Genomic DNA, 55,908 nt, shown 5'->3' with positions numbered 1-55,908 from the left:
CCTGCTAGCGATTCCGCAGATCCTCCTGCTGCGCTATGCCAGCGGCTTCGTCACCCTCCTCGTCGTGACGAAGGCCGGCGGGCAATCGCTCGATGCCCTGCGCAGCCCGCGGCCGGGCCAGCATTTCCTGCGCGCCTGCTTCGGCTGTTTCGGCGGCCTGTCGGCCATCTACGCCGCCGCCCATATGCCGGTTGCCGCCGCCAGCGCCATCGGGCTGCTCGAAGGCATCTTCGTGGTGGCCCTTGCCGTGGTGATGCTCGGCGAGGCCGTCGGTTCGCGCCATTGGCTCGCCGGCCTCACCTGCGGCCTCGGGGCGCTCGCGGTGGTGATCGGCCAGCATTCGGCCGCCACGCCCTTCGGCGACGTCACCATCCCCGCCGCGATGGCCCTGCTCGGCGCCGTGCTGATGGCCTTCGAGATCATCTATGTGAAACGGCTGACCAGGGGCGACACGCCACTTTCCATGCTGGCCCATGTCAACCTGTTCAGCTTCCTCCTGATGCTGGTGCCGGCCTGGCTGAGCTGGAAGAGCGTCGGCCCGGGCCCGATCCTGGCCTGCCTGATGCTCGGCCCCGTGGCGATCCTCGCCCAATATTGCAACATCAGGGGCTACCGCCTCGCCGACATCGCGGTGGCCGGGCCGATCGGCTACAGCTGGATCATGTTCGCCGCCCTGCTCGGCCTCCTCGCCTTCGGCGAGGTTCCCGATCTCAAGGCCGGGCTCGGCTGCCTCATGATCCTGGCCGGCGGCTATTGGCTGACCCGGCTCCCCGCGACCAGCGGCGGCTGAGAGACGACCTCACCCGCCAGTCTGGGTGATCACCATCTCCAGCATCTGCGAGGCCTTGGTGCGGTAGCGCTCGCGGTGGCGCAGCATGCGGAAGGCGCGGGGCGGCATGTCGAAGGCGATTCGCACCAGCCGGCCCGCCTGCAAATCGGGCGCCGCCACCAGTTCCGACATCACGGTCGCGAAGGGCCCCGAGCGCACGGCCGAACGCACCGCCTCGTTGGACGGCAGCACCAGAGCGATTTCGAGGGCGCTGGGATCGACGTCCCGCCCCCGCAACGCCTCCTCGAAGACCGAACGTGTGCCGGACCCTTCCTCGCGCATGATCCAGCGCGCGGTGGCGATGTCATAGGGCCGCACCGTGCGCCCGTCGGCCCAGGGATGGCCCGGCGCCACCACCACGATCAGCCGGTCATGCGCCACCGTCTGCACCGACAGGGCCGGCTCGTCGACGGCGCCCTCGATGAAGCCGATCTCGGCCTCCCCCTCCAGCACGGCCTGGGTGACGCTCTGGGTGTTGCCGATCTCTAGCCTGAGATCGACATGCGGATGGACGTCGTGATAGCGCGCCAGGAAGGGCGCCACCCAATAGCTCGCAATGGTCTGACTGGCATGGACCACAAGGGAGCCCCGTGCCCCGCTGCCGAGTTCGGACAGAGCCAGTTCCGCCGCTTTGGCCGAAGCGAGCGTCGCCCGCGCGGTGGGCAGGAATTCCCGCCCGCCCGGCGTCATCTCGATGCGGCGGCCGACACGATGGAACAAAGCCGCGCCATAGCGTTCCTCCAGCACGCGGATGGCCGAGCTGACGGCCGACGGCGTCAAATGAAGCGTGGCCGCGGCCTGCGTCAGGTGTTCACGCTCGGCCACCGCCACGAAAATTCTGAGCTGCTCCAAAGTCATGGCGAAATCATTCGATTGGATCGAATGATTTCTACACTATTTTGAAATGGATTGAATAGGGCCAATAAGGCAGAAGAAACCTGTAAATTGCAGGTGGATCATGAGCAGCAAGGTCAGCAGCTGGTTGGGCGATAGGACGGGAATTCGCGGGATTCTTCCCGGCGCGGGCCTGTGCATCATCGTCACCGCCCTCGCCATGGCAGCCGAGCTCATAGAGGCCAGCTTGTTCGGCAAGGCCTGGCTGGAGGCCCTCGTTCTCGCCATCCTGATCGGTGCCCTGATCCGCACCTTTGCCCAGCCGGCACCCCGCTTCGACCGCGGTATCACCTTTGGCGCGAAGACCCTGCTCGAGGTGGCGGTCGTCCTGCTCGGCGCCTCCGTCAGCGCTGCCGCCATCGCCGATGCCGGGTTCGGCCTGATGGCGGGCATCGCCGGCGTGGTGATGGTGTCGATCATGCTGAGCTTCGGCATCGGCCGGGCCTTCGGCCTGCCGCACAACATGGCCCTGCTGGTCGCCTGCGGCAATTCGATCTGCGGCAACTCGGCCATCGCCGCCACGGCGCCGGTGATCGGCGCCAATGGCAAGGATGTCGCCGCCTCGATCGCCTTCACCGCCGTGCTCGGCGTGGTCGCCGTGATCGGCCTGCCGCTGCTGGTACCCGCGCTCGGCCTCACAGCGGGGCAATATGGCGTCTTCGCCGGGCTGACCGTCTATGCCGTGCCGCAGGTTCTGGCCGCCACCGCGCCCGTCGCTGCCCTGAGCGTGCAGATCGGCACCCTCGTTAAGCTCGCCCGCGTGCTGATGCTCGGCCCGGTCATCGTGGTCCTGGCCCTGCTCAGCGATATCCGGCGCAAGGCGGATGCCTCGGCGGCAGGCGCGCCCGCCCAGGCACGTCCCCGCCTCAGCCAGATCGTGCCCTGGTTCATCATCGGCTTCCTGGTGATGATGGCGCTGCGCTCCTTCGGCCTCCTGCCCCAGGCCTCGCTCCAGCCGATCGCCTCGGCAGCCAATACGCTCACGATCATTTCGATGGCCGCGCTCGGCCTCACCGTCGACATCCGGGCCGTCGCCAAGGCCGGGCCGCGGGTGACCTCGACGGTGATTCTGTCTTTGCTCGCCCTCGGCGTGATCAGCTACGCGCTGATCGTCCTGCTCAAGGTTGCCTGAAGCCCGTTTCCAGCAAGGCACGCGCCTCCTCCCAATTCCCCGTCGCCAGGGAATGGGGCGAGGCACCGTCCGCGGGCGAGTGCCAGCGCAGCGGCAGGGCGCCCGGCCTCAATAGAATCTGCTTCGGCCGAAACCGCAGCAATTGCTCGGCGCCCTCGAAGGCGGCGATCTCCGGCCCCTCCAGGATCACCTCGCCGTCCCCCGAGAGCTGGAGCAGGTCTCCCGTCTCGAAATCGACGAAGGTGAAGCCGCAGCGCGGATCGGCCAGGATATTGCCCAGCGTGTTGAAGAAGAGATTGCCGGCAAAATCCGGCATCAGCAGGCTGCCATCGTCCTGCACCGCCACGAAGCCCGGCCTGCCGCCGCGATGAGAGACGTCGACCTGGCGGCGGCCGTCCGCGCGTGTCACCGAAGAGGCGATGAAGAGCGTCTCGGCGCCGGCGATCAGCGCCGCCGCGGGACCTTCGATGCGATCGAAGCGCCGGACCGGCAGCGTGGAAGCTGCGGCCGGATCGCGTGCGAAGCCGAAGTCGCGCAGGCGGATATAGCGCGGGCAATTGCCGAAGCTCTCGCCAACCTCGACGTCGAAGGCATCGGGCCCCGTGCGCCGTACCGTGCCATTGAGCCGGTTGCGCCGCCTCGTATGCAGTTCGATGCCGAGCAGGCCGATCGCGGCGCCGTCCTCCAGGCCGGAGGCCAAGGGGTCGGCGGGATCCGCCCCAGCCGCGACATGCAGCGTGCGGGGCTCGGGAGAATGGAGGAATCCTGGCCGGCCGGCCAGGATCGTCGCCCACATCTCGCCGGCATGATCGGCTGCACCGACGACGATGAAGGGAAGCAGCGGGTAGAAGTCGCGATGCTGCTCGATCAGATGGTCGCGCAGCACGCGCCGCCCGACCACATCCATGCGCTCGGCGGCTCCCGCCCGGCGCTGCAGGGCGAGTTCGCCCTCATGCCACGGCGAATCCGTGGCAACCGGCACTTTGCCGTCCATGACCTTTGCCTTTCCCGAAACGATGGAACGTGGTCGAGCGAGATGCTCCGGCACTGCCAGCATTCCGCCGGCTCCCGGACGCCATGCTCGGAGGGAAGAAGGGCCAGCGGGATGCTCGCGAGCCCACGAAAGCCTCAGGCTGCCAGCCCGATTGCGGTCTTCTGGAACGGCACAAAGCCTGGCAGGGCCTCGACCCGCCGCAGCCATGCGCCGATCTCCGCATAAGGCGTCAGATCGACATTCCCCTCCGGCGCCGAAGCAATGTAGCTGTAGAGCGCCACATCGGCAGCTGTCGGGCGATCGAGAACGATCCAGTCGTGTCCGACCAGTTCCTGGTCGATCAGCTTCAGGATGGCGTGCGCGGCCGCCAAGGTCTGCTCGACATCGTATTTGGCGCCGAAAACCGTGATCAGCCGGGCAGCGGCGGGGCCCATGCGGAGCTGGCCCGCCGCCACCGAAAACCAGCGCTGCACCGCGGCCCCCGCAGCTGGTTCGGTCGGCAGCCAGTCCTCCAGGCCGAGCTTGCGGGCGACATAGACGATGATGGCAAGCGAATCGGGCACGATCACGCCGCCATCGTCGAGAACCGGCACCTGGCCCAGCGTGTTGAGCTTGAGGAAATCCGGCGTCTTGTGCTCGCCGGCCTTCAGGTCGACATCGACCAGTTCATGCGGCACGCCCACCAGCGACAGAAACAGGTGAGCCCGATGGGAATGGCCCGACAGGGGATAATGATAGAGCTTCATGGACGACCTCCTTGCCGGACACCGGCGCGATGGGGAGGATCTTGATCATTTCAATGAGAATAGAGAATATTGATTGATTGGAAGACATCGTTCCAGATGGCGGAATAATTGGAACTCGCGAAAGCTGGGGGCATCATGGATCGCTGGCAGGCCATGCGGGTCTTCGTGAAGGTGGCCGAGAGCGGCGGTTTCGCCGAGGCCGCCCGCCGTCTGTTCATGAGCCCGCCTGCGGTCACCCGCGCCGTCGCCTTTCTCGAAGATGCCATCGGGGCGCGGCTTCTGGTGCGCACCACCCGCTCACTCAAGCTCACCGAAACCGGGGAGCGCTACCTGCATGACTGCCAGCGCATCCTGGCCGATCTTGCCGATGCCGAGGCCGCCGCCGCCGGTTCCTACACCACGCCGACCGGCACGCTGATCGTCACCGCGCCCGTGATGTTCGGCCAGCTCCATATCCTGCCCGTGGTCATGGACTATCTCGGCGAGCATCCAATGGTGAGCGCGCAGACGCTGTTCCTCGACCGCATCACCAATCTGGTGGAAGAAGGCATGGATGTCGCGATCCGCATCAGCCATCTGCCGGATTCGGAGCTGACGGCGATCCGAGTCGGCAGCATGCGGCGGGTGATCTGCGCCTCGCCCGCCTATCTCGCCGAGCATGGCGAGCCGCGCAGCCCGGCCGATCTGGCCGGCCACAGCGTCATCGCCAGGATCGGCGCCTGGCCGCGGCTGGAATGGCGCTTCGGCCGCGACCAGAAGATCCATGTCGGCATCCAGCCGCGGCTGATGTGCAATCTCAACGAATCGGGGATCTCGGCCGCCATCTCAGGCTGGGGACTGGTGCGCGTCTTCGCCTATCAGGTCGACGCCGCCCTGCGGGAAGGCACGCTTCGGGCGGTGCTGACCGAGTTCGAGGAAGAGCCGATGCCGATCCATATCGTGCATGCCGGCGGCCGGGCTCCCTCCGCCAAGGTGCGCTCCTTCGTCGATTTCGCCGTGGAGCGCCTGCGGGCCAACCCGATCTTCGGGGACCTTGCGCGAGCTCGCCCACTCTCCTAGATAGGAGACGTCGACCACCCCAGTGAGTGAGAAGCAATGGATCTGAACCTGACCGCAACGCCGCATTGCCTTGTGTCAGGGATCATCCATTCTCATGCCTGCTTCGATCACGCTCTCCCATCTCTCCTGGTCCACGCCTGACGGCCATGCGCTGTTCTCCGGGCTCGACCTGAGCTTCGGCCCTGAACGGTCCGGCCTTGTCGGCCGCAATGGCGTCGGCAAGACGACCTTGCTCAAGCTGATATCGGGGGACCTGCAGCCCCGATCCGGCCGGGTCATCGTCCATGGCAGCCTGGGGCGCCTGCGTCAGGCCGTGCAGGTCGGGCCGGACGAGACCGTCGCCGATCTCTTCGGCGTGACGGATGCGCTGGCCCTGCTTGCCCGGGCGGAAGCCGGCCAGGCCAGCACCGAAGAGCTCTCCGCGGCCGACTGGACACTGGAAACCCGGCTCGCCGCGGCCCTGGCCCGGGTCGGCCTGCCGATCGAGCCCGGCACGGCGCTGACGACATTGTCGGGCGGGCAACGCACCCGGGCCGGCCTGGCGGCGCTGGTCTTCGCCGAGCCAGACTTCCTGCTGCTGGACGAACCCACCAACAATCTCGACCGCGAGGGGCGGCGGGCCGTCATCGACCTCCTCGCCGGCTGGCGCGGCGGGGCAGTGGTGGTCAGCCACGACCGCGAGTTGCTCGAGGCCATGGACGCCATCGTCGAGCTGACCTCGCTCGGCGCCAATGTCTATGGCGGCAATTGGAGCCAATACCGGGCGCGCAAGGCCCTGGACCTGGCGGCCGCCCGCCGCGACTTGACCGAGGCCGAGAAGCGGCTCGACGAAACCGAGCGTAAGGCGCAGATCGCAACCGAGCGCAAGGCGCGCAAGGACAGTACCGGGCGCAAGGCGCGGGCCAAGGGTGATGCCCCCCTGCTGCTTCTCGACGCCAAGAAGGAGCGCAGCGAAAAGAGCGGAGGCGCGGGCGCCCGCCTGGCCGAGCGGCAACAGTCACAAGCGAGCGAGACTCTCGCCAAGGCACGCGAACGGCTCGAGATCCTGCAGCCCTTGTCGGTGCGCCTCGCGCCCACAGGCCTGCCCGCCGACAAGGTGGTCCTGCGCCTCGATGCACTGCGTTTCGGTTACGAGCCGCTTCGGCCCGTTCTCGACGGCCTGTCCTTCACGCTCGCCGGACCGCAGCGCGTCGCCGTCACAGGCCGCAACGGCAGCGGCAAGACGACATTGCTCGGCCTGATCACCGGCAGGCTTCAGCCGCAGGCGGGCAGTGTGTGGGTTCTTCCCGGCGCCGCTCTGCTCGACCAGGAAGCAAGCCTGCTCGACCCCTGCGAGACGATCCGCGACAATTTCAAGCGCCTCAACCCGCAGTCGGACGAGAATGCCTGCCGTTCCGCCCTGGCCCGTTTCATGTTCCGCGCGGATGCGGCTCTCCAGAAGGCCGGCAGCCTCAGCGGCGGGCAGATGCTGCGGGCCGGCCTCGCCTGCGTCCTGGGCGGAGAAAGGCCGCCGTCCTTTCTGATCCTGGACGAGCCGACAAACCATCTCGACATCGATGCGATCGAGGCGGTGGAAGCAGGCTTGCGTGCCTATGACGGCGCCCTGCTGGTGGTCAGCCACGACGAGAGCTTCCTTGATGCAATCGGCATCTCGCACAGGCTGGAGTTGCCGCCAACGGCTTGACCCCGCCAGGACCCGGGCCGTATTGTGGGGCATCGATAGGGGATGGAGTCCCCCCAAACCGCCGCAAGGCTGATGACTCCTACCAGGTGCTCGGCGCCGGTAGGAGTTCGTTCCATCTCCCGCTTTCGTCGAAGTGCCGCAGCGATCTCCCTGGAGGTATGCCATGCGCCCTTCGCGACCAAGACAGCCGATCCCCTTCCTCCTCCTTCGGATCTGGTCGATCCTGGCTGTTCTCGGCCTGATCGGCCTTGCCATCGCCTGGCGCCTGGGGCTGATTCCGCCATGAATCAGGCATTGCCGGGATTTCAGATTGGCGGTGGCCCAAACCTAATGCCGTTCCCTCGGGTGCCTTCGAGTTTGCACGACCTTTGTCATCGCCGGGCTTGACCCGGCACTCCAGCCCAGAGCCCGGTTAAGTCGCGGGTTTCTGGATAGCCGGGCCAAGTCCGGCTATGACAAATCGCAGTGTTTCCTTGCTGGATGATCCGCATTGGGCCTAAGCCCCGGCTATCCTCATCGGACCAGCCTATTGCCGCCGAAACCTTCATCTCTCTCACCGAATTTTCGGAGCATCCATGTCACCCGTGCTCGCCAACACCATCATGATCGCCCTCGGCGGCGCCATCGGCTCCGTGGGGCGCTATTGGATCGGGCTGTGGCTGGCGCCCTACAGCCAAAGCCTGCCCTGGGCGACCATCCTCATCAACATCGCCGGCTCCTTCGCCATCACCTTCTTCGGCACGCTGACCATTGCCAATGGCCGCGCCCCTATGCCGGATCTCTGGCGGCTGTTCTTCATGGTCGGTATCTGCGGCGGATTCACCACCTTCTCCTCCTTCAGCCTGCAGACCTTCGAGCTCCTGCACATGAACATGCCCTTGCGGGCGCTGATCAATGTCGGCGTATCCGTGGTGCTATGCGTCGCAGCGTCCGCACTGGGCTTCTATGGCGCGGCGACCATCAACGGCACGCAGCAGGCGGCGCAGATACAAGTGGACGAGGAAGCGTCCTGATCTCTCGAACAAAGCGCGTTCATGACAGAGCGCGCTTTGCTCTAATTGTTTGGTTGTACGCGTCTTCGATTCTTGATGATGCCGTCAAATCGCAAAACACTAAGGCCATCAACTGCCGATTTCGATGTTGGAGACGTCGAAATCCTGGTGATGGGCAATGGTGGCGGCGCCGATGGCGCATTCCATCTCGCCCAGGGTCGAAAGGCGGATCTGCGGCTTCGTCATCCCCGGCACGATGCCGGCGCCGACCGCCTGAGACAGCCTGTCGAGGCGAGCGGCCAGCACCGGACGCATGGCGCCCCCGAGCACGATCGTGCTGGGATTGAAGATGTTCGTCAGCGATGTCAGCCCGAGGATGAGATGGCCTGCCAGCTCGTCCATGGCGGTGCCGGCGTTGCGATCGCCGGCCTGGGCAGCGGCGGCCACCATGGCCGGCAGGGCGGAAAGACTGTCGACGCCGAAGCCCTGGCCGGGCCGGTAGGAGCGCTCGAGCGCGGCGATGTTGACGAAATTCTCCAGGCAGCCCTCCTGCCCGCAGGAACAGCGCGGCCCCGTTTCGCGGATGCGGATATGGCCGAACTCGTTGCCGGTCCCTTCGGCTCCGCGGACGAGGCGCCCATTGACGATGGCGGCACCGCCGCACCCGGCCCCGAGCTTGAGATAGACGATGGCATCGGCCTGCAGGCCGGGCTGGGTATAAACCTCGCCGAACGCGGCGGCATGGGCGTTGTTCTCGACGAAAACAGGCGCACTGAGCGCCTGCTCCGCCAAGGCCTTCAGATTGAGATCCTTCCAGCCCAGCATGGGCAGATGCACGACATAGCCGTCGGAGCGCACCAGGCCGGGCACGGTGATGCCGATCGAGCGCAGAGGTTGCGGCAGGCCGCGGGCATAGGTGGCGATGGCGCTCACTGCCGCATCGGGACCGACGGGATGGGCCAGGCGCGCGGTGCGGCTGTCGACCACTCCGAGCGCCAGGTCGATCAAGGCGAAGCGCACCACGCCGACGCCTATCTCGGCGCCGAGAAAGTAGCCGCCGCTCGGATTGAGGGCAATGTCGACACCAGGCCGTCCGACATCGCGGCGCGGGCTGTCTTCTCGGGAGATGCGCTGCTCGACCAGGAACGAACTGGCGGTGAGGTTCTCGACCAGATTGGTGATGGTGGCCGGGGTCAGGCCGAGACGCCGGGCGAGTTCGGCCCGGGGCATCGCGCCCTGCAGGCGCAACTGGGTGAGAATGCGCCGCTCGTTCACATAACGCGCGAAGGTTTGGTCAGCCATGATGTCGCCTCCGCCCGAATCTCTAGAATGGCTTTGCGATTCGGCCGAATCACCTGGAAACACAAAGACGCATCGATGCGGACAGTTGGAGCAGAAGTAGGTTTTCGCCCAAACATGCCCTGCCCCGGGCAAGGCGCGTTCAGGACTGAACGCTTGCTTACCTTGAGGCACTTTCTGCTAATAGCAGAAGCACCGCCCTTGTCATGCCTGCCCGACCGGGATTTCGAGCGACCTGTCCTCCGATATAGTGGACAAAACGGGACGCCTCTGGCCAGGCAAGGCTGTCATAGCAGCATAGGCCTTGCGCTTCCTATTTGTTTAGATAATAAATAAATTATCGAAATCCACAGGAACGCCGCCATGCCGAAGAAGGAAGATCACCGCCTCAAGGTCGGCGTGCTGGGCTGCGGCCCCATCGCTCAGGCCGCCCATTTCGAAAGCTGCACCAAGGCCCGCAATGCCGACCTCTATGCCATTTGCGACGTCGCGCCCGACCTCCTGGAGCGCATGGCCTGGACCCACAAACCCGAGAAGACCTTTTCGGACTATACCACCATGCTGGCCGATCCACAGCTCGACGCGGTCATCGTGGCCACCTCGGACGCCTTCCACGTACCGGCCTCGATCGCTGCGCTGGAAGCGGGCAAGCATGTGCTCAGCGAAAAGCCTGCCGGCATCGGCGTCGAGGAAGTGGAGACGCTGCGCGCCGCCGTGGCGGCCAGCGGCAAGGTGCTGCAGGTCGGCCATATGAAGCGCTTCGATGCGGGCCTGGAAGCGGCCAAGGCCTTCATCGACACGGAAATGGGCGAGATGCTCGCCCTCAAGGCCTGGTATTGCGATTCGACCCATCGCTATCCGATGACCGATGCCGTCCAGCCCCTGATCGTCACCAGCCGGCAGGCGCGCAAGCCGGCCGCCGACCCCAAGGCCGATCTGCAGCGTTATTACATGCTCGCCCATGGCAGCCATCTCGTCGATACCGCCCGCTATTTCGGCGGCGAGATCGTCGAGGTCGAGGCGCGCTTTTCCGAGCGCTTCGGTGCGCGCTGCTGGTTCGTCGACATCGCCTTCGCCAATGGCACGCTCGGCCATCTCGACCTCACGGTGGCCGTACGCATGGATTGGCACGAGGGTTTCCAGATCTATGGCGAGCATGGCAGCGTGCTCGGCAAGACCTATAACCCCTGGTACTACAAGAGCAGCGACGTCGATATCTTCCGCGAGAAGGACGGCGCCACCACCCGTGTCCTCGGCGCGGATGGCCATTTCTACCGCCGGCAGCTGGAGGGCTTCGCCGACGTCATCCTCAAGGGCGCGCCAATGCGCGGCGCCGGCATCGAGGACGGCGTCGCCTCCGTCAGGGCTATGATCGCCATCGCCCAATCCGTCCGCGAAGGCCGTGCCGTGCGGCTCGCCGACGTCAAGGGAGAGTTGTGATGCGGCTCGGCATCTTTGCCAAGACCTTCCCGGGCGACACGCCGGGAGCGGTGATGGCGGCGGCCCGCGTGGCGGGTTATGGCAGCGTGCAATACAACATGGCCTGTTCGGGTCTGCCTTCCATGCCGCAGGCCATTCCGGCTGGCGTGGCCGAGGCGGTCCATGCCGCAGCTCTCGACCAGAATCTCGAGATCGCAGCTGTCTCCGCTACCTACAACATGATCCACCCCGATCCGGCCCAGCGCTGGCGCGGCCATGACGGCCTGGCGGTCATCGCCGGCGCAGCCCGCGGCATGGGCACCCGCCTGCTCACCTTGTGCACCGGCACACGCGACCCTGACGACCAGTGGCGTGGCCATCCGGACAACGCCACGCCGGAGGCCTGGCGCGATCTCGCCACCAGTCTGGAAACGGCGCTCGATATCGCCGAGCAGCACGATGTCGATCTCGGCATCGAGCCGGAACTCGCCAATGTCATCGATTCGGCCGCCAAGGCCCGCGCGATCATCGACGAAATGGCGAGCCCCCGGCTGAAGATCATCCTCGACCCGGCCAATCTCTTCGAGGTCGCTTCGCGCGCCGAGCAGCAGCGCCTGGTCTCCGAGGCCATCGACCTCCTGGCCGACCGCATCGTCATGGCCCATGCCAAGGACAGGGACGCCGCCGGCGGCTTCACCACCGCCGGCAGGGGCGTGCTCGACTACGACCACTATCTCGCCGGGCTGGCCCGCATCGGCTTCGATGGTCCCCTGGTCACCCACGGCCTGGCTGCTGATGAGGCGGAGGAGGTGGCGGCATTTCTCGGCCGGAAGCTGGCGGAGGTGATTGCGTGATGAGGGGCGCCGACCCCCGCAGAACCACTCCCTTCTCCCCTTGCGGGAGAAGGTCCCGGCAGGGGGATGAGGGGTGTTGCACCACATTCGACCCGCGTAGCGAGACCCCTCATCCGCCCCTTCGGGGCACCTTCTCCCGCAAGGGGAGAAGGCTGACCGCATCGCTGGGCGTTTGAGCCGATGAACGCGACCTTCCACCGCGACAACCTCAACCTCGCCACTTATGACCGCGGCAGCGGCATGCCCGTGGTCCTCCAGCATGGCCTGTGCGGGGATGCTGCCCAGCCGGCCGAAATCTTTCCCTTCGAGCTGCCGGCGCGCTGCCTCACGCTCGAATGCCGCGGCCATGGCGGCTCGGACGCCGGCGACACCGGGCTTCTCTCGATCGCAACCTTCACCGACGACTTGGCGGCTTGGCTCGACAGCCTGGCGCTCGGCCCCGTCGTCCTTGGGGGCATCTCGATGGGTGCGGCGATCGCGCTGCGTCTCGCCGTTGCCAGGCCGGACCTGGTGCGAGCGCTGGTGCTGGCCCGCCCGGCCTGGGTCGCCGAGGCTGCTCCGGCCAACATGGAACCCAATGCCTTTGTCGGCACGCTGCTCGCCCGTCACGACGCGGAGGAGGCGCGGGCCCTGTTCGAGGCCTCCGATACGGCGCGCGATCTTGCGGCCAACGCCCCAGACAATCTCGCCTCGCTGCGCGGCTTCTTCACGCGAGAACCCAAGGCCGTCACCGCGGCCCTGCTCGCCCGCATTTCGGCCGATGGCCTCGGCGTCTCCCGCGCCGATATCGCGGCCCTCGGGGTACCGACGCTCGTCGTCGGCACGGAGGTCGACGCCATCCATCCGCTCGCCCATGCCGAGACGCTCGCCGCACTCATCCCCGGCGCCCGTCTCGCCCGCATCACCCCCAAGGCACTGGACAAGCCGCGCTACGTCCAGGATTTCCGCGCCGCCCTGGCGCAGTTCCTCTCGGAGATTTCAGCATGAAACCCGCCCCCGGTTGGCTCCAGGCCCTGCCCGCCGACCGCCTCCTCGCCGAATTCTCGCTCTGGTCCGCCGATCTCGGCCGCCTCGCCGACGACATCGCCCGGGTCGAGCCCCATGTCGACATCTTCCATGTCGATGTCGCGGACGGCCATTTCTCGCCTGCCCTGCTTTATTTTCCGGACCTGACGGCGGCCGTTCGCAAGGTGACCGCCAAGCCCATTCACGTCCATCTGATGACGACGGACGACATTCTCCTCGACCAGATCGACCAGTTCGCCGAGGCGGGAGCCGATCTGATCAGCATCCATGCCGAGAACGGCAATGCCGACGCAGCGCTGGCCCGCATCCGCGAACACGGCCTTGCCACCGGCATGGTGCTGCAGCTCCATACGCCGGTCGCGGCGGCGGAGCCCTTCCTCGACCGCCTGGATATGCTGACCCTGCTCGGCACCCTGATCGGCATCAAGGGCGTCGGCCTCGACGATTCGGCCCTGTCGCGCCTGCGCGAGGCCCGCAAGCTGATCGCCGGCAAATCCGGGCACCGCATCATCCTCGCCTCCGACGGCGGCAATCGCGAGCACACCGTGCCCAATCTGCGGCTTGCCGGCGCCGAGACCATCGTGATGGGGTCGCTGGCCTTCGGCGCGCCGGATCTGGCCGCCCGCATCGCCTGGGTTCATGGTCTGCAGCGGGAGCCCTGACCATGGTTCGGCGCGCCATCGGTATCGACCTTGGCGGCACGCAGGTGCGCGCCGCCCTCGTTGATGATACCGGCGCCGTGCTCAAGCGCGCCGCCACCCGCACGGATGTAGCCGGCGGCCCGGCGGCCGTGATGGCGCAATTCCGCAGTCTCATCGAGGACGTGACGGACGACGCGAGCCTCGGCTCGCTCTCCGGCATCGGCGTCTGCGCCCCCGGGCCGCTCGACAGCGACACCGGCACCTTCATCCATGTCCCGACCCTGCCGGGCTGGGAAGACTTTCCCCTGCGCGACGAGCTCTCCGCCGCCCTCGGCCGGCCCGTGGTGGTGGAAGGCGACGCCATCGCCGCCTGTTATGGCGAATGGCGCTTCGGCGCCGGCCGCGGGCTCGACCATCTCCTCTATGTCACGGTCTCCACCGGCATCGGCGGCGGCGTGGTCAGCGATGGACGCCTCCTGCATGGCCGGCGCGGCATGACCGCCCATGTCGGCCATTTCCGCCTAGCCCAGGACGGGCCGCGCTGCAGCTGCGGCGCCGTCGGCTGCTTCGAGGCCTTCGCGGCCGGCACGGCGCTGGACCGGCGCGCGCGCCAGGCTGCACTTGCTCATCCCGGCAGCAGTCTCGCGCGCCTGGCGGCGCCGACCGCCGGGGATGTCGTCGAAGCCGCACGCCAGGGCGATGCGACCGCCCTCGCGCTTCTCGACGAGGAGGCGACCCTGCTCGGCGAGGGCTTCGTCAGCCTCATCCACCTCTTCAGCCCGGAAAAACTGGTGATGGGCGGCGGCGTCGCGCATGGCTTCGATCTGATGGACGAGACGATCCACCGGATCGTCCGTACCACCGCCCTGCCCTCTTTCCGCGACGTGCCGGTCGCGAAAGCCGCCCTCGGCGACAATGCCGGCCTCGTCGGCGCCGCGGCCCTGGTTCTGTTCGACGAGCGGGTCCGCTGATCCCGGAGCTGCCCCGGCAGCGGAATAACGCCCGACTCACGGCTCTGGTCGAACACTTCGCCTGCAGATCCTGAGGGGGATGGGCGATGGCACAGGACAGTGGAGTCGAAGACCGCACGGCGGATCGCGGGATGCCGGCGCTGGCCCTGTCGGGCGGCGGCTTTCGCGCCACGCTCTATCATTGCGGCGCCCTGATCCGGCTCAACCAGCTCGGCCTGCTCCCCAAACTCGGCCGGATCTCCAGCGTGTCGGGCGGATCGATCGCCTCGGGCATGCTGGCAGCCGCCTGGAAACAGCTGACCTTTGAGAACGGTATTGCAACCGATCTCGACGCCAGGGTGATCGCACCGCTGCGCAACTTCTGCACCCGCTCGATCGACACCAAGGCCGTGGGCCTCGGGACGATCCTGCCCGGCAAGAACATCGGCGACGTCCTCGCCAATAGCTATGATGATCTGTTCGAGGGCATCAGCCTGCAGGATCTGCCAGACAGCCCGCAATTCATCTTCAACGCCACCAATCTGCAGACCGGCCGGCTCGTGCGCCTGCAAAAGGTCAGGCTGGCCGACTACGCCATCGGCATCATTCCCGAGCCCGACATCCGGCTGGCGGTGGCCGTCGCCGCTTCGAGCGCCTTTCCACCGGTGCTTTCGCCGGTGGAGATCCAGGTTGACCCCGCGCGCTGGGTGAACGCCACCGGCACGAGCCATTTCGGCGATCCCGACTACAATCGCAAGCTTTCCCTCACCGATGGCGGCGCCTATGACAATCTCGGTCTGGAGACGGTGGACGATTTCGCCACGGTGATCGTCAGCGATGCCGGCGCCCCCTTCGGCACCGAGGAATCCGCCCAAGCCTTCTGGCCCCAGCAGGCCCTGCGCGCCCTCGACATCGCCACGGACCAGGCGCGCGGCCTGCGCAAGCGCCTGCTCTTTGCCGAAGCCAGGGCGGCCGGCCGCGTGATCGCCTTCAGCGGCATCGACGGCCTCGCCTCGAAATATCCGGCGCCGCAGATGCTGAAACCCGATCCCGCCATGGTCGCGCGGCTGGCCGGGATGCGCACCCGCCTCAACCCCTTCGACGAGGAAGAGCAGAGCCGGCTCATCAATTGGGGCTGGCTGATGATGGATGTCGCCCTACGCAGCTATGTCGCGCCGGCCGAGCCGGCACCGACGGCCTATCCCCTGCCCGGCTTCCCGGTCTAGGACCATGAAACTCGCCGCTGACGATCCCGACAGGAAGCTCGGCCTGGTCTATCGCGACGACGCGCTGGCGGCCGGTCCCGCGACCCATGTGCTGATCATCGGCGTCGGCGCCTACCAGTCGCCGCACTTCAGGAAGCCCTTGACCTCGACCACCTTCTCGGCACGGGCGCTGGCGGACTGGTTCGTCGGGGAGGCGCCCGGCTTTCGCAACGAGGCCTGCCCGCTCGGCAGCCTCGCCATCCTGCTCTCCGAGCCGGCGGCAGGCGAGGACCCTCGCGCGACCTATGCCGGCGGACCGGTGCCGCGCGCCGGCTTCGCCGCGGCGCGCGAAGCGGTGCGCGCCTGGGTGAGGCGCATCAACACGCACCAGGACAATCTTGCCATTCTCTATGTCGCAAGCCATGGCGAGAGCCGGCTCTCCCGCACGGCCTTCCTCCTCGAGGACTATGCCATGGACGATCTCGATGCCACGGCCGGCATGTCCGAAGTCGAGCAGTTCATCTCCGCGCTGGAAAACGCCAAGGCCGTCTCCCAGCTTCTGCTGTTCGATTGCTGCCGCTCTGCGACGGAGCTTTCCTTGCCCTGGAACGAGCCGTTCGGCAGCAAGCTGATTGCCCTGACCCGCGAAAACAGAGGCCATGACGAACCCAGCAAGCAATGGGTGATTGCCGCCACCGCGCTCGGGGAAGTCGCGGGAGGGCGCGTCAACACCACCACCCTGTTTGCCGACGCGCTGCTGAGCGCCCTCGACGGGGTTGCAGCCGATCCGGCCGACGAAGGCTGGCCGGTAAGACCGGGCCAGTTGGTCGACAAGGTCAACAGGCTGCTCGAACTGCACCGTCAGCCCGATGAAAAGCCGCAGACGCCGGGCGGACGCAATGCCGGGACCTTCGAGATCACCTATGCGGGCGAGCGGGAGGAGATCCCGGTCTATATCTCGCTGGACCAGCCCGAGAACTGGCCCGACAGCGACTTCACCGTCGCCGCCACACCGGGGGGAGAGACAGCCTTCGAGGGCGCTGGCGACGGCTCGCCGTTCCGGCGCCTGAACTATCCGGAAAATACCGCCCTCAGTGTCTCCGTCCGCCGTTTCGGCGTGGATATCGGCGTGGCCAAAGGCAAGGCGCGGGCGCCCGCCGTCTTTCTCGAGGTCAGGCGCAATGCCGCGCCGACCACGGTGGTGGTGGACAGGCTCGATCCCGGGCGCGGCGTCGGCCCGGCCGCGCAGCTTCTGGTCAGCCTGTCGGGACCCGTGACGATCGCCGCCGGTGCGGTGGCCGAGATCATCCGGGCGGACGAACCGAAGAAGAATCCCAAACAGCTCGTCGTCGCCATCGGCGGGGCCACGCCGGTGGATGTCCGGCCCGGCGAGCATATCGTCACTCTGCGCACGCCCGACGGCCGGGTCGAGGTCCAGAACGTCACGGTGGCCAGGGACGACGTGCTGGAAGTGCGCTTCGCCATGCCGGCCTCGCCGCATGAATGGCTGGGAACGGCCACGGCAACCGGTGCCGTCCCGCTTCCCTCTCCCCCCGCCGCGCCGCCGCCCCCCGCCCCGGCGCCGGGCCTGGAAAGCCTGTGGCACGGGCTGCCGGCGGATATCGGCAGTCCGGCTGCGCCCGATTGGCAGACCGGCTTTCCCGCGCCCGCCCCTCCCCCGGTCACGCCGGTGGTCGCCACCATCGCCGGCCACGCCGATTATGCGCTCGGCCTGCATGCTCTTGCCGATCCGCGCCTCGCCGCAACGATGGAGAACGATGATGGGCGGTTGGTACGGCTCGGCCTGGCCGATACCGCGGCGCGCCGCTTCGCGCCATTCGAAAGGGGAGCCCAAGACCGCCCGGTCTTCGTAGCGATCGAGACCGGCCGGCGCCGCGATCTCGCTGTGGTGCCGAGCATCGCCGGCCGGTGGAGCCCCTATGTGCTCGTCGACAGGCTGGCGCCACGCGAGAAAAGCACAGCCACCGTCATCGCCGAAAATCCCGTCTGGAACGGCCTGATCGGCTTCCTGGCGGCCCGCGATGCCGACGCCGGCAGCGCGCTCCTGGCCGGCGGGCTCCAGCAATCCGTGATCGATGCGATGCAGGACAAGCTCGCCGATCCGATCGCGGCGCTTGCCGCCGCGCTGATCGCCGTCTCGGCCGCCTCGCCCGACCTCGAACGGCGCTGGGACCCCTGGCTCTTCAATCTTGCCGACTGGTTTCCGTTCATTCCCGACGGGCCGATCATTCTCGGCCGCCGCCTCCTGATGCGGGCGCGCAACGCCGAACAGTTCGAGCAGGCCAAGACCCATCTCATGGCAGGGTTTTCACGCGGCGCCCCGCTCTATTCGCTGTCGGCGGACTGGCTGGCCCGCGGGCTCGAAAGTCTGCCGGACGAAAAGGCGCTCGAAGCCCCGCGCCGCGCCGCCCGCGCCTTCGCCAACCGCGTCGATTCAGCTCAGGCCTTCACCGTGATCCGCCTCGACGATTGAAGGAGAACGCCATGCCGGTCTTCAGGCTCGCCATGCATCCGGCCTCCGAGGGCGATGCGCTGATGCTGAGCTGGGGTGAGGAAGACGCCCTCCATCGCGCCCTCATCGATCTCGGCCGCACCAAGAATTACCGGGCGCTGAAGCCGCTGCTGCAGACGATCGGCACCTTCGAGCTCTTCGCCATCAGCCATATCGACGCCGATCACATCGAAGGCGCCGTGCCGCTCTTCGCGGAACCGGCGCTTCCCTTCACGGCTCGCAATGTCTGGTTCAACGCTTATTCCCAGCTCGTCGATGCCAGGGAGCGGCTTCGCGACGCCGAGACGCTCGGCGTCGACCAGGCCGAGAAGGTGACGGCGGGCATCAAGGCCAGCGGCTGGCCGTGGAACAGCCAGTTCGCCTCCCGCGTCGTCTCCACCGGCAGCCCGGAGGCAGCGGCACCCTTGACGTTCGCCGGCGGCCTGAAACTCACTCTGCTTTCCCCGACGGACCAGGAACTCACCAGGCTGCTGCCCACCTGGGAGAGGGCGCTCGCCGAGGCTCATCTGCGCAAGGAGGACAAGGAGCCGGTGGAGCTGGCCGAGACGGAAGAACGCGAGATTCTCGGCGGCCTCAATGTCGAAGCCCTGGCCGCGCGCCAGTTCAGCGGCGACGGCACCAGGCCCAACGGCAGCAGCATCGCCTTCATCGCGGAGTTCGACCAGAAACGCGTGCTGATGGCGGCGGATTCCCATGCCGATGTCATCGAGGCCGCGCTCGAACGGCTCGGCCATAGCGCAGAGAACCCCTTGAGGCTCGACTGCCTGAAGGTGTCCCATCACGGCAGCAAGGCCAATACCTCCCCGGCCCTGCTCAGCCTGATCGACTGCACCCGTTTTGCCTTCTCGACCGATGGCAGCCATCACGGTCACCCGGATGCCGAGACCATCGCCCGCATCCTCAAGCACGATCCCGGGCGCCGGAAGACGCTGATCTTCAACTTCCGCCAGCCCAGCACGGAGCAATGGGACGACGAGAATTTGAGGACACGCTGGCACTATGATTGCCTCTTTCCCGAAGCGGGGAAGGAAGGCATCGAGTTCGAGCTGTAGCACCGCAGTCGGATTTGGCGCGAGACCTTGGATTTGCGTCCCTGCGAGCCAGGCATCACCGCAATTGTCATGGTGCCTGAGTCATCGGCGTCGGACAGTCGGATATCTCGCAGTTCCGTGAACGCCGGGATGCCACTCTGCCCCGCCTTGAAGCTGGACTTCGGCACTCGTCCGATTCACAATCGACCGAACCCATCAATAGCGGGATTAGTCGGTTGGCGTGGTCCTTTGGTGACGACGCGCCCGACCCATTCTTTCAATAAGGAGTTTCATCCATGGATTACGTCAAGCTCGGCTCGACGGGCCTCGAAGTGTCACGCCTGTGCCTTGGCTGCATGACTTATGGCGTGCCCGACCGGGGCAATCATGCCTGGACCCTGCCCGAGGAACAGAGCCGCCCTTTGATCCGCCAGGCCATCGAGGCGGGCATCAATTTCCTCGATACCGCCAATTCCTATTCCGACGGAACCTCCGAGGAGATCGTCGGCCGGGCCATCAAGGAGTTTTCGCGGCGCGAGGAGATCGTGCTGGCGACCAAGGTCTTTTTCCGCCAGCGTCCCGGCCCCAACGGCGCCGGCCTGTCGCGCCGCGCCATCCTGGCGGAGATCGACAACAGCCTCCGGCGCCTCGGCACCGACTATGTCGACCTCTACCAGATCCACCGCTGGGATGAGTCGACCCCGATCGAGGAAACGCTGGAAGCTCTGCATGACGTCGTGAAGGCCGGCAAGGCCCGCTATATCGGCGCTTCCTCCATGCATGCCTGGCAGTTCACCAAGGCGCTCTACACCTCCCGCCTGCATGGCTGGACCGAATTCGTCAGCATGCAGAACCACCTCAACCTGCTCTATCGGGAAGAGGAGCGCGAGATGCTGCCGCTATGCCGCGACCAGGGCATCGCCGTGCTGCCCTGGAGCCCGCTCGCGCGCGGCCGGCTGACGCGCGACTGGAACGAGAGCAGCGAGCGCCAGCAAAGCGACAATGTCGGCACGGCGCTCTACGACGCCACGCAGGAGGCCGACCGCAAGGTCATCGAGGCGGTGGCCGCCATCGCCAAGGCGCGCGGCGTGCCGCGGGCGCAGGTGGCTCTCGCCTGGGTGGCGCAAAAGGGCGGCGTGACCGCACCGATCGTCGGAGCCTCCAAGCCACATCATCTGACCGACGCCATCGCGGCGCTCGACCTGAAACTGACGGGCGAGGAAATCGCCACCCTCGAAGCCTCCTATGTTCCGCATGGGATCGCCGGTTTTCAGTGAGATCGACGGGTTGCGCTTGGCCGACCAGACCATAGATGAGCCATGCAGCCCCAGCGACTGCATGTTCAGCGATCGAATCATCGCTTTTCCGGCATCCCTTTCTTCCAACGATTTCAGGAAAGTTTCCCCATGAGCCCGACCATCCGTTTCAATGACGGCAAGGACATTCCGCAGCTCGGCTTCGGCGTCTGGCAGGTACCGAATGACGGCGCGAAGGCGGCGGTTACCGCGGCGATCGAGGCGGGCTACCGCTCGATCGACACCGCCGCCATCTACGGCAACGAAGAAGGCGTGGGCGATGCGCTCGCCGCCTCCAGCGTTCCCGTCAAGGATATTTTCCTCACCACCAAGCTGTGGAACGGCGACCAGGGTTACGATCAGGCCCTGCGCGCTTTCGATACGAGCCTGAAGAAGCTGCGCCTGGAGACGGTCGACCTCTATCTCATCCACTGGCCGGTGCCCTCGCGCGATCTCTATGTCGAGAGCTGGAAGGCCCTGATCAAGCTGCGCGAGGAAGGCCGCGTCGCCTCCATCGGCGTCTCCAACTTTCAGATTGCCCATCTCGAGCGCCTGAAGGCCGAGACCGGCGTGATTCCCGCGATCAACCAGATCGAGCTGCATCCGCGCTTCCAGCAGAAGGCCCTGCGCGCCTATCACGCCAAGGAAGGCATCGCCACGGAAGCCTGGAGCCCGCTCGGCCAGGGCACGCTGCTCAGCGATCCCGCTCTGACGGCCATTGCCAAGAAATATGGCAAGAGCGCCGCCCAGGTGATCCTTCGCTGGCATCTCGACATCGGCAATGTCGTCATTCCCAAATCGGTGACACCGGCCCGCATCGTCGAGAACTTCCAGGTCTTCGATTTCAAGCTGGCGCCGGAGGACATCGCCGCCATCGAGAAGCTCGACGATGCCAAGGGCAAGATCGGCCCGGATCCCGACAGCTTCGCAATGGTGTGAGGTCGAGCTTAGGGCGACAGTTGCGTTTGCATGAAAGAGCGCAGGATATGCGGAGTGTCAGCCTCCTGGCTGACATTCCGCTTGCCAGCGAGAGCTGCGTTTCCAAGATGTCAGCCGGAGGCTGACACTCCAACCGCCTCAACTCGGCAGGAAATTTTCTCCTATTTGAAGAACCGGTTTTCCGGCCGCGGCAGGCCGAGATTCTCGCGCAGGGTCCGCCCCTCATACTCGCGCCGGAACAGGCCGCGCTCCTGCAGCACCGGCACGACCTTGTCGACGAAGTCGTCGAGGCCACCGGGCAGATAGGGGAACATCACGTTGAAGCCGTCCGAGCCCTCGCTTTCCAGCCATTCCGCCATTTCATCGGCGATGCTGGCGGGCGTGCCCACGAAAGCCAGGCCCGCATAACCGCCGAGGCGCTGGGCGAGCTGGCGCACAGTGAGCCCCTCGCTTTCGGCCAGTTGCAGCACCCGTTCGCGGCCGCTCTTGCTGGCATTGGTCTCGGGAATAGGCGGCAGCCTGCCGTCGGGATCGAAGCCTGAGGCATCGTGGCCAAGGGCAATGGAGAGCGAGGCAACGGCGCTGTCGTAATGCACGAGGCTGTCGAGCCTGGCGCGCTTGGCCTTGGCTTCCTCCACGCTGTCGCCGACCACCACGAAGGCGGCCGGCAGGATCTTCATATGATCTCTGTCGCGGCCGAGCCGCGCCATCCTGCCCTTGACGTCGGCATAGAAGCGGCGCCCTTCGGTCAGGTTGGGCGGCGCGGTGAACACCGCCTCCGCCGTCTCGGCCGCGAGCTGGCGGCCCGGCTCCGAGGAACCGGCCTGCACGATCACCGGCCAGCCCTGTACCGGCCGGGCGATGTTCAGCGGTCCGCGCACGGAGAGATGCTCGCCCTTGTGGGCAAGCACATGCAGCTTGTCCGGATCGAAATAAAGACCGCTCTCGACGTCGCGAATGAAGGCGTCGTCGGCCCAGCTGTCCCACAGACCGGTGACCACATCGTAGAATTCCCGCGCCCGGCGGTAGCGCTCGTCATGCCCGACATGGTCGTCGAGGCCGAAATTCAGGGCAGCATCGGGATTGGAGGTGGTGACGATGTTCCAGCCCGCCCGGCCGCCGCTGAGATGATCGAGCGAGGCAAAGCGCCGGGCGACATGGTAGGGGGCATCGAAGGTGGTGGAGGCGGTGGCGACCAGGCCGATATGCTCGGTGACGGCCGACAGCGCCGACAGCAGGGTGAAAGGTTCGAACGAGGTCACGGTATGGCTGCGCTTGAGCGCCTCCACCGGCATGTTGAGCACGGCGAGATGATCGGCCATGAAGAAGGCATCGAAGCGGGCGCTTTCGAGCCGCTGGGCCAGATGTTTCAGATGGGCGAAGTTGAAATTGGCGTCGGGCCAGGCGCCGGGATAGCGCCACGCTCCGGTATGAATGCTCGCCGGGCGCATGAAGGCGCCGAGCCGCAATTGGCGGGCCATGAAGATCTCCCAGGAAAGGGCAGGCCGGGTTGGAAAGCCCGGTCGAGCACATCACTCAGATCATAGAATGTGTATGGTATTTACGTCTGCCAAGGCCCGGTGCAAACAAAAGGAAGTTCTCTTCCGGGCGCCGGAACAGGATCCCCGAATCCCTCGCGCCGGACTATGCTTGGCGCCTTGCACACAACCATTCCGGGAGGACGGGAGATGAGCTTCGAAGGCAGTTGTCATTGCGGCGCGGTTTCCTTTACGGCCGAAGCCGATGCGCCGACCAGCGCGGTGAGCTGCAATTGCTCCTATTGCCGCCGCAAGGGCTCGCTCCTGGCCTTCCTGCCGGCCGAAGCGGTCACCATCTCCGCCGATCCGGCCAAGCTGAAGACCTATCAGTTCAACAAGCACCGTATCGAACACCAGTTCTGCGAGATCTGCGGCACCCAGGCCTTTGCCAAGGCAACCCGGCCCGACGGGGCCGCCATGGTGGCGATCAATCTGCGCTGCGTGCCGGCCATCGATCTCGATACGCTCGAGATTCACAAATACGATGGCGCGAGCACTTAGAGCAAAACGCGTTCAGATGGAAACGCTTGCCTGCTCCAACTCCTTGTTTCGACGCGTCCTTTTTGCCGGTGAAGCGGTCAGGCCGAGCGCTTCCGGCTCGTAGGCATGCCCTGACGACGGCGTGGCTGACAGCGGCCACCCTTCCCAAAAGTTATCGGTATGGGGTTCGTCGACCTGATCGAGCCAGTCGTCACGGTAGTAATCCGCGAGCAAGGCATAACGGATCTTGTCGGTCCTGTTCGTCGTGGGCGTGTGCAGCAGCCGATGGTGCCACAGCACCAGGGTGCCGCGAGGCCCAGGCAGCATCACGTGACGGCAACGGGCCTCCGCTTCCAGGCGCAGCGCTTCGACATTGTCGAGCAATTTATAGGAAGCGCGGCCGGCAAACGCCTTCGCCATGATGTAATGGCTCCCTTCCCAGACGCTGAAGGCGCCGCCGTCTTCGGCGACGTCGTCGAGATAGAGCACGGCGTTCACCTGGAAGGGATGCGCATCCATGCCGCCTTTGATCGTGTCGCTCGATTGCGGGGTCGGAAAGATTGGATAAAGGCCGCGCGTCGCATGGCGGCCGACGCAGCGTTCGCCGATCAGGCTGCGCACGGCCGACATCACCGGACCGTTGCCATACATCATCCGGATCAGTTCCGGATGCCGGAACACATTGTCCTTGAACTTCAGCCGGCCGCGGCGTTTGGCGAGCGTGGCGGAGCGGCAATCGTCCTCGATCTCGCCGACCCAGGTCTTGGGATCGTCTCGGTCAAAATGGCTGTCGATCTGGCTCCACGTCAGGTCGATCGCCCAGTTCGTCCATTTGGCATCCAAATCGATCTGGACAGTGCAATAGCCCTTGTCGACGAATGAGCTCTTCTGAACTTCGCTTAGCATAGGTGCCCCCAAGCTCCTGTTTGAAATCAACTACGCTCCAACCAATTCGCCGATCCTGTCCTTCAGTTTGTTATAGCGGCGGTTTTCGCTCGGCGTTGCCGGCTCCGCCTGCGCGAAGTTCTGCCTCGCGGCAGCAAGGTCGCCACGCAGCAGATGCGCCTCGGCACAGAGAATATGGCCGAGCGCCGATTTGGGATTGTCGACCAGCGCAAGCTCGAGCAGTTCCAGCGCGCGGCCGACCGATGATTGCGCCAACAAGGCCCGCGCCACATGGATCCGTGCCTGCGAGGCCTGCTTGGGCAGGGAGCGAGACCAGCCGCCGAGCGTGGTCTCCAGCGCGGCGATATCGCCGTTGTTCCCTTCCGCCTCGACCCGAAGTGACCAGTAGCGGCTCGATCGCGCCTCCTCCAGCTTCGGATCGTAGAGGATATCCAGCGCCTCCCGGTTGCGCTTGAGCATCAACAGGGCACGCGCCTTCGCCATCTTGATCCGCTCTGACCGGGCATCCGTCAGCGATGCGACGTCCAGAGCCTTGGCGGCCTGCTTCTGCTCGACCAGCCATTCGATATGTTCAGTCGCGAAGGTCGGCGATTTTTCCGACCACTCGCCGAATTCGGCGAAGAAACGTGCCGCCGAGGTCGGATCGCCCTTGCGCGCTTCGACGGCATGCAAATGCGCGGCCGATGCTCCTCCGGCGTCGATACTGGCATGAACGCTCTCCAGGCTGTCGCCGCCCGAGCCTCTTCCCTCGAAATGACTGACCAGGCGATCGACATTATGGGCGATCAGCGTTTCGGTGACATGCGTAAAATCGTTCATCCAGGCGATTTGCCGGTCGCTCTGGACAACGGATTCATAGCTGGGAAAGTAGTGCACATTGTCATAGCGCGAGACCATCTCCTCGGTGACCGTGCGCAGGACGGATTTGCTGTAGCAATTTGCGACCATCACATCCTGAGGCCGGTGCGTGATCCCGAGCGCCACTGGCGACACGCTCATCAGGATGACCGCATCTTTCCGCCCGTATTTGCGCAGCAGGCCGATGGCCCGGTCGCAATAGTCCAGCGTCTCGTCATGCGAGAGCACATGGAGTTCGAAACGCTCGGGGTGGCGACGGACCAGCGGCGGCGGCGGCAGGCTGTTGAGATAGGTGCCTGCCACATTGTCGTACCAGACCTCGACCAGGCCCAGCGTGATGATGATCAGCTTGCAGTCCTTGAAGCTGCCATAGGCCTTGGTGATGGCCGAGCGCCGGCGCAGCACCGTATCCCGGGGGGCGGGCTGCACGTTATGGGTGACGTGCAGATCGAGCCATTTGCCGGAGGCATATTCGACGATGGCCTGGTCGGCATCGAACTGCAATTCCCCGGTGGCCCAGCCCAGTTCGTTCCAGATGGACGGTGTACTGAAATTGTTGAGTGCGCGCGGATGCACGCCCGCGAAACTGCGATCCTCCATCAAATCCCGCATCGGCAGGCGATAACCTGCGGTTGCAAGCCGGCCCTCCACATTGCGTGCAAAGCAGGATCCGACGGTGAAGATCTTGTCACCCGGCTCCAGATCTAACTCAAAATCAAAATGCGGACTGGCAATCGGCTCCACCCGATTAGCAGCGTTCCTCGAACCCCAGAAACTGTATTCATTTGCCTTGCGAAGCTTGATTGCATCTACAGCAGACGATTTGTATAGCGGCACGGGACCTCTGATGATTTCGTTGAACTGGATTATTCTCTCCTGACTCGACAACTTCCATGAGTCCATGGAATGTTGTTCGGCGTCAAGAGACAGCTTTGTGACGATTTTGTGTCTGCTTTCACCCGGCCCCTCGGATCCGACCCTGCACGCCACCGGCGCCTATCGCTTCAGAAATGCAGCCAATGGCTGCAAAACGCCCACCCCCCGAGGCCGGGCGGCCCATCGTTCCGTCAGAGCCGGCCCCGTTCAGTTCCCGGGAGGCCGCCATAATTCGCTGCGCTCGCGTTCCGTGCTGCGCAGCATATCGAGGGCGATGCGAAGCTGGATGTCGTCGGCGGGGTTCGGCGGCACATAGAAGGAGGAGCCGCTCTCGTCCTTGGCGCCCGTACCCTTGAGATGGCCGGTCAGGCCCGCTTCGCCGGGCGTGGCATGGCCGAGGCCTGCCCCGGTCGGATCCCGCTGCCGCACGGCGATGTCGGGCTCGATGCCCTGCGCCTGGATCGAGCGTCCAAGCGGGGTATAATAGCGCGCCGTGGTCAGCACCAAGGCGCTTTCGTCGGGCAAACGGGTGACCGTCTGGATCGAGCCCTTGCCGAAGGAGCGCGTGCCCAGGATGGTGGCGCGCTTGAAGTCCTGCAAGGCGCCGGCGACGATCTCCGCCGCCGAAGCGGTGCCGCCATTGATCAGCACCACCAGTGGCGCGCCGCCAGTGATGTCCTCGCCATGGGCGATATAGACCTTGGACTGGTCGGGCTCGCGCCCCCTGATCGACAGCAGCACCCCCTTGCCGATGAACGCCGCCGAAACCATGATTGCCGGGTCGAGCAAGCCGCCGGGATTGTTGCGCAAATCGAGAATGAGGCCCCTCAGGGCACCGGGCCGGAAGGCCGTCGGCAGGCGCTCGGCGATCCGCTTGAGGCTGTCGGGCGTCTGGTCATTGAATTCTGCGATGCGGATATAGCCGATATCCTCGCCCATCACCTCGAAGCGAACGCTTTCGGCCCGGATGATCTCGCGCATCAGCGTATAGGACAGCGGCACGGCATTGCCGCGCCGCCGGATGATCAGGGTGGCGGAACTGCCCACCGGCCCTTCCATGCGCTTCAGCATCGCTGCCGGGCTCACTCCCCGTACGGCGTTGCCGTCCAGCTTGAGGATGATGTCTCCCGCCTTCAGGCCTGCCGTGGCGGCGGGAGTGGCCTCGAGGACATGCTCCACCTTCACCAGCCCGCCCTGCACCTCGACCTCGAGACCAAGCCCGACCCGCTTGCCGGCAAGCTCCCGCTGGATGTCGGACATGGCCTTGGGACCGACATAGCGCGAATGGGGGTCGAGCTTCGACATCATGCCGCCGATCGCACCCTGGATCAGCACATCCGGCGCAGGCTTCTCGACATAGGTGGCGAGCACGCGCTGATAGATCGCAATGAAGCGGCCAAGCTCGTAAAGTTGCTCACGCGTATCATTGTCCGGATTTTCAGGGTCCGGCTGCTGTTGAGCCCTGACCGGAACTGCAATCAAACCAAGAAGAAGAACAGCTATCGCAAGTGGACGCATGCGCATGGCGGCCTCCACTCTTCCAATGATTTCAACTTACATGGTGACGCGCCATCCGAATGTCAGTACCAGCGTCGAAAAATAGCTGCTGCGACACCAATGCATTGGTGCCGGCCTGATTTTTCCGCCATAGAGACGGCCATGGCAGCCAGCATCAATATGAGCGAGCCCAATGGCACCGAGGTCAGCGAGGCGATGATCGAGCGCCTGGTTCACACCTTCTATGGCCGCGTGCGTCAGGATGATCTCATCGGGCCGATCTTCAATGCCAAGGTCGCCGACTGGGACGACCACCTCGCCAAGCTCTGCGCCTTCTGGTCATCGGTCATTCTGCGCAGCGGCCGCTATGACGGCCGCCCGCTCCGGCCCCATCTGATGCTGCCCCTGGAGGGTCGCCACTTCGAGCGCTGGCTCGATCTGTTCGAGCGCACGGCTCTCGACGTGCTGCCGCGCAATGCTGCCCTGCTCTTCATCGACCGCGCCCGCCGCATCGCCGACAGTTTCGAGATGTCGATCGGCACCCAGCACGGCGAGATCCGGTCGCCGCGGCATCAGGCGAGAAAGCTGCCGGCGTAGGGCAATGCAGTTCACTTAAGCGTTTCGGGGTGCTCGACCTTTGTCATTGCCGGGCTTGACCCGGCAATCCAGCTCCCCGACGGTTCGTCCGTGCGGCTTCTGGGTAGCCGGGTCAAGCCCGGCTATGACAAATTCGGAGCGGTTCCTGCTTAAGTGAACGGCATTAGCCGACGTAGGGGCGCTTTTTCTTTACCGCTCCCTGCGGATGGTCGCGTCACTACGGCCATCCCTGGCGGGCCCGGAAAAAGCAGCCGGGCGAACATGGCAGGGTCCGTGACCCAAACCAAAAATCCCGGATGGCGCCCATGCCGATTTTGCGGCATAGCAGGCGCAACCGAAAGAACCGTCCATGCCTGCCAAATTGCTCGCCACCCTGATCGGCCTGATCGCCATCCTGCTCTGGTCCGTCCTGGCGCTGACCACAGCGCTCACTTATCGCATCCCCTCCTTCGAACTGCTCGGGCTGACCTTTGCGGTGGCGACGCTGATGGGCGCGACCTCCTGGCTGTTCCGGCCCGGGGCCACCGCAGCGCTGCGCCAGCCCTGGCCGGTCTGGGCGCTCGGCGTCGGCGGCCTGTTCGGCTATCACGCCGTCTATTTCGAGGCGCTCAAGCGGGCGCCGCCGGCGGAAGCCAGCCTGATCGCCTATCTCTGGCCGCTCCTGATCGTGCTGTTCTCCGCCATGCTGCCCGGCGAGAGGCTGCGCTGGTATCACGTCGCGGGCGCCCTGCTCGGCTTTGCCGGCGTGCTCGCGCTCGCCCTCGCCAAGGGCGTGTCGGGCTTTGAGATGGCCAATGCGCCCGGCTACGCCCTGGCGCTTGCCTGCGCCTTCATCTGGTCGGGCTATTCGGTGCTGTCGCGCCGCTTCAAAGCGGTGCCGACGGATGCGGTGGTCGGGTTTTGCGGGGTGACCTGCGTCCTGGCCCTGATCTGTCATGGCCTGTTCGAAACCACGGTGTGGCCCGATGCCAAGGAATGGCTCGCCATCGTCGGCCTTGGCTTGGGACCGGTGGGCCTGGCGTTCTATGCGTGGGATCGCGGGGTCAAGCATGGCGACATCCGCCTGCTCGGCGTCGCCTCCTATGCCACCCCGGTGCTTTCGACACTGATCCTGGTCGCCGTCGGCATCGCTTCGCCGAGCCTGGCTCTGGCGCTCGCCGTGCTGCTCATCGTCGGCGGCGCGCTCATCGCCTCGCGCGATCAGCTTTTTCCCCCACGCAAACCGGCGTTGGAGGCCTGAGGTTCTCTAGAGCAAAGCGCGTTGAGACGGAAACGCTGTTTTGCTCTCGCTCTTTGGTTCGACGCGTCTTTGCGATTCGAGATGATTCCGTCTAATCGCAAAACGCTCTAGCCCGCCGGCCGTCCGAGGAAACGCTCGATGATGGCACTCGAAAGCCGCTTGGGCCGCTTGGTAGCCACATCCAGGCAACACCAGCTCGACTTCACTTCGGCCAGCACTTCCTCGCCGCGCTTGATGATGATGCCGTAGAAGGCCTTCGCGCCATGCACCTTCTCCAGAATGACGGTGGCGATCACGTCGTCATCGAGGAAGGCCGGCTTGCGATAGGTAATCTCGTGGCGTAGCGCCACCCAGGCATGCTTCTTCAGCGCCTCGGCGGGCGCCAGGCGTTCCCAGTGACTGATAATCGCCGCCTGCACCCATTTCAGGTAGCTGGCATTGTTGACATGGCCCATGAAGTCGATATCCGAGCGATCGATACCGACGGTATAATCATAGGGCATGACGTTCCGAAACATCGCTTCCGCGCCTCCGCGCCAAAATCGGCATATGGGGACGCCACTTCCGAAATGCAGCCCCCCGATTCAGCCCAGCCATTGAAGCAGTACAGCTTGGCACAAGCATGGCATGACGCCAATCCATCCATTGGATCTACGCTGAACAGGGTTGCCGCGCGAAAGTTCCGCCTGCGCCGTCAGGTCCCAAACCTGGCAAAGGCCTGCGCCATCAGCCGATAGACCGAGCGCTTGTGCGGCGTCACCAGGTCCGGCAACCGGGCCAGCCTTTCCCAGCGCCAGCCGAAGAATTCCTGCGGCTCGCCGGTCGGCAAATTCACGACGTCGATCTCGCCGTCATCGCCCTCGAAGCGCAAGGCGGCCCAGCGCTGCTTCTGGCCGCGAAAGGGCGACAATTTGTGCGGCGGCCCGTCATAGGGCGGAAAGTCGTAGGGCCACCACTCCTCCGTCACCGCCAGCACGGAGACGCTGCGGGCATTGGTCTCCTCCCAGAGCTCGCGCTTGGCCGCCGCGACGATGTCCTCGCCCTCGTCGATGCCGCCTTGCGGGCATTGCCATTCGAAGCCCGGCACGATCAGCTCCGGTCCGGAGGTTTCGGCCCGGCCCACCAGCACCATCCCCTGCGCATTGAACAGGGCGACGCCGACATTGGGGCGATAGGGTTTGATCTCGGCCATCACGCCACCAGATGGCGGAAGGCCGCCACCACCTCGGCATAGACGCCACGCTTGAACGGGACGATCAGGCCCGGCAAGGCGGCAAGGTCCTCCCAGCGCCAGTCCTCGAACTCGGCCTTGTGCTTGCCGCCGGCCGGCCGCAGCACGTCGATCTCGCTGTCCGGACCGGTAAAGCGGAAGGCGAACCATTTCTGGGTCTGGCCACGATATCGCGCGGTCCAACCACCGCCGACCGCCTCGGGCGGCAGGTCGTAGGAGTACCAGTCCGGCGCTTCGGCCAGGAAGGTGATCGAGCGCACATTGGTCTCTTCATAGAGTTCGCGGATCGCGGCCTCGCGCGGATCCTCGCCCTCGTCGATGCCGCCCTGCGGCATCTGCCATTCGAAGCTGCCCGGTTCGCCGCCGGTACGCGGCTTGCGCCGCCCGACGAAGACCTTGCCTTGCGCATTGAACAACACCGCGCCGGCGCAGGGGCGGTAGGGAAGCTTGGAACGGTCGGTCATTGCGGGCCCAAATATCGAGATCAGGATTTGGAGGCAGCCTCGATCGCCGGCAGCAGCCTGGTCTTCAGGCTGTCCTCGCTCAGGGGGCCGACGATCTTGTCGACGATCTCGCCCCTGCCATTGACCACGAAGGTCTCCGGCACGCCATAGACACCCCAGTCGATGGCGGAACGGCCGTTGACGTCGACGCCCACGGCCGCATAGGGATTGCCGAAGGTGCCGAGATAGCGGCGGGCATTGTCGGGGTCGTCTTTGTAGTTGATTGCGACCAGGCGTCCCTTGCCGAGGCCGGCGAGCTTCATCAGCACCGGATGCTCGTCCCGGCAGGGGCCGCACCAGGAGGCAAAGATGTTGACCACGCTGACGCCGCCCGATTTGAGATCCCCGGTGGCCAGGCCCGGAAGCGGCTTGCCGTCCCGCACGAGTTCGGCGAGCGGCGGCAGGCTCATCTGCGGCGCCGGCTTGCCGATCAGGGTGGAGGGCAGCGCCGAGGGGTCGCCGCCGGAGCGGAGCTGGTAGAAAAACAGGCCGGCAAGCGCCGCAAAGACGATCAAGGGCAGGAACACCAGCGCTCGGCGGCGCGGTGCCGGCGGCAAGACAGGGCTGTCGGTCATGGTGTCTGCCCGTCTCGATTGGTATTCCGGCGCGAACGGCGGCGCAGGCCCTGCGCTTCCAGCTCGGCCAGGATCTTGAGCTGGGCCTTGTGATCCAGCACCACCCAGGCGACCAGCGTCGCGATCACCGCCGCCGCCAGGCCATAGGCCCAGACGATGAAGGCCCAATGCGGCCCGAGATCCATGCCGAACACCACCATCTCAGGCCTCCGCCGGCAGCGAGGCGGTCATGGCCGGCGTGACGCCGGCCGCCGCCATCAGGCGCATGGTGCGGATTCGCCGGCGCAGGATCTCGTTGCGCATCGCCATCACATGCAGCGTGATGAACAGCAGGGTGAAGGCCAGCGCCATGTCGAGCAGCGGCCACAGCATCATCCACGAATAGATGGTGGAGCCGCCGATGCGGAACACCGAGGCGCCCTGATGCAGGGTGTTCCACCAATCGACCGAAAACTTGATGATGGGAATGTTGACAGCCCCGACCAGCACCAGCACGGCCGAGATCCGCGCCGCCTTGCCGGGATCCTCGATGGCGTGCCACAGCGCGGCAAGTGCCAGATACATCAGGAACAGCACCAGCACCGAGGTCAGGCGCGCATCCCAGACCCACCAGGTGCCCCACATCGGCTGGCCCCACAGCGAGCCGGTGACCAGGCACAGCAGGGTGAAGGCCGCCCCGATCGGCATCGCCGCCTTCATCGCCACCTCGGCCAGGGGATGGCGCCAGACCAGCACGCCCAGCGCCGACAGCGACATCGCGCCCCAGCCGGCCATGGCGAGCCAGGCGCAGGGCACGTGGATATACATGATCTTCACGGTAGCGCCCTGCTGGTAGTCGTCCGGCGCGACGGCAGCACCGTAGAGACCGGCGGCGAACAGCAGCACCGTCGCTCCCGCCAGCCAGGGCAGGAGGCGGCCGGCAAGGCCCATGAACAGGGTGGGATTGGCGTATTTCCACATGCCTCTGTTTTACCTGCGCGCGCGCGGCGAAACAATGACGAAGGGAACACAAATATCCGAGAGCCGCGCGCGAAGGATTTCCCCATGGAGCGAGGAAATCCCTCCGGGCGCCGGGAAAACTCATGCCTATTTGGTGGTGTAGCCGCCGTTCACCAGAATGGTCTGCCCGGTCATCCACCAGCCATCGGAGACCAGGAAGCGGATATAGGGCACGATGTCCTCGATGTCGGTGAGGCCGGTCTTGGAAAATTTCGACAGGGCCGCCGCGCTCTTGTGATAGGCGACGGCATCGGCGCCCTCGGCCGGGTAGAAGAACGGCGTATCCATTGGGCCGGGGCCGATGGCGGTCACCGAAATGCCGCGCTCGCCGAACTCCTTGGAGGCTGCGCGGGTGAAATGCTCCACCGGCGCCTTGGTGCCGGCATAGGCGGCATAGAAGGGCGTGTAGGCGCCGAGCAGCGAGGTGACGAGCGTGCAGATCTTGCCATTGTCATTGACGTTTCTGCCGGCCTCCTTGAGGAAGAAGAAGGCAGATTTCGAGTTGACCGCGCTCATCTCGTCATATTCGGCCTCGGTGATCTCGACGAAAGGCTTCTTGAGCACCTTGCCGACGGTGTTGATGGCGATATCGGGCCGGCCGACGGCCGCGACCGTATCGACGAACAGCTTCTCGACAGCGCCGGCAGAGGTCAGGTCGCCCTGAAAGGCGACGCCCTTGGCACCGGCCGCAGTGATGGCGGCAACGGTTTCGTCGGCTGCAGCCTTGGTGGCGGCGCTGTTGTAGTGGATGGCGACCGCCTTGGCGCCCTGGTTCGCCAGATCACGGGCCAGGAGCCCACCCAGATTCTTGGCGCCTCCCGCAATCAGCGCCACTTTTCCCTTGATGCTGTGATCGGCCATGCTGGGCCTCCCTATTGATGAGTGAGCCTTTACCGAAAGTCAGCTTATCGTCTTAGATTTCGATATAAAGCTGCCCATTCGAACATGACATGTTAGAATCTTTTACAAATCTGGTATTAGTCCGTGGACCGCATCGATCTCTTCCGTATCTTCGTCCGCGTCGTCGACAGTTCGAGCTTCACGCGTGCCGCCAACATGCTGGGAATGCCGCGGCCCTCGGTTTCTGCAGCCATCAAAGAACTCGAAACGCGCATGGGCGCGCGCCTGCTGCACCGGACCACCCGCAAGGTCGCCCCCACCCAGGATGGCCTCGCCCTCTATGAGCGCTGCCTGCGCCTGCTCAGTGATTTCGAGGAGACCGAGAGCCTGTTCCGCCAGGCCGCGGCGGGGCCGGCCGGGCGCCTGCGGGTCGATCTGCCCGGTCGTATCGGCCGGCTGATCGTGGCACCGGCCCTGGCCGAATTTCTCGACCTCTATCCCGAGATCGACGTCGATCTCGGCGTGACGGATCGGACCGCCGACCTGGTCGAGGACAGCCTCGACTGCGTCCTGCGCGTCGGCCCGCTCAGCGATTCGGGGCTGATCGCCCGCGCCATCGGCGAGCTGCCCCTGATCAACGTGGCAAGCCCCGCCTATCTCGCGCGTTACGGCGTGCCTCGCAGTCCCCAGGAGCTCGACGGGCATCTGGCCGTCAACTACGCCTCCCCCAGCACGGGCCGGGTCGAGCCGTGGGAATGGGTGGGCCAGGCCGGGGTTCAGACGCGGCCGGTGCGCAGCCGGGTGGTCGTCAACGGCGCGGAGGCCTATATCGCCTGCTGCCTGGCAGGTTTCGGCCTGATCCAGATCCCGGCCTATGACGTAAAGAGCCATATTGCGGCGGGCGAGCTCGTCGAAGTCATGCCGGATTATCGCGCCGCCCCCATGCCGATGACGCTGCTCTTCCCGCATCGCCGGCATTTCTCGCGCCGGGTGCAGCTCTTCGCGGACTGGCTCGAAACCCTGCTCAAGCGCGAGGTGCTGATACGGTAGAACTCCCTCACCGTCCCCCGGAGGGGGAGGGTGAAGATCACCTCACTCCAGTCCGAAGCGCAGGGCCCAGGCCGCCGCCACCGTGCCGAGCACGATGGAAAACAGCGTCATGGCGCAGAGCAGCAGGAAGGGCGGCAGGAAGGGCATCGGGCCGGTGATCGCGGCTGTTGCAGCAGCCACGCCAAAGATCAGCACGGGGATGGTGAGCGGCAGGATCAGGATGGAGATCAGCATGCCGCCGCGCCGGAGCGCCACGGTCAGCGCCGCGCCGATGGCGCCGAGGAAAGTCAGCGCCGGCGTGCCCGCCAGCAGCGTCAGCGTCACGGCCCCCAGCCCCTTGCCGGGCAGGTTGACGAACAGACCGAGCAGCGGCGTGGCGATCACAAGCGGCAGGCCGGTGGTCACCCAATGCGCCAGCGCCTTCACTGCCACCGCCAGCTCCAGGGGCGTGCCGCCAAGGTGGATGAGGTCGAGCGAGCCGTCGTCGAGATCGGCCTGGAACAGGCGGTCGAGGCCGAGCAGCGTCGCCAGAAGCGCGCCGAGCCAGAGTACGGCCGGGCCGATACGCGCGAGCAGATTGAGGTCCGGGCCGACGCCGAAGGGAATCACCGTCACCACCGCCAGGAAGAAGATGACGCCGACCGGCGCGCCACCGCCCGCCCGGACGGCCAGCCGCAGCTCGCGCATGAACAGGGCTGCGAGCGCGCTCATGAGCACCGCACCAGATTTCGGAATCGAGTCCGATGCTTCAAGTTTTTGTTGTCGGATCGCTTCCTCCGAAAACCGGAGCCCCCTTTTCGGACGATGCTCATGGCGCACCGATGGTGAGGGTCAGGCTCGGTGCCAGGCCGAGGTCGCCATGGGTGGCGGCCAGGATCAGCCCGCCGCCGGCGAGATGCTCGCCCATCAGTTCGGCAAGACGGGCCTGGGTGGCGGTATCGAGCGCCGATGTCGGCTCGTCCAGCAGCCAGACCGGGCGCCGGGACACCAGCAGCCGGCACAGGCTGAGCCGTCGCTTCTGGCCGGCCGACAGATAGGCCGCCGGCAGGTCGATGAGGTGCTCGATGGCGAAGAGATCGAGCGCATCCTCGATCGACCGGTCGGCATCGCCGTAATAGGCACGCCAGAAGCTCAGATTCTCGCGCACGCTGAGGGAGGGTTTCAAGGCATCGGCGTGGCCGCAATAATGCATGTGCTCGGCAGGCCTCTTTTCGGCGTCGCCGCCATCCAGGCGGATCGCCCCTTCCCGGCGCGGCACCAGACCGGCGATCACCCTGAGCAGGCTGGATTTGCCGGCGCCGTTACGGCCCGTCACCGCCACGAGGTCGCCGGCACCGGCGGAAAAGCCGACGGCTTCGAACACGAGCCGTCCGCCCCGCTCGCAGGCGAGGTTCTCGACCGTCAGGCACAGGGGCGGGGCATTGCTCACACGACGCCGATATTCAACAGGTCGAGCATGTGGACGACCCCCATGGGCCGACCGCCTTCCACGGCGAACAGCACGGCGATACGCCTCGTGTCCATCACCTCCATGGCTTCGCTGACCAGGGCGTCGGGACGGATGACCTTGGGCGTGCGCGTCATGATGTCGTCGACCCGCCGCGTCATCAGGTCGTCGCTCATATGGCGCCTCAGATCGCCGTCCGTGGCGATGCCGATCAGCATGCCCGACGCATCGAGGACACCGACGCTGCCGACGCCCTTCCTCGACATCACCAGAATGGCTTCCGACATCAGCGTGCCCTCGGTGACCAGCGGCACCGCATCGCCGGTGCGCATGACGTCCCGCACGAATTTGAGCGAGGCGCCGAGCTTGCCGCCGGGATGGAAGACACGAAAATCGGCGGCGGTGAAACCACGCGATTCGAGCATGGCCATGGCCAGGGCATCGCCCAGCGCCAGGATCATCATGGACGAGGTGGTCGGCGCCTGGCCGTTGGGACAGGCTTCCTTGGCCTGGGGCAGGACCAGGGGCAGGTCCGCCGCCTTGGCCAGGGTGGAGTTCGCCACGGAGGTCACCGCGACCAGGGGCACGTTGAAGCGGGTGGCATAGTCGATGATATCGCCGAGTTCGCGCGTCTCGCCCGACCAGGACAGGGCGATGACGGCGTCGTCGGCGGTTATCATGCCGAGATCGCCATGGCTGGCCTCGCTCGGATGCACGAAGAAGGCCGGCGTGCCGGTCGAGGCGAAGGTCGCGGCGATCTTCTTGCCGATATGGCCCGACTTGCCCATGCCGGTGACGATGACGCGGCCCTTGAGGCGGGAAAAGCGTTCGATGCAGGCGCTGAACACGGGGCCGAGATCGCCTTCGATCGCCTCTGCCAGCGCTTCGAGACCGGCCCTTTCAGTCGCGATGGTGCGCAGGGCCGATTGCTGCGCCGCCTTCACCATGGCATCACCTTGCTTCAAACCTGCCTCGTCATGATTTGTCTCGCGGCGGTGTTTATCACAGAATCGGTAAAGAGAATCAGGATTCGGGAACGCGCCTATGCCAGCCAAGCCTTCAAGTCTCGTTGCAAGCATGGCGCGATACTTTACCTTCCCTCCGATGAGGAGGGGCAGCCCGAAGGGTGGGGGCGGAGCGGCTTTCCTGGCAAGGGAAAGAAAGCTCCATCTGGCACCTCTACAAAGCGGAGCGTCAATTCACCCGAGGCTTCGCCTCGCCCCTCCCCATCGGGGTGAGGGTACGAGGTTGGCACGCCTCGCCTGTCTCGGAGGCCTTCTCGCCTCTCTCGGGCTGGCCTCCCCGGCCCACGCCGACAGCTATCTGAACTTCGTCACCGCGCTATGGCCGCGGGCCGAGAAGGCCGGCATTTCCCGCGAGACCTTCGATGCCGCCTTTGCCGGTCTCGGCGTCGACCCCAAGGTCGTTTCGCTGGCGGGCACCCAGCCCGAATTCAACCAGACCATCCGCGCCTATGTCGAGAGCCGCCTGAGCGCCGACCGCATCGCCCAGGGCAAGGCGATGGCGCAGCGCTGGAAATCATGGCTCGACAAGGCCGAGGAACGCTACGGTGTCGATCGCTATGTCATTCTCGCCATCTGGTCGCTGGAGAGCAATTACGGCGCCTCGCCGGGCAATTCCGACACCATCCGCTCGCTCACCACGCTGGCCTGCTGCACGGCCAAGCGCCCCGAGCTCTTCCGTGACGAATTGATCGACGCACTCCGGATCCTGCAGGAGCACGACATCACGCCGCGCGGCATGACCGGTTCCTGGGCAGGCGCCTTGGGCCAGGTGCAGTTCATGCCCTCCAGCTTCCTGAAATATGCGGTCGACATGGATGGCGACGGCAAGCGCGACATCTGGAACGAGGAACCCGACGTGATCGGCTCGATCGCCAACTACCTCAAGATGCACGACTGGGATGCCGGCAAGCGTTGGGGCTATGAGGTGAAGCTGCCGGCCAGGTTCGATTTCACCGCCATCAATGCCCATGACGGCGGCCCCGTCGCCGCCTGGGCCAAGCTCGGCGTCGCCAGGGTCGACGGCAAGCCGCTGCCGGAGGACGGCAAGGCCTGGCTGTTCCTGCCGGCCGGAGCCAAGGGACCGGCCTTTCTGACCTTCCAGAACTATTGGGCGATCAAGACCTACAACATCTCCGATTCCTACACGCTGTCGGTCGGCCTGCTCGCCGACCGCATCCGCGGCATCGCCTCGCTGCAAGGCCGCTGGCCGGCCCAGGAGACCACGCTCAATCGCGCGCAGATCACGGCGATGCAGAAAAAGCTGAAGGCGCTCGGCTATCCCATCGAGACGATCGACGGCAAGATCGGACCGGCGGCGAGGGCGGCCTTGCGCACCTGGCAGGCCAAGGCGGGGCTGGTGGCAGACGGCTATCCAACCCCCGCCGTGTTGCAGAAATTGAGCGCCACGCCCTGATGCGTGTTAGGGTGGGCACCCGTGCGGGGGGCTGGTCGCCGGACCAGCCCGATGTCGCGGCGCCCTCCGGGTGGGCGACAAGAGGCGGCTCTGAAGACCCGCCCCCCGCGCGAAACCGGAGACCGGCCTTGAAGCAGCGCCTCCTCCTGATCGCTCTGTTCGTGCTGGCGGCCATCGTGCTGTCGCAGCGCCACGTCATGGCCCGCGACGGCGGAGACACGCCCGGCGAAGCCCTGCGCCAATATCAGGAAATGCAGAACAGGGTGCGCCAGCAGAATGCCCGGCCGGCCCCAGCCCGCCGCACCAAGGTCCGCGCCTCGCCCTTTGCCATGCCCAAGCCGGCCAAGGTCGCGCCGGCACCGGCCGTGCCGCCTTCCTCCTTCGTGCATGTCATCGGCGATTCCATGGCGGACCAGCTCGCCGCCGGGCTGACGGATGTCCTGGATGACCGGCCCGATATCGCCATCGTCCGCAATGCCAAGGCCGATAGCGGCCTGGTGCGCAACGATTTCTACGACTGGAACAAGGGCGTCGCCGACCTCCTCGCCGCCAACGCCCAGATCGATGCCGTGGTGATCCTGATCGGTTCCAACGACCGCCAGACCATCCGGGAGAACGGCACCCGTCTCGACCCGGAATCGGACGAATGGGAGGCCGCCTATCGCAAACGCATCGATGCGCTGATCGCGCCCCTGAAAGCCCGCGGCGTCAAGATCTTCTGGGTCGGCCTACCGCCGATGCGCAGCGACGCGCTCAGCGCCGCCATGGTGCGCTTCAACAGCCTCTATCGCAGCCAGGTCACCGCAGCGGGCGGCATCTATGTCGACATCTGGGACGGCTTCGTCAATTCGGACGGATCCTATGCCGCCAGCGGCACCGGGCTGGATGGCCAGCCGGCGCGCCTGCGTAAGGCCGACGGCGTGCATTTCTCCGATGAAGGCGCCAAGCTGGCAGCGCATTTCCTCGAAAGCGACCTGAGACGCCTGCTCGGGGAGGCGCCGCCGGCACCGATGGTCGCGACCGCACCGGTCGCCGAACCCACATCCGAAACCTCCGGTGATTCACCGGCCGAAAAACCTGAATATGGCCCGGTCCTGCCGCTCGACGCCTATGAAACCGCGCCCGGCGGCCAGTTGCTCGGCGGCGGCACTCCCAAACCGGGCGGCGCCGACCCCAGCGTCGCCAAGGTGCTGGGACAGGGTGAAAGCCTACCTCCGCGCGAAGGCCGCGCCGACGACTTCCGCTGGCCCGCCCAGGCCATGCCCTGAAGAAAGCGCATTGCCCCTCACCGCCGCGCGGTGTCGAGCGCCATGCGAGCCGCGAGGCCCATCAGCACCGTGCCCATCAGCCAGCGTTGCACCGACGTCCACAGCGGCCGGCCAGCGAGAAAGGCCGAAATCGTGCCCGCCATCATGACGAAGCAGGCATTGAAGAAGGCGCTGACCAGGATCTGGATGGCGCCGAGCTGCATGGTCTGGCCGAGCACGAATCCGGAATGATCGACGAATTGCGGCAGCAGCGAAAGATAGAGGGCCGCGACCTTGGGATTGAGCAGGCTGGTGAACAGGCCCATGCCGTAGAGCCGCCGTACCGAATCCGGCTTGAGCGCACGAACCTCGAAGGGTGAACGGCCGCCCGGCTTCAGCGCCTGCCAGGCCATCCAGGCAAGATAGGCCGCGCCGGCAATGCGCAGGGCGTCATAGGCGTAGGGCACAGCGAACAGCAGGGCCGTGATGCCGAATGCGGCCAGCAGCATGTAGATCACGAAGCCGGTGACGACCCCCACAAGCGAGATCAGCCCGGCGATGCGCCCCTGGCAGATCGAGCGCGAGACGAGATAGGCCATGTTGGGGCCAGGCGTCAGCACCATGCCGACGGCGATGGCGGTGAAGGCGAGAATGGTGGTGAGGGAGAGCATGGCGGGAACCTCGGACTTTCCCTTTCTACGTGCCTTGCTCCCGCCCCTACAAGCATCCGCCGGCACTCATCATCACTTTGAATGAAGACGTCAAAATAGGTGATGGGAGAACAGGGCGCGTGTTTGCACGGCGCCTGAGCTTTGTCGAATTATGCAGGGTTGTGCTGCCCCTCACCGTACCTCTCCCGGGAAAAACGGGGACATCGAGGACGGATTTGACGATGTTCTGTCGCGGATCGATCTGCGACAGAACATGGCTTCGAACACCTTGATAGCAGTGGTCGTCGGCCTCTCCAGCTCAGCGCGGCAGCGTCGTCGCGCCCATCAGCGCCTCGTCGATGGCACGCGCAGCCTGGCGGCCCTCGCGGATGGCCCAGACCACCAGCGACTGGCCGCGGCGCATGTCGCCGGCGGCATAGACCTTGTCCATCGAGGTGCGATAATCCCGGTCGGTAGCCGCGACATTGCCACGCTTGTCGAGCTCGACGCCCGACTGGTCGATCATGCCCGCCTTGACCGGGCCGGTGAAGCCGAGGGCGATGAACACCGCATCGGCCCTGAGCACGGTCTCCGTGCCCTCGATCGGCCGGCGCTTTTCATCGGCGCGGGCGATCTTCACGCCGGTGACCCGGCCGTTCTTGCCGACGATACCGAGCGTGACCGCCTGGAACTCGCGTTCGGCGCCTTCGGCCTGCGAGGAGGAGGTGCGCATCTTGGTCGGCCAGTAGGGCCAGATCGCCAGCTTGTCCTCCTTCTCGGGCGGACGCGGCCGGATGTCGAGCTGCGTCACCGAGATGGCGCCCTGGCGGAAGGAGGTACCGACGCAGTCCGAGGCTGTGTCGCCGCCGCCGATCACCACGACATGCTTGCCGGTGGTCAGGAGCGGTTCTTCCCGGGAAATGTCCTCGCCGCCGACGCGGCGATTGCTCTGCACCAGATAGGGCATGGCGAAATGCACGCCCTCGAGCTCGGCGCCCGGCAGGGCCGGATCGCGCGGGGTCTCGGCGCCGCCTGCCATCAGCACGGCGTCATGGCCGGATTTGAGATCGGCGAAGCTCATGGTCACGCCGATATTGACGCCATAGTGGAAGGTGACGCCCTCGGCCTCCATCTGGCGCACGCGCCGATCGATGTGGTGCTTTTCCATCTTGAAGTCGGGAATGCCGTAGCGCAGCAGGCCGCCGGCGGCGGGCTCGCGTTCATAGACATGCACGTCATGGCCGGCCCGGGCGAGCTGCTGGGCGGCCGCCAGGCCGGCAGGGCCGGAGCCGACGACGGCAACCTTCTTGCCGGTCTTCACCTTGGCGATCTCGGGCTGGATCCAGCCCATGGCCCAGGCCTTGTCGGCGATCGACTGCTCGATGGTCTTGATGGTGACCGGCATGTCCTCGAGGTTGAGCGTGCAGGCCTCCTCACAAGGCGCCGGGCAGATGCGGCCGGTGAATTCGGGGAAGTTGTTGGTGGTGTGCAGGTTGCGCGCCGCCTCCTCCCAGTCGCCGTGATAGACGAGGTCGTTCCAGTCCGGGATCTGGTTGTTCACCGGGCAGCCCGTCGGGCCGTGGCAATAGGGCACGCCGCAATCCATGCAACGCGCCGCCTGCTTGCCGACATCCTTGTCGTCGAGCGGAAGGGTGAATTCGCGGTAGTGGCGGATGCGGTCGGCGGCCGGAAGATACTTCTGGTCCTGCCGATCGATCTCGAGAAATCCTGTTGCCTTGCCCATATCAGTTCCCAAAAAGTTTTTATCGAGCCCTGCCGAGAACGTCGCGCTGCCCCTCACCTTACCTCTCCCCGCAAGAGCGGGGCGAGGGGACTTCAGCGTGGTGTCTCATTCCGCCCGTTCATCATCTCGCACGACGCTTGCCAACCCCTCGCCCCGCTCTTGCGGGGAGAGGGTAAGGGTGAGGGGCGGCGCAAACCCTAGTGTGCGCCCCGTCCCTTTCTCACTCCGCCGCCATCATGGTGCGGGCTTTTTCCATCTCGCGCAGGGCGCGGCGATATTCGACCGGCATCACCTTGACGAAGCGGGTGCGATAGGTGGCCCAATCGTCCAGCATGGTCTTGGCAAGCGTCGAGCCCGTGTAATGCAGGTGGTTCTCGATCATCTTGCGCAGGCGTTCCTCGTCGTAGCGGCCCATGTCGCCGGATACGTCGATGCGGCCCTTGAACTCGAGGTCGCCGCCATGATGGTGCAGGCGCTCCATCAGGTCCTCTTCCTCTTCCACCGGCTCGAGGTCGACCATGGAGAGGTTGCAGCGTTTGGCGAAGCTCTGGTCCTCGTCATAGACATAGGCGACGCCGCCGGACATGCCGGCCGCGAAGTTACGGCCCGTCTGGCCGAGCACGACCACCACGCCGCCGGTCATGTATTCGCAGCCATGGTCGCCGGTGCCTTCCACCACCGCCGCAGCGCCCGAATTGCGCACCGCGAAACGCTCGCCCGCCACGCCACGGAAATAGCACTCGCCCGCGATGGCGCCGTAGAGCACGGTATTGCCGACGATGATCGACTTCTCCGGCACGGCCTGCGTCTCTTCGCTCGGCTTGATGATGATGCGGCCGCCGGACAGGCCTTTGCCGACATAATCGTTGGCCTGGCCCACCAGTGTCAAGTCGATGCCGGCCGCCAGGAAGGAACCGAAGCTCTGGCCGGCCGTGCCGGTCAGGTTCACCTTGATGGTGCCGTCGGGCAGGCCTTCATAGCCGTAGCGCGAGGCGACCTCGCCCGAGAGCATGGCGCCGGCCGTGCGGTCGACATTGGTGATCTTGCCCTCGATGGTGACCTCGCGGCCGTAATCGAGCGCCGGCGCAGCCTCGGCGATGAAGCTGCGGTCGAGCACGCTGTCGATCGGGTGCTTCTGCTTCTCCTCGTGGCGGATGCCGACATTGGCCGGCACGTCCACCTTGTGGAAGAGCTTGGTGAAGTCGAGCCCCTTGGCCTTCCAGTGGTCGATCGCGTCCTGCTTGTCGAGCAGGTCGGAGCGGCCGATCAGATCGTCGAGCTTGCGGAAGCCGAGCTCGGCCATCAATTCGCGCACTTCCTCGGCCACGAAGAAGAAATAGTTGATGATGTGCTCGGGCGTGCCCTTGAAGCGCTTGCGCAGCACGGGGTCCTGCGTCGCCACGCCCACCGGGCAGGTGTTGAGGTGGCATTTGCGCATCATGATGCAGCCGGCCGCGATCAGCGGCGCGGTGGAGAAGCCGAATTCGTCGGCCCCGAGCAGCGCGCCGATGACGACGTCGCGGCCCGTGCGCAGGCCGCCATCGACCTGCAGCCTGACGCGCGAGCGCAGGCGGTTGAGCACCAGCGTCTGCTGGGTCTCGGCCAGGCCCGTCTCCCAGGGGCTGCCGGCATGCTTGATCGAGGTCAGCGGCGAAGCGCCGGTACCGCCTTCGAAGCCGGAGATGGTGATGTGGTCGGCGCGCGCCTTGGCGACGCCAGCGGCAACGGTGCCGACGCCGACTTCCGAGACCAGCTTGACCGAGACATCCGCCGCCGGATTGACGTTCTTCAGATCGAAGATCAGCTGCGCCAGGTCCTCGATCGAATAGATGTCGTGATGCGGCGGCGGTGAGATCAGGCCGACGCCGGGGGTCGAGTGGCGCACCTTGGCGATGACGGCATCGACCTTGTGGCCCGGCAGCTGCCCGCCCTCGCCGGGCTTGGCACCCTGCGCGACCTTGATCTGCATCATGTCGGCATTGACCAGATATTCGGCGGTGACGCCGAAGCGGCCGGAGGCGACCTGCTTGATGGCCGAGCGCTTGGAGCGCCCGTCCGGCAGGGTCTTGAAGCGCTCGGCCTCCTCGCCGCCCTCGCCGGTGTTGGACTTTCCGCCGATGGCGTTCATGGCGATGGCGAGCGACTCATGGGCCTCGCGGGAGATCGAGCCGAAGGACATCGCGCCGGTGGCGAAGCGCTTCACCAGTTCGCTGGCGGGTTCGACCTCCGCCAGCGGCACCGGGGCCATGCCGCGTTCGCTTGCCGTCTTGATGCGGAACAGGCCGCGGATGGTCTGAAGCTGACCGTTCTGCTGATTCACGGCAGTGGCGAAATCGCGGTAGCGGTCCTGGGCATTGGCGCGCACGGCATGCTGCAGCGTCGCCACGCTGTCCGGCGTCCAGACATGGTCCTCGCCGCGGATGCGGTAGGCATATTCACCGCCGACATCGAGCGCATTGCGGTAGATCGGCGCGTCCGAGAAGGCATCCCTGTGGCGCGCCACGGCCTCGGCGGCGACCTCATCAAGGCCGACCCCCTCGATCATCGTGGCGGTGCCGAAGAAGAATTCGTCGACGAAGGCCGAGCTGAGGCCGATCGCGTCGAAGATCTGCGCGCCGCAATAGGACTGGTAGGTCGAGATGCCCATCTTGGACATCACCTTCAGGATGCCCTTGCCGATCGACTTGATGTAGCGCTTGACCACCTCGTACTCGTCGACTTCCTCGGGGAATTCGAGCTGGGCGTGCAGCGTGGCCAGCGTCTCGAAGGCGAGATAGGGGTTGATCGCCTCGGCGCCATAGCCGGCGAGGCAGCAGAAATGGTGGATCTCGCGGGCTTCGCCGGTCTCCACCACCAGGCCAGCCGCGGTGCGCAGCCCCTTGCGGATGAGATGATGATGCACCGCCGCCGTCGCCAGCAGGGCCGGGATCGGGATGCGGTCCGGGCCGGTCTGTCGGTCCGACAGGATGATGATGTTGTAGCCGCCATGCACCGCCGCCTCGGCGCGCTCGCAGAGCCGCTCGAGCGAACCGCGCATGCCCTCGGCGCCCTGGATGGCCGGATAGGTCATGTCGAGCGTCTTGGTGTCGAAACGCTCCTCGACATGGCCGATGCAGCGGATCTTCTCCAGATCCTCGTTGGTGAGGATGGGCTGGCGCACTTCCAGGCGCTTCTTGCGGGACGTGCCTTCGAGGTCGAGGATGTTCGGACGCGGGCCGATGAAGGACACCAGGCTCATCACCAGTTCCTCGCGGATCGGATCGATCGGCGGGTTGGTGACCTGGGCGAAGTTCTGCTTGAAATAGGTGTAGAGCAGCTTGGACTTGTCGGAGAGCGCCGAGATCGGCGTATCCGTGCCCATCGAGCCCACGGCCTCCTGGCCGGTGGTCGCCATCGGCGGCAGCAGGAGCTTGATGTCTTCCTGGGTGTAGCCGAAGACCTGCTGGCGATCGAGCAGCGACACGTCGGTGCGCGAGGCGCGCGCCTCGACCGGGCGCAGGTCCTCCAGCACGATCTGGGTGCGCTTGAGCCAGTCGCGATAGGGATTGGCGGTGGCGAGCGAGGTCTTCATCTCGTCGTCGGAGACGATGCGGCCTTCCTCCAGGTCGATCAGCAGCATCTTGCCGGGCTGCAGGCGCCACTTCTCGACGATGTCGGCCTCGGGGATCGGCAGCACGCCGAATTCGGAGGCGAGCACGACGAGCCCGTCCTTGGTGACGAGATAGCGGGCGGGCCTGAGGCCGTTGCGGTCGAGCGTGGCCCCGATCTGGCGGCCATCGGTGAAGACCACGGCAGCCGGCCCATCCCAGGGCTCCATCAGCGCGGCGTGATATTCGTAGAAGGCGCGCCGGTCCTCGGACATCAGCGGATTGCCTGCCCAGGCCTCGGGGATCAGCATCATCATGGCATGGGCGAGCGAATAGCCGCCCTGCACCAGGAATTCGAGCGCGTTGTCGAAGCAGGCCGTGTCGGACTGGCCCTCATAGGAGATCGGCCACAGCTTGGAGATGTCGTTGCCGAACAGCTCGGAGTCGACCGAGGCCTGGCGCGCCGCCATCCAGTTCACATTGCCGCGCAGCGTGTTGATTTCGCCATTATGCGCGACCATGCGGTAGGGGTGGGCCAGCGTCCAGCTCGGGAAGGTGTTGGTCGAGAAGCGCTGATGCACCAGGGCGATGGCGCTCTGGAAGCGCTCGTCGGTGAGGTCCTTGAAATAGTCGCCGAGCTGGGTGGCGAGCAGCATGCCCTTATAGGTGATGGTGCGGCTCGAGACGGAGACGGGATAGAAACCCGCCGTCACCGGCCGGCGCTCGACATCGTTGTAGATGACGTTGGAGATCACCTTGCGGATGATGAAGAGACGGCGCTCGAACTCGTCCTGATCGGGCGTGGCGGGCGAGCGGCCGATGAAGGCCTGCATGTGGATCGGCTCGGTCGGCAGCACGCTTTCGCCCAGGCCCGAATTGTCCACGGGCACGGCGCGCCAGCCCAGGAACACCTCGCCTTCCTCGGCCACGACTTTCTCCACCACGCGCATGGCATGCACGCGGCCTTCCTCGTTGCGCGGCAGGAAGAAGAAGCCGACGGCGTAATCGCCGGGCGCCGGCAGTTCGAAGCCCAGATTGGCGCATTCGGCGGCGAAGAAATCGTGCGGGATCTGCACGAGCATGCCGCAGCCGTCACCCGCCTTAGGATCGGCGCCGACAGCGCCGCGATGGTCGAGATTGTGCAGGATCTGCAGCGCCTGGCTGATGATCTTGTGGCTCTTGCGGTTCTTCATGTCGGCGATGAAGCCGACGCCGCAGGCATCCTTCTCATTGGCCGGATCATAGAGGCCCTGGGCCTGCGGCAGGCCGGGATCGCGCAGGACGGGCGCACGCCTCGCTTTGGGATCTTTCGTCACGGTGGCATTCGTTTTCGTCGCAGCGTCGATCGCCGCTGCCGAAACCGTCTGCTGTCCGTGTTGGAAGATCGCGCTCATCGCCTGTTTCCTCTTCGCCTCAATCACCTGTTTGCCGTCAACCCACACACCCGCCCGCTCATCGCCTGCCCATGCAAGGGTCGGGCCGCGACTATGCCGCCGGATTGTGAAAGCTGTCACTCAATTGTGCACCGCTTCGCGCTGAAACGCGAATGTGGCGTTCTTGCCATACGGCCAAGCCGGGCCTGTGGGCCATCTTCGGCTGGTCCGCGGGCTGCCGCGGAAGGCGGCAGCATCCATAATGGGACAGCATGGCTGTCCTAATATGGATGGCTGACATGGCATAATTCCAAGCTGGGGACAAGCATATAAAAGCGTCAGCGCGACTTTTTCTTGCGCGCAACCCCAGCGCGGCAGCAAGAAACGAAATGTGATCACATCGAAGCAAGACAGAGAGTTCTGAAAAAACGCCATCATGGCGAGATCTTGTCAAGCGATGCGAAACTGTTTCGTGCGGGGCAGGACATCAAACCGCCCCGTCAGGCGATGCCGATATCCGTCTGGCTGAAATCATTGCCCTTGAACAGGAGCGGCTCGCCCATGGCCTTGGCCAAGGCGTAGGAAAAGCAGTCCCCGAAATTCAGGCCGGCCTTGTGACGACCCCTGCCGAAGTCGAGAAAGGCCTGGCGGGCCAGTTCCCCTTGGTCGATCGTAACCGGTTCGACGACGATGCCGGCGCGACGAAAAAAAGCCTCCGCCTGCCGCATTCCTTCGGAGCCGAGCTGGTTTTCGATGACCATCGACAATTCGACGTAAGTCGCCACGCTAATGCGGCAGATATCTGCGTCGTGAATGAGCCGGACATAGGCCGCCGCTTCCGGTTCGCGATAGAGAATGGCGACGACGGCCGAGGTATCGAGGATCATTTCGGCAGGCCTTTTTCGTCGTAGAGCAGGTCGGCATGATCGGCATAGGGTTGCCGCACATGCAGGGCGGCCCGATCGGCGATGGCCAGCAACTCGGCGACGCTTGCCTTGGCCTTGCGCTGTTCGATCCTGGCAAGACTGTCGCGCAGGGCCTCGATGACCACGCGCGTCATGTTCTGGCCCGTGGCACGGGAAATGGCCTGCGCCAGCCGATAGGCCTCGGGGTCCTTGATGTTGAGGCTCATCACAACCCCCATTCTAGAAAGATTCCTAAATTTCTACCTTTCTACCTCACCTGTCAACCGACACGGCTTCGAAAGCCCGGCGCTAGACCCGCAGCCCGAGGATTCGCCGCACGATGATCGGCAGGGCGATCGCCGCCACCAGCAGGACGCCGAGAATGACGGCGATGACGATGCCGGGAACATTGATCAGCGTCAGGCCGAAGGTGGTGAGGCCGAGCACGAAGACGGCGATCACCACGCCCGGCATGGTGCCCGAGCCGCCGGCGATCGAGATGCCGCCGAGCACCACCATGGTCACCACTTCGAGCTCCCAGCCCAGCGCGATATTGGGCCGGGTCGAGCCGATGCGGGCGGTGAGCAAAGCCGACGCCAGCCCGGCGAGCAGGCCCGTCAGCACGAAGATGAGGAAGCGGATGCGATTGACCGGGATGCCCGAGAAGCGTGCCGCCACCGGATTGTTGCCGATGGCATAGAGTATGCGCCCCCACACGGTGTAATGCACCACGACGGTGAACAGCACAGCCAGGGCCAGGAAGAGGATGAAGGCGAGATAGAGCGGCGGTTCCTGGATGATGTAGAGCTGGGCGAGGTTGGTGTATTCCTCCGGATAGGTGGTGATCGCCTGGTCCCCCAGCACGACCTGGGCAATGCCGCGATAAAGCGACATCGTGCCGATGGTGACCACGATCGAAGGCAGGCCGAAGCCGGTGACCAGCCAGCCGTTGAAAGCGCCGCAGACGATGCCGACGCCAAGGCCGATGGCGATCAGCACGCCCGGCCCGTAGCCAGCCTGCGCCCCATAGCCGATGGCGAGCGAAGCCAGCGCCACGATGGCGGCCACGGACAGGTCGATCTCCCGGGTCAGGATCAGGAGCGCCATGCCGAGGGCGATGATCGCCTTCTCCGAGAAGTTCTGGGTCATGTCGGAGAGGTTGTAGAGATCGAGGAAATAGGGCGAGCCCAGCGCGTTGACCACGATCACCGCCGCCAGCAGCAGGCAGAGAATGGTCTCCCAGCGCAGCAGGCGATCCGCTAGTGCGCGGGGTGCGCGGTCGAGCACCTGATAGCGGGCGGTGTCCGTCATCACCGGGCTCCTTCTCTGGCGGCAGCGCGCCGGCGCGCCTCGGGCAGGATCAGCTTGCCGCCCTTGCGCTCGGCCCGGGCATTGACCACCACGGCTGCCAGGATCACTGCGCCGGAGATCGCCATCTGCCAGAAAGGCGAGACATTGATCACCGGCAGGGCGTTGACCACCACGCCCAGGAACAGCGCCCCGAGCAAGGCGCCGCTGACCGAGCCGATGCCGCCGCCGATCGAGACGCCGCCGATCACGCAGGCCGCGATCACGCTGAGCTCATAGCCGAGCGCGATTTCCGTATAGGCGATGCCGAAACGCGCCACCCATAGATAGCCGCACAGCCCGGACACCGCGCCCGAGAGCGTGAAGACCAGCAATTGCTGGCGGGCGAGATCGATGCCGCAATAGCGCGCCGCCACCGGGTTGCCGCCCACCGCGTAGAGCCCGCGGCCGATGGTGGTGCGCCCGAGGAAGAGAGCCATCGCCACCGCCACCGCGATGGCAAACCAGACCAGGCTCGACAGCCCGAGAAAGGTGGCATGCGGAAAGTTCAGGAAGGCCGGGGTCATCTTGTCGGAGCTGATCCACTTGCCGCCCGAGACGATGAAGACGAGGCCGCGATAGATGGCGAGCGTGCCGAGCGTCACCACGATGGAGGGAATGCCGACCAAGGCGATGAACACGCCGTTGAGGAAACCGAAGAAGGTGCCGACGGCGATGGCGACGAGGATGACCAGGCCGATCGGCAGATCGGGCGCTGCAATCGAAAAGAGCGCGGCGACCATGCCGCTGAGCGCCAGATTGGCCGCCACCGACAGATCGATGCCGCGAATGAGGATCACCGTCATCTGCGCCAGGGCCAGCATGGCGAGGATGGCGGTATCCTTGAGCACGCCCATCAGGCTGTCGGCGCTCAGGAAGACCGGCGCCCTCATGCCGATGGCGAGGACCATGCCGGCCACGATGAGAGCAAGGATGATCTCGCGGGCATAGCGGCGCCACAAAGTTTTCATGCATGCCCTCCCGTGGCTGCCGTGACGATGGCGGCGGCGTCCATTTCGGCGCGCGCGAATTCCTTCACGATGCGCCCCTCATGCATCACCAGGATGCGGTCGGACATGCCCATCACTTCCGGCAGTTCGGAAGAGATCAGCACCACGGCAAGGCCCTCGGCGGCCAGATCCACCATGAAATCGTGCACGGCGGCCTTGGAGCCGACGTCGATACCCTTGGTCGGTTCGTCCAGGATGATGACCTTGGGATTGGTGGCGAGCCATTTGGCGATCACCACCTTCTGCTGGTTGCCGCCGGAGAGTTCCTGCAGTTTCTGGTCCCAGGAGGCGGCCTTCACCGCCAGCCTCGTGCCGAGCCGGCGCGTATCGGCGATCTCCGAGCGCAGGCTGAGGAAGCCGAGGCGGGCATGGCGCATCAGGCTCGCCAATGTGGTGTTCTCGCGCACGCCGAAGGGCAGCACCGCGCCCTGGATCTGGCGGTCCTCCGGCACATAGGCGATGCCGGCGGCGATGGCATCGGCGGGGCTTCTGATCGCAAGCGCCTTGCCGCGCACGAGGATCTCGCCCTTGTCGAGCCGGGAAAGCCCGAACACCGCCTGCATCGCTTCGGACCGGCCGGCGCCGACCAGCCCGTAAAGGCCGAGGATCTCGCCCTGGCGCAGCGTGAAGGAGATCTCGGCGAACTCGCTGTCATTGGCGAGGTCCCTGACCTCGAGCGCCACCTCGCCGATCGGCACCTCGCGTTTGGGAAAGACCTGGTCGATCGAACGGCCGACCATCAGACGGACGAGTTGCGCCGGGGTCGCCTCGCTGATCGCGCCATCGCCGACATATTCGCCGTCGCGCAGGCAGAGCCAGCGGTCGGCGACGCGGAAGATCTCCTCGAATTTGTGGCTGATGAACAGGATAGCCCGTCCCTCGGCCTTGAGCTGGTCGATGATGCGGAAGAGATCGTCGATCTCGCGGGCCGAGAGCGCCGCCGTCGGCTCGTCCATGATGACGATGCGCGCCTCATGGGATAGCGCGCGGGCGATCTCGACCAGATGTTTCTGGGCCACGCTCAGGGCCTTCAGCGGCTCGCCCGGATCGATGTCGGCATCGAGCCGCTTCAGCAGGTCGCGCGTGCGGGCATGCACGCTGCTCCAGTCCACCAGCCCGCCGGCCCCCTTCGGCATATGGCCCATGAAGACGTTCTCGGCGACCGAGAGCTCGTCGAACATGATGGTTTCCTGGTGGATGGCGGTGATGCCGGCCGCCCAGGCGTCACGCGGGCTCGAAAAATGCAGCGCCTGCCCGCCCACCCGTAGTTCGCCCTCGTCCGGCGTGTAGATGCCTGTGAGGATCTTCACGATGGTGGACTTGCCGGCACCGTTCTCCCCGAGCAGCGCCGTGACTTCCCCGGGATGGAGAGCGAGCTTGACGTCATGCAGCGCCCTCACGCCGGGAAAACGCTTGGAGACGCCGGAAAGGGAAAGCAGGGGAGTGGAGGTCATGAAACAGTCCGGCAAGGAAACGCTGCCATCCCGAATGAGGCGCGACAGGCCTTCTCCCCTTGCGGGAGAAGGTGGCATTGCGAACGCAATGACGGATGAGGGGTGTTAGAGCGGACTCTGCAAGGTTGCATCTCTCCCCTCATCCGCCCTTTGGAGCACCCAGTCCACTCCAGTGGAGTGGACGATACCCGCAAGGGGAGAAGGGCTGGGCGCGCGCCATTCACCCGGGTCCGATCTTCAGAAGATCTTGGCGTATTTCTCGACGTTCGACTTGTCGAAGGTGAAGGGCTCACCCATCACCGCCTCGCCGTCCTCGCCGATCTTGGTCTCGCCCATGCGGCCCATCTTCACGGTGGAGCCGGGCTTGCCGCTCTCGCCACCGATGATGCCGGCCAGGATCTGCGTGGCCGAATAGCCGTAATCGACCGGATTCCAGATCGCGAAGCTATCGCAGGCGCCCTTCAGCACGGCGTCCTTCATTTCCGAAGGCAGGCCGAGGCCGGTGATGAAGACCTTGCCGGCGAGGCCGCCGTCGATGATCGCCTTGGCACCGGCGCGGATGCCGATGGTGGTGGGCGAGATCACGCCCTTGAGATTGGGATGCGTCTTCACCAGGCCCTGCATCTCTCGATAGGACTTGTCGTCCTGGTCGTCGCCATAGACGGTATCGACCAGCTTCAGCTTGGCATATTCGGGCTTCTCCCATTCCCTCTTCATCGCGGCGATCCAGCTGTTCTGGTTCGTCATGGTGGAGGCGGCGGAGAGGATGGCGACCTCGCCCTCGCCCTTGAGGGTCTTGGAGATCATCTGCACCTGCTTGGCGCCGATCATCTCGGTGGAGGAGGCGTTGAGATGCATGATGCGCCCGCCCTTGGCGATGGCGCTGTCGAAGGAGATCACCTTGATGCCGCGCTGGGCCGCCTTCTTGCCGACGGGCACCAGGGCGTTGGCGTCATTGGCGGAGACGATGATGCCGTCGACCTTCTGGGCGATCAGCGCGTCTATCACCGCGATCTGGTCCTCGGCAGTCGCCTTGGTGGGAGCGGTATAGATGATCTCGATGCCGCCGAGTTCCTTGGCCGCCTGCTGGGCGCCGTCGCGGCAGGCATCGAAATAGGAATTGCCGAGATTCTTGACCACCAGTGCGATGCGCTTGTTGGCGGCGAAAGCCGGCGTGACCGCGCCGAGCGGCAGGGCGCCTGCCAGCAGCGAACCGCCCAGGATCTTCAAGGCGCTGCGACGAGACTGATCGTCGAACATGTCGTTCCCTCCACATTGCCAGCCGGCTCTTGCCGGTCTGTCTGCCCGCAGGCGGTTTGACGGCCGGACTGGCCACCGACTCTCCCGCGCAGAGGCGCCATTCATGCCCGCCTCGCCGGCGAATGCAAGAGTCGGCAGCAATTTGTCTGATTAATTTTAACGCTGGGACGGACCGGGCCCGCCGGGCGGCCAAGGCGTCCATCACGCGCACAAACCTTCAAGATCGCGGCGGGGACCGGCGGATAGCATGGCAACCGCATCACCTGCAGGAAAAGCCCGCAATGCCCGCACAAATCATATCTGGCACCGATATCTGGCCCTCGATCATGACGGTGGTCCTGACAGCCCTGGTCGTGATGGGCAGCCCCGGCCCCTCGACCATCAGCGCAACCGCCACCGGTGCCGCCTACGGTTTCAGGAGATCGCTGCTCTATGTCTGCGGCCTGATTTCCGGTACCGGCGCAGTGCTGGTCGCCGTCGCCTTCGGCGTCGTCTCCGTACTGCTCTCCATCCCGTATGGCGCTCCTGCACTCCTCGTCGCCTCCGGCGCCTATATCGCCTATCTCGCCTACAGGATCGCCACGGCGCCGCCCCTTGCCGCGCAGGCACAACGGACAGCTGCGGCGCCCGCTTTCACGGGCGGCTTTCTGCTGGCGATCGCCAATCCAAAGGCCTATCTCGCGCTCGCGGCCGTCTTCGCCAGCACGAACATCCTGCGCGAGAATCCCACTCTCGACGCCGGCATCAAGGTTGTGCTGCTGGGGCTGATGATCGTCGCCATCCACCTCCTCTGGCTGACGATCGGCGTCTCGCTTGCCCGCCTGTTGCGAAATCCGAAAATATCGCGCTGTCTGAATGTCTTGATGGCGGCGCTTCTCCTCGCTACGACGGTCAAGGCCCTCCTATCGTGATCAGTCCGGCTAGCCGGCTGAGAGGCAGGAGCCTTTGCACCATGACATTGCGACCAGGACTTATGACCTCCCTTCCTTCCTTTGCGGCCTGGACCGTCTGCGGCATCGACGAGCTCGATCAGTTCAGCGGCTCCGGCGTCAGCCACGTGCTCTCGATCGTCGACCCGAACTGGCCTGAGCTGAGTGCCTTCCGAGCCTATGGCGTGCACCAGCGCACCATCCTGCAGTTCGACGACATCATCGATCCCATGGTCGGCAAGATCATGCCGGCCCGCGAGCACATGGCCGAAATCCTGCGCTTCGCCCGCGACGAAGCGGGCGCCATCCTCGTGCCGGAACGCCTGCTGGTGCATTGCCATATGGGCGTTTCGCGCTCGACGGCCGCGATGGCGACGCTGATGGCGCGTGCCGATTCGAGCCTGTCCGAGGACGAGATCTTTGCCCGCCTGCGTTCGATCCGCCCGCAGGCCTGGCCCAATTCCGTGTTGATCGGCTTTGCCGACGAACTTCTCGGCCGGGGCGGGCGCCTGACACAGGCCCTTCGCCGGCACTATGCCTTTCAGAAGCAGCACCGCCCCGACATGGCCGACTGGATGGTGCGGCTCGGCCGGGCGCGCGAAGTCGAGATGGCGGCCTGACACTCGCCCGAAGCGCCGCGTGCTCCCTTGTCAAGCGATCAGCGGCAGCGCCTGGCGCCAGGCGGCTTTGTAGCGAAGCAGGGCCTCGGCATCGGCATAGGGCGTTGCCGGCCTTGCCGGCTCGCGCGCCGGCATTTCGGGCCAGGTCGCGAGAAGCGACGTGCCATAGGCGGTACCGGAGCTGTCGAGGCTGGGCAGGACCGCCTGCCCCGGGCGCAATGCCGCGAGCAGGCTGCAATAGACCGGGTTGGCGGCAAAGCTGCCCTCGATCAGCAAAGGTCCGCTGCCGGCGCCAAGCGCCTCGAGGAGATAATCGGTCAGAAGCACGCAATAGAGGCTGGCCAGGGCCGCCCGCATGCCCTCCCCGGATGGCAGCCCGCCGCGGATCGCGCCGGGATATCCCGGAAAAGGCCCGCCATTGGGCACGAAACTCGGCAGTGCCAACACGCCGGCCGCCATCACGGCCGCAGCGTCGGCAAGCGAGCAGGAGGCAGGGGCACCATCGAGAATCACCGCAAATTCCCGGCCGCCCATGAATTTGGCCGCCGGCACCGGCCGGGCCTCGACATCGGCATAGGCCTGCATGTCCCTGGCCGCGTCGAGACGGCCGGGATCGGCGCCGAGCGCCATGATCACCGCCCAGGTGCCGGAGGAAACCAGCGTGAAGGGCGGCTCGAAGGCGATCAGATGAGGCAGGATGGAGCCGTTGGAATCATGGATGCCGGCGCGCACCCTGACGGTGTCGGGCAGGCCGGTCTCAGCCCGGATCTCGGGCCGCAGCGGACCCAGCACGGCGTGAGCCGCGATCGGCGGCGGGAACAGCGTCTCCCAACCACGCCGTGTCACCAGGGAGGACAGGCGCTTTTCACGGACAGCCCACAAATCGGAATGGCCGCCGATGCCCGTGACCTCGTTGCGGGCGATACCGGTGAGGCGCCAGGTGAAATATTGCGGATAGGGCACGATGTGCCTGACGCGGGCGAATTCCTCGGGGTGGCGCAACTGCTGGTAGAAGATCTGCTTGCCGGAATTGAGGCCCGCCGACATGGGCGGCGACAACGTCTCGGCAAAGGGCGGGCGGAACGGGGCATACTCGGCTTCGATCTCGCCGACTCCCTCGAACTCGTAGTCCATCACCGGCAGGGCCAGATCGTCATCGCCGATCAGGGCCATGGCGGCGCCAT

The 55,908-nt window shown here is 65.6% G+C and carries 51 protein-coding genes, 1 pseudogene and 1 riboswitch (2 of these 53 running past the window's edge); of the genes and pseudogenes, 24 read left to right on the top strand and 28 right to left on the bottom strand.

Annotated elements, in window-relative coordinates; genetic code table 11:
* A protein-coding gene (locus tag J8I29_RS10450; RefSeq protein ID WP_209431588.1) for a DMT family transporter crosses the window boundary here: on the top strand, positions 1–790 show its 3' portion. The gene continues 149 nt to the left of window position 1, outside the view; the window shows 790 of its 939 coding nt (coding positions 150–939); its start codon lies beyond the left edge, outside the window; its stop codon occupies positions 788–790.
* Positions 791–799: 9 nt separating this feature from the next.
* On the opposite strand, the gene J8I29_RS10445 is transcribed toward J8I29_RS10450, so the two are convergent.
* Positions 800–1,687, bottom strand: coding sequence for a LysR family transcriptional regulator (locus tag J8I29_RS10445; protein ID WP_209431587.1), 888 nt, complete (start codon positions 1,685–1,687; stop codon positions 800–802).
* Between the two features lie 100 nt (positions 1,688–1,787).
* Here J8I29_RS10445 and J8I29_RS10440 point away from each other — a divergent pair, with 100 nt between their 5' ends.
* Complete coding sequence (locus J8I29_RS10440) at positions 1,788–2,855, top strand: YeiH family protein (protein ID WP_209431586.1); 1,068 nt, start codon at positions 1,788–1,790, stop codon at positions 2,853–2,855.
* Here the strand turns inward: J8I29_RS10440 and J8I29_RS10435 are convergent.
* The gene (locus tag J8I29_RS10435; RefSeq protein WP_245196837.1) at positions 2,842–3,849 is read right to left on the bottom strand and encodes a pyridoxamine 5'-phosphate oxidase family protein; all 1,008 of its coding nucleotides are present in this window, start codon (positions 3,847–3,849) and stop codon (positions 2,842–2,844) included. The two genes, J8I29_RS10440 and J8I29_RS10435, sit on opposite strands and share 14 nt — an antisense overlap.
* Before the next feature lie 134 nt (positions 3,850–3,983).
* The gene (locus J8I29_RS10430) at positions 3,984–4,595 is read right to left on the bottom strand and encodes a glutathione S-transferase (RefSeq protein ID WP_105861158.1); all 612 of its coding nucleotides are present in this window, start codon (positions 4,593–4,595) and stop codon (positions 3,984–3,986) included.
* 135 nt (positions 4,596–4,730) lie between these two features.
* On the opposite strand from J8I29_RS10430, the gene J8I29_RS10425 reads away from it, so the two are divergent.
* From J8I29_RS10425 to crcB, 4 genes are all read left to right on the top strand, one after another.
* Positions 4,731–5,654, top strand: coding sequence for a LysR family transcriptional regulator (locus J8I29_RS10425; RefSeq protein ID WP_209431585.1), 924 nt, complete (start codon positions 4,731–4,733; stop codon positions 5,652–5,654).
* A gap of 94 nt (positions 5,655–5,748) precedes the next feature.
* Complete coding sequence (locus tag J8I29_RS10420; protein WP_209431584.1) at positions 5,749–7,338, top strand: ABC-F family ATP-binding cassette domain-containing protein; 1,590 nt, start codon at positions 5,749–5,751, stop codon at positions 7,336–7,338.
* Positions 7,339–7,367: 29 nt separating this feature from the next.
* Positions 7,368–7,427: riboswitch (Fluoride riboswitch) on the top strand.
* A gap of 74 nt (positions 7,428–7,501) precedes the next feature.
* A complete protein-coding gene (locus tag J8I29_RS30270) occupies positions 7,502–7,624 on the top strand; it encodes a hypothetical protein (protein WP_280870166.1) in 123 nt (40 codons plus the stop codon).
* 289 nt (positions 7,625–7,913) lie between these two features.
* On the top strand, positions 7,914–8,351 hold the full coding sequence (crcB, locus tag J8I29_RS10415; protein WP_209431583.1) for a fluoride efflux transporter CrcB: 438 nt from the start codon (positions 7,914–7,916) through the stop codon (positions 8,349–8,351).
* 108 nt (positions 8,352–8,459) lie between these two features.
* Here the strand turns inward: crcB and J8I29_RS10410 are convergent, their stop codons facing one another.
* Positions 8,460–9,632, bottom strand: a complete 1,173-nt coding sequence (locus J8I29_RS10410; RefSeq protein WP_209431582.1) for an ROK family transcriptional regulator — start codon at positions 9,630–9,632, stop codon at positions 8,460–8,462.
* 360 nt (positions 9,633–9,992) lie between these two features.
* Between J8I29_RS10410 and J8I29_RS10405 the strand changes: the two genes are divergently transcribed.
* From J8I29_RS10405 to J8I29_RS10360, 10 genes are all read left to right on the top strand, one after another.
* Positions 9,993–11,069: a Gfo/Idh/MocA family oxidoreductase gene (locus tag J8I29_RS10405; protein WP_209431581.1), complete on the top strand. Its 1,077-nt coding sequence runs from the start codon at positions 9,993–9,995 to the stop codon at positions 11,067–11,069.
* Positions 11,069–11,902: a sugar phosphate isomerase/epimerase gene (locus J8I29_RS10400; RefSeq protein ID WP_209431580.1), complete on the top strand. Its 834-nt coding sequence runs from the start codon at positions 11,069–11,071 to the stop codon at positions 11,900–11,902. Before J8I29_RS10405 ends, J8I29_RS10400 begins: the two co-directional genes overlap by 1 nt.
* Positions 11,903–12,082: 180 nt before the next feature.
* Positions 12,083–12,889 (top strand): alpha/beta hydrolase, encoded by an 807-nt coding sequence (locus J8I29_RS10395; RefSeq protein ID WP_245196836.1) that lies wholly within the window; start codon positions 12,083–12,085, stop codon positions 12,887–12,889.
* Entirely contained in the window at positions 12,886–13,590 is a 705-nt protein-coding gene (locus J8I29_RS10390; protein ID WP_209431579.1) for a ribulose-phosphate 3-epimerase, read from the top strand. The genes J8I29_RS10395 and J8I29_RS10390 overlap by 4 nt, the downstream gene beginning before the upstream one ends.
* A 2-nt stretch (positions 13,591–13,592) precedes the next feature.
* A complete protein-coding gene (locus J8I29_RS10385; protein WP_209431578.1) occupies positions 13,593–14,540 on the top strand; it encodes an ROK family protein in 948 nt (315 codons plus the stop codon).
* 86 nt (positions 14,541–14,626) lie between these two features.
* The gene (locus tag J8I29_RS10380) at positions 14,627–15,745 is read left to right on the top strand and encodes a patatin-like phospholipase family protein (RefSeq protein WP_209431577.1); all 1,119 of its coding nucleotides are present in this window, start codon (positions 14,627–14,629) and stop codon (positions 15,743–15,745) included.
* A gap of 4 nt (positions 15,746–15,749) precedes the next feature.
* Entirely contained in the window at positions 15,750–18,218 is a 2,469-nt protein-coding gene (locus tag J8I29_RS10375; protein WP_209431576.1) for a caspase family protein, read from the top strand.
* 11 nt (positions 18,219–18,229) lie between these two features.
* Positions 18,230–19,309 (top strand): hypothetical protein, encoded by a 1,080-nt coding sequence (locus tag J8I29_RS10370; RefSeq protein ID WP_209431575.1) that lies wholly within the window; start codon positions 18,230–18,232, stop codon positions 19,307–19,309.
* A gap of 275 nt (positions 19,310–19,584) precedes the next feature.
* Positions 19,585–20,565, top strand: a complete 981-nt coding sequence (locus J8I29_RS10365) for an aldo/keto reductase (RefSeq protein WP_209431574.1) — start codon at positions 19,585–19,587, stop codon at positions 20,563–20,565.
* A 129-nt stretch (positions 20,566–20,694) separates the two neighbouring features.
* On the top strand, positions 20,695–21,522 hold the full coding sequence (locus J8I29_RS10360) for an aldo/keto reductase (RefSeq protein WP_209431573.1): 828 nt from the start codon (positions 20,695–20,697) through the stop codon (positions 21,520–21,522).
* 161 nt (positions 21,523–21,683) lie between these two features.
* Here the strand turns inward: J8I29_RS10360 and J8I29_RS10355 are convergent, their stop codons facing one another.
* The gene (locus tag J8I29_RS10355) at positions 21,684–23,003 is read right to left on the bottom strand and encodes an LLM class flavin-dependent oxidoreductase (protein WP_209431572.1); all 1,320 of its coding nucleotides are present in this window, start codon (positions 23,001–23,003) and stop codon (positions 21,684–21,686) included.
* A 207-nt stretch (positions 23,004–23,210) separates the two neighbouring features.
* Here J8I29_RS10355 and J8I29_RS10350 point away from each other — a divergent pair, with 207 nt between their 5' ends.
* Positions 23,211–23,561, top strand: coding sequence for a GFA family protein (locus J8I29_RS10350; protein WP_209431571.1), 351 nt, complete (start codon positions 23,211–23,213; stop codon positions 23,559–23,561).
* Positions 23,562–23,573: 12 nt separating this feature from the next.
* On the opposite strand, the gene J8I29_RS10345 is transcribed toward J8I29_RS10350, so the two are convergent.
* The 3 genes from J8I29_RS10345 to J8I29_RS10335 form a co-directional block, all read right to left on the bottom strand.
* Entirely contained in the window at positions 23,574–24,383 is an 810-nt protein-coding gene (locus tag J8I29_RS10345) for a phytanoyl-CoA dioxygenase family protein (RefSeq protein ID WP_209431570.1), read from the bottom strand.
* 93 nt (positions 24,384–24,476) lie between these two features.
* On the bottom strand, positions 24,477–26,294 hold the full coding sequence (locus J8I29_RS10340) for a GSCFA domain-containing protein (protein WP_209431569.1): 1,818 nt from the start codon (positions 26,292–26,294) through the stop codon (positions 24,477–24,479).
* Positions 26,295–26,387: 93 nt separating this feature from the next.
* Positions 26,388–27,704, bottom strand: a complete 1,317-nt coding sequence (locus tag J8I29_RS10335) for a S41 family peptidase (RefSeq protein WP_209431568.1) — start codon at positions 27,702–27,704, stop codon at positions 26,388–26,390.
* A gap of 135 nt (positions 27,705–27,839) precedes the next feature.
* Here J8I29_RS10335 and J8I29_RS10330 point away from each other — a divergent pair, with 135 nt between their 5' ends.
* Together J8I29_RS10330 and J8I29_RS10325 are read left to right on the top strand one after the other, a co-directional pair.
* Positions 27,840–28,274 carry a group III truncated hemoglobin gene (locus J8I29_RS10330; RefSeq protein ID WP_245196835.1) on the top strand — a complete coding sequence of 145 codons (435 nt, stop codon included), beginning with the start codon at positions 27,840–27,842 and terminating at the stop codon, positions 28,272–28,274.
* A gap of 349 nt (positions 28,275–28,623) precedes the next feature.
* Entirely contained in the window at positions 28,624–29,514 is an 891-nt protein-coding gene (locus J8I29_RS10325) for an EamA family transporter (protein ID WP_209431567.1), read from the top strand.
* Between the two features lie 107 nt (positions 29,515–29,621).
* Here the strand turns inward: J8I29_RS10325 and J8I29_RS10320 are convergent, their stop codons facing one another.
* The 7 genes from J8I29_RS10320 to J8I29_RS10290 form a co-directional block, all read right to left on the bottom strand.
* Positions 29,622–30,032: a thioesterase family protein gene (locus J8I29_RS10320; RefSeq protein ID WP_187829816.1), complete on the bottom strand. Its 411-nt coding sequence runs from the start codon at positions 30,030–30,032 to the stop codon at positions 29,622–29,624.
* 176 nt (positions 30,033–30,208) lie between these two features.
* Positions 30,209–30,706 carry an RNA pyrophosphohydrolase gene (locus J8I29_RS10315; protein WP_209431566.1) on the bottom strand — a complete coding sequence of 166 codons (498 nt, stop codon included), beginning with the start codon at positions 30,704–30,706 and terminating at the stop codon, positions 30,209–30,211.
* Entirely contained in the window at positions 30,706–31,209 is a 504-nt protein-coding gene (locus tag J8I29_RS10310) for an RNA pyrophosphohydrolase (protein ID WP_209431565.1), read from the bottom strand. The genes J8I29_RS10315 and J8I29_RS10310 overlap by 1 nt, the downstream gene beginning before the upstream one ends.
* A 20-nt stretch (positions 31,210–31,229) precedes the next feature.
* Positions 31,230–31,823: a DsbE family thiol:disulfide interchange protein gene (locus J8I29_RS10305; protein WP_209431564.1), complete on the bottom strand. Its 594-nt coding sequence runs from the start codon at positions 31,821–31,823 to the stop codon at positions 31,230–31,232.
* Positions 31,820–32,023 (bottom strand): heme exporter protein CcmD, encoded by a 204-nt coding sequence (gene ccmD / locus J8I29_RS10300; protein WP_245196834.1) that lies wholly within the window; start codon positions 32,021–32,023, stop codon positions 31,820–31,822. The genes J8I29_RS10305 and ccmD overlap by 4 nt, the downstream gene beginning before the upstream one ends.
* A gap of 1 nt (position 32,024) precedes the next feature.
* The gene (locus J8I29_RS10295; protein WP_209431563.1) at positions 32,025–32,783 is read right to left on the bottom strand and encodes a heme ABC transporter permease; all 759 of its coding nucleotides are present in this window, start codon (positions 32,781–32,783) and stop codon (positions 32,025–32,027) included.
* Between the two features lie 126 nt (positions 32,784–32,909).
* Positions 32,910–33,683: an SDR family oxidoreductase gene (locus tag J8I29_RS10290; RefSeq protein WP_209431562.1), complete on the bottom strand. Its 774-nt coding sequence runs from the start codon at positions 33,681–33,683 to the stop codon at positions 32,910–32,912.
* 123 nt (positions 33,684–33,806) lie between these two features.
* Here J8I29_RS10290 and J8I29_RS10285 point away from each other — a divergent pair, with 123 nt between their 5' ends.
* Entirely contained in the window at positions 33,807–34,712 is a 906-nt protein-coding gene (locus tag J8I29_RS10285; RefSeq protein WP_105861132.1) for a LysR family transcriptional regulator, read from the top strand.
* Positions 34,713–34,754: 42 nt separating this feature from the next.
* Here the strand turns inward: J8I29_RS10285 and ccmB are convergent, their stop codons facing one another.
* The 3 genes from ccmB to J8I29_RS10270 form a co-directional block, all read right to left on the bottom strand.
* The gene (gene ccmB / locus J8I29_RS10280; RefSeq protein WP_209431561.1) at positions 34,755–35,423 is read right to left on the bottom strand and encodes a heme exporter protein CcmB; all 669 of its coding nucleotides are present in this window, start codon (positions 35,421–35,423) and stop codon (positions 34,755–34,757) included.
* Between the two features lie 97 nt (positions 35,424–35,520).
* A complete protein-coding gene (gene ccmA, locus J8I29_RS10275) occupies positions 35,521–36,141 on the bottom strand; it encodes a heme ABC exporter ATP-binding protein CcmA (RefSeq protein ID WP_348535999.1) in 621 nt (206 codons plus the stop codon).
* A complete protein-coding gene (locus J8I29_RS10270; RefSeq protein WP_105861130.1) occupies positions 36,138–37,106 on the bottom strand; it encodes a KpsF/GutQ family sugar-phosphate isomerase in 969 nt (322 codons plus the stop codon). The genes ccmA and J8I29_RS10270 overlap by 4 nt, the downstream gene beginning before the upstream one ends.
* 301 nt (positions 37,107–37,407) lie before the next feature.
* Between J8I29_RS10270 and J8I29_RS10265 the strand changes: the two genes are divergently transcribed.
* Positions 37,408–38,598 carry a lytic murein transglycosylase gene (locus J8I29_RS10265; RefSeq protein ID WP_209431560.1) on the top strand — a complete coding sequence of 397 codons (1,191 nt, stop codon included), beginning with the start codon at positions 37,408–37,410 and terminating at the stop codon, positions 38,596–38,598.
* A gap of 128 nt (positions 38,599–38,726) precedes the next feature.
* A complete protein-coding gene (locus tag J8I29_RS10260; protein WP_105861128.1) occupies positions 38,727–39,866 on the top strand; it encodes an SGNH family hydrolase in 1,140 nt (379 codons plus the stop codon).
* Between the two features lie 17 nt (positions 39,867–39,883).
* Here the strand turns inward: J8I29_RS10260 and J8I29_RS10255 are convergent, their stop codons facing one another.
* From J8I29_RS10255 to rhaS, 9 genes and pseudogenes are all read right to left on the bottom strand, one after another.
* Entirely contained in the window at positions 39,884–40,516 is a 633-nt protein-coding gene (locus J8I29_RS10255) for a LysE family translocator (RefSeq protein WP_209431559.1), read from the bottom strand.
* 298 nt (positions 40,517–40,814) lie between these two features.
* A complete protein-coding gene (locus J8I29_RS10250) occupies positions 40,815–42,239 on the bottom strand; it encodes a glutamate synthase subunit beta (RefSeq protein ID WP_209431558.1) in 1,425 nt (474 codons plus the stop codon).
* A 220-nt stretch (positions 42,240–42,459) separates the two neighbouring features.
* Positions 42,460–47,094 (bottom strand): annotated as a pseudogene (gene gltB / locus J8I29_RS10245) (glutamate synthase large subunit); the annotation flags it as partial.
* A 605-nt stretch (positions 47,095–47,699) separates the two neighbouring features.
* Complete coding sequence (locus J8I29_RS10240) at positions 47,700–48,086, bottom strand: type II toxin-antitoxin system VapC family toxin (RefSeq protein WP_209431556.1); 387 nt, start codon at positions 48,084–48,086, stop codon at positions 47,700–47,702.
* Positions 48,083–48,331, bottom strand: coding sequence for a type II toxin-antitoxin system VapB family antitoxin (locus J8I29_RS10235; RefSeq protein ID WP_209431555.1), 249 nt, complete (start codon positions 48,329–48,331; stop codon positions 48,083–48,085). Before J8I29_RS10235 ends, J8I29_RS10240 begins: the two co-directional genes overlap by 4 nt.
* A gap of 82 nt (positions 48,332–48,413) precedes the next feature.
* On the bottom strand, positions 48,414–49,415 hold the full coding sequence (locus J8I29_RS10230) for an ABC transporter permease (RefSeq protein WP_209431554.1): 1,002 nt from the start codon (positions 49,413–49,415) through the stop codon (positions 48,414–48,416).
* Positions 49,415–50,422: an ABC transporter permease gene (locus tag J8I29_RS10225; RefSeq protein ID WP_105861121.1), complete on the bottom strand. Its 1,008-nt coding sequence runs from the start codon at positions 50,420–50,422 to the stop codon at positions 49,415–49,417. Before J8I29_RS10225 ends, J8I29_RS10230 begins: the two co-directional genes overlap by 1 nt.
* Positions 50,419–51,915: a sugar ABC transporter ATP-binding protein gene (locus J8I29_RS10220; RefSeq protein WP_245196832.1), complete on the bottom strand. Its 1,497-nt coding sequence runs from the start codon at positions 51,913–51,915 to the stop codon at positions 50,419–50,421. The genes J8I29_RS10225 and J8I29_RS10220 overlap by 4 nt, the downstream gene beginning before the upstream one ends.
* 237 nt (positions 51,916–52,152) lie before the next feature.
* A complete protein-coding gene (gene rhaS / locus J8I29_RS10215; RefSeq protein WP_105861119.1) occupies positions 52,153–53,175 on the bottom strand; it encodes a rhamnose ABC transporter substrate-binding protein in 1,023 nt (340 codons plus the stop codon).
* Between the two features lie 281 nt (positions 53,176–53,456).
* Between rhaS and J8I29_RS10210 the strand changes: the two genes are divergently transcribed.
* Positions 53,457–54,086, top strand: a complete 630-nt coding sequence (locus J8I29_RS10210; RefSeq protein WP_105861118.1) for a LysE family translocator — start codon at positions 53,457–53,459, stop codon at positions 54,084–54,086.
* Positions 54,087–54,127: 41 nt separating this feature from the next.
* Positions 54,128–54,724, top strand: coding sequence for a protein-tyrosine-phosphatase (locus tag J8I29_RS10205; protein WP_245196830.1), 597 nt, complete (start codon positions 54,128–54,130; stop codon positions 54,722–54,724).
* 30 nt (positions 54,725–54,754) lie between these two features.
* On the opposite strand, the gene J8I29_RS10200 is transcribed toward J8I29_RS10205, so the two are convergent.
* Positions 54,755–55,908, bottom strand: partial view of a sugar kinase gene (locus tag J8I29_RS10200; protein WP_209431552.1) — the 3' portion only. It continues 217 nt past the right edge of the window; 1,154 of the gene's 1,371 nt are visible here — the last part of the coding sequence; its start codon lies off the right edge, out of view; its stop codon occupies positions 54,755–54,757.

The sequence above is a fragment of the Labrys sp. LIt4 genome (assembly GCF_017813775.1).
In the GTDB taxonomy this organism is placed as follows: Bacteria; Pseudomonadota; Alphaproteobacteria; order Rhizobiales; family Labraceae; genus Labrys; species Labrys okinawensis_A.
The sequence above is the reverse complement of the archived record's forward strand: the minus strand, read 5'-3'. Positions and strand labels throughout refer to the sequence as shown.

Excerpts from the sequence above, each read along its gene's own strand:
- J8I29_RS10325 (WP_209431567.1), top strand. The coding sequence starts at position 28,624 with ATGCCTGCCAAATTGCTCGCCACCCTGATCGGCCTGATCGCCATCCTG.
- J8I29_RS10210 (WP_105861118.1), top strand. The coding sequence starts at position 53,457 with ATGCCCGCACAAATCATATCTGGCACCGATATCTGGCCCTCGATCATG.
- J8I29_RS10235 (WP_209431555.1), bottom strand. The coding sequence starts at position 48,331 with ATGAGCCTCAACATCAAGGACCCCGAGGCCTATCGGCTGGCGCAGGCC.
- J8I29_RS10435 (WP_245196837.1), bottom strand. The coding sequence starts at position 3,849 with ATGGACGGCAAAGTGCCGGTTGCCACGGATTCGCCGTGGCATGAGGGC.
- J8I29_RS10350 (WP_209431571.1), top strand. The coding sequence starts at position 23,211 with ATGAGCTTCGAAGGCAGTTGTCATTGCGGCGCGGTTTCCTTTACGGCC.
- J8I29_RS10225 (WP_105861121.1), bottom strand. The coding sequence starts at position 50,422 with ATGAAAACTTTGTGGCGCCGCTATGCCCGCGAGATCATCCTTGCTCTC.
- J8I29_RS10230 (WP_209431554.1), bottom strand. The coding sequence starts at position 49,415 with ATGACGGACACCGCCCGCTATCAGGTGCTCGACCGCGCACCCCGCGCA.
- J8I29_RS10445 (WP_209431587.1), bottom strand. The coding sequence starts at position 1,687 with ATGACTTTGGAGCAGCTCAGAATTTTCGTGGCGGTGGCCGAGCGTGAA.
- crcB (WP_209431583.1), top strand. The coding sequence starts at position 7,914 with ATGTCACCCGTGCTCGCCAACACCATCATGATCGCCCTCGGCGGCGCC.
- J8I29_RS10375 (WP_209431576.1), top strand. The coding sequence starts at position 15,750 with ATGAAACTCGCCGCTGACGATCCCGACAGGAAGCTCGGCCTGGTCTAT.
- J8I29_RS10330 (WP_245196835.1), top strand. The coding sequence starts at position 27,840 with ATGGCAGCCAGCATCAATATGAGCGAGCCCAATGGCACCGAGGTCAGC.
- J8I29_RS10320 (WP_187829816.1), bottom strand. The coding sequence starts at position 30,032 with ATGTTTCGGAACGTCATGCCCTATGATTATACCGTCGGTATCGATCGC.
- J8I29_RS10385 (WP_209431578.1), top strand. The coding sequence starts at position 13,593 with ATGGTTCGGCGCGCCATCGGTATCGACCTTGGCGGCACGCAGGTGCGC.
- J8I29_RS10405 (WP_209431581.1), top strand. The coding sequence starts at position 9,993 with ATGCCGAAGAAGGAAGATCACCGCCTCAAGGTCGGCGTGCTGGGCTGC.
- ccmD (WP_245196834.1), bottom strand. The coding sequence starts at position 32,023 with ATGGTGGTGTTCGGCATGGATCTCGGGCCGCATTGGGCCTTCATCGTC.
- J8I29_RS10400 (WP_209431580.1), top strand. The coding sequence starts at position 11,069 with ATGCGGCTCGGCATCTTTGCCAAGACCTTCCCGGGCGACACGCCGGGA.
- J8I29_RS10365 (WP_209431574.1), top strand. The coding sequence starts at position 19,585 with ATGGATTACGTCAAGCTCGGCTCGACGGGCCTCGAAGTGTCACGCCTG.
- J8I29_RS10370 (WP_209431575.1), top strand. The coding sequence starts at position 18,230 with ATGCCGGTCTTCAGGCTCGCCATGCATCCGGCCTCCGAGGGCGATGCG.
- J8I29_RS10205 (WP_245196830.1), top strand. The coding sequence starts at position 54,128 with ATGACATTGCGACCAGGACTTATGACCTCCCTTCCTTCCTTTGCGGCC.
- J8I29_RS10440 (WP_209431586.1), top strand. The coding sequence starts at position 1,788 with ATGAGCAGCAAGGTCAGCAGCTGGTTGGGCGATAGGACGGGAATTCGC.
- J8I29_RS10310 (WP_209431565.1), bottom strand. The coding sequence starts at position 31,209 with ATGACCGACCGTTCCAAGCTTCCCTACCGCCCCTGCGCCGGCGCGGTG.
- J8I29_RS10380 (WP_209431577.1), top strand. The coding sequence starts at position 14,627 with ATGGCACAGGACAGTGGAGTCGAAGACCGCACGGCGGATCGCGGGATG.
- J8I29_RS10420 (WP_209431584.1), top strand. The coding sequence starts at position 5,749 with ATGCCTGCTTCGATCACGCTCTCCCATCTCTCCTGGTCCACGCCTGAC.
- J8I29_RS10250 (WP_209431558.1), bottom strand. The coding sequence starts at position 42,239 with ATGGGCAAGGCAACAGGATTTCTCGAGATCGATCGGCAGGACCAGAAG.
- J8I29_RS10240 (WP_209431556.1), bottom strand. The coding sequence starts at position 48,086 with ATGATCCTCGATACCTCGGCCGTCGTCGCCATTCTCTATCGCGAACCG.
- J8I29_RS10395 (WP_245196836.1), top strand. The coding sequence starts at position 12,083 with ATGAACGCGACCTTCCACCGCGACAACCTCAACCTCGCCACTTATGAC.
- J8I29_RS10425 (WP_209431585.1), top strand. The coding sequence starts at position 4,731 with ATGGATCGCTGGCAGGCCATGCGGGTCTTCGTGAAGGTGGCCGAGAGC.
- J8I29_RS10255 (WP_209431559.1), bottom strand. The coding sequence starts at position 40,516 with ATGCTCTCCCTCACCACCATTCTCGCCTTCACCGCCATCGCCGTCGGC.
- J8I29_RS10220 (WP_245196832.1), bottom strand. The coding sequence starts at position 51,915 with ATGACCTCCACTCCCCTGCTTTCCCTTTCCGGCGTCTCCAAGCGTTTT.
- J8I29_RS10315 (WP_209431566.1), bottom strand. The coding sequence starts at position 30,706 with ATGGCCGAGATCAAACCCTATCGCCCCAATGTCGGCGTCGCCCTGTTC.
- J8I29_RS30270 (WP_280870166.1), top strand. The coding sequence starts at position 7,502 with ATGCGCCCTTCGCGACCAAGACAGCCGATCCCCTTCCTCCTCCTTCGG.
- J8I29_RS10290 (WP_209431562.1), bottom strand. The coding sequence starts at position 33,683 with ATGGCCGATCACAGCATCAAGGGAAAAGTGGCGCTGATTGCGGGAGGC.
- J8I29_RS10335 (WP_209431568.1), bottom strand. The coding sequence starts at position 27,704 with ATGCGCATGCGTCCACTTGCGATAGCTGTTCTTCTTCTTGGTTTGATT.
- J8I29_RS10295 (WP_209431563.1), bottom strand. The coding sequence starts at position 32,783 with ATGTGGAAATACGCCAATCCCACCCTGTTCATGGGCCTTGCCGGCCGC.
- rhaS (WP_105861119.1), bottom strand. The coding sequence starts at position 53,175 with ATGTTCGACGATCAGTCTCGTCGCAGCGCCTTGAAGATCCTGGGCGGT.
- J8I29_RS10305 (WP_209431564.1), bottom strand. The coding sequence starts at position 31,823 with ATGACCGACAGCCCTGTCTTGCCGCCGGCACCGCGCCGCCGAGCGCTG.
- J8I29_RS10410 (WP_209431582.1), bottom strand. The coding sequence starts at position 9,632 with ATGGCTGACCAAACCTTCGCGCGTTATGTGAACGAGCGGCGCATTCTC.
- J8I29_RS10360 (WP_209431573.1), top strand. The coding sequence starts at position 20,695 with ATGAGCCCGACCATCCGTTTCAATGACGGCAAGGACATTCCGCAGCTC.
- J8I29_RS10270 (WP_105861130.1), bottom strand. The coding sequence starts at position 37,106 with ATGGTGAAGGCGGCGCAGCAATCGGCCCTGCGCACCATCGCGACTGAA.
- J8I29_RS10430 (WP_105861158.1), bottom strand. The coding sequence starts at position 4,595 with ATGAAGCTCTATCATTATCCCCTGTCGGGCCATTCCCATCGGGCTCAC.
- J8I29_RS10390 (WP_209431579.1), top strand. The coding sequence starts at position 12,886 with ATGAAACCCGCCCCCGGTTGGCTCCAGGCCCTGCCCGCCGACCGCCTC.
- ccmB (WP_209431561.1), bottom strand. The coding sequence starts at position 35,423 with ATGAGCGCGCTCGCAGCCCTGTTCATGCGCGAGCTGCGGCTGGCCGTC.
- J8I29_RS10355 (WP_209431572.1), bottom strand. The coding sequence starts at position 23,003 with ATGGCCCGCCAATTGCGGCTCGGCGCCTTCATGCGCCCGGCGAGCATT.